General features: G+C 40.0%; 38 protein-coding genes (1 of these 38 only partly in view). 30 read left to right on the top strand and 8 right to left on the bottom strand.

What is annotated here, in order from left to right:
* The first annotated feature begins 59 nt into the window (after positions 1 to 59).
* On the top strand, positions 60 to 314 hold the full coding sequence (locus tag AC1EKB_RS02295; RefSeq protein WP_481248726.1) for a hypothetical protein: 255 nt from the start codon (positions 60 to 62) through the stop codon (positions 312 to 314).
* A gap of 168 nt (positions 315 to 482) precedes the next feature.
* Positions 483 to 719, top strand: coding sequence for a hypothetical protein (locus tag AC1EKB_RS02290; RefSeq protein ID WP_481248725.1), 237 nt, complete (start codon positions 483 to 485; stop codon positions 717 to 719).
* A gap of 249 nt (positions 720 to 968) precedes the next feature.
* Here AC1EKB_RS02290 and AC1EKB_RS02285 read toward each other — a convergent pair whose 3' ends face one another.
* The 4 genes from AC1EKB_RS02285 to tkt form a co-directional block, all read right to left on the bottom strand.
* On the bottom strand, positions 969 to 1,370 hold the full coding sequence (locus AC1EKB_RS02285; protein WP_481248724.1) for a DUF2178 domain-containing protein: 402 nt from the start codon (positions 1,368 to 1,370) through the stop codon (positions 969 to 971).
* Positions 1,367 to 1,570 (bottom strand): helix-turn-helix transcriptional regulator, encoded by a 204-nt coding sequence (locus tag AC1EKB_RS02280; RefSeq protein WP_004113289.1) that lies wholly within the window; start codon positions 1,568 to 1,570, stop codon positions 1,367 to 1,369. The genes AC1EKB_RS02285 and AC1EKB_RS02280 overlap by 4 nt, the downstream gene beginning before the upstream one ends.
* A 370-nt stretch (positions 1,571 to 1,940) precedes the next feature.
* The gene (gene tal / locus AC1EKB_RS02275) at positions 1,941 to 3,044 is read right to left on the bottom strand and encodes a transaldolase (RefSeq protein ID WP_004117904.1); all 1,104 of its coding nucleotides are present in this window, start codon (positions 3,042 to 3,044) and stop codon (positions 1,941 to 1,943) included.
* A gap of 210 nt (positions 3,045 to 3,254) precedes the next feature.
* Complete coding sequence (tkt, locus tag AC1EKB_RS02270; protein ID WP_415694236.1) at positions 3,255 to 5,354, bottom strand: transketolase; 2,100 nt, start codon at positions 5,352 to 5,354, stop codon at positions 3,255 to 3,257.
* 329 nt (positions 5,355 to 5,683) lie between these two features.
* Here tkt and hrcA point away from each other — a divergent pair, with 329 nt between their 5' ends.
* The 3 genes from hrcA (at position 5,684) to fmt (ending at position 8,961) form a co-directional block, all read left to right on the top strand.
* The gene (gene hrcA, locus AC1EKB_RS02265) at positions 5,684 to 6,700 is read left to right on the top strand and encodes a heat-inducible transcriptional repressor HrcA (protein WP_481248739.1); all 1,017 of its coding nucleotides are present in this window, start codon (positions 5,684 to 5,686) and stop codon (positions 6,698 to 6,700) included.
* 71 nt (positions 6,701 to 6,771) lie between these two features.
* The gene (locus AC1EKB_RS02260; RefSeq protein ID WP_481248723.1) at positions 6,772 to 7,929 is read left to right on the top strand and encodes a DnaJ C-terminal domain-containing protein; all 1,158 of its coding nucleotides are present in this window, start codon (positions 6,772 to 6,774) and stop codon (positions 7,927 to 7,929) included.
* Between the two features lie 51 nt (positions 7,930 to 7,980).
* Positions 7,981 to 8,961 (top strand): methionyl-tRNA formyltransferase, encoded by a 981-nt coding sequence (fmt, locus tag AC1EKB_RS02255; protein ID WP_481248722.1) that lies wholly within the window; start codon positions 7,981 to 7,983, stop codon positions 8,959 to 8,961.
* Between the two features lie 33 nt (positions 8,962 to 8,994).
* On the opposite strand, the gene serB is transcribed toward fmt, so the two are convergent.
* Positions 8,995 to 9,702, bottom strand: coding sequence for a phosphoserine phosphatase SerB (gene serB, locus AC1EKB_RS02250; RefSeq protein WP_415694249.1), 708 nt, complete (start codon positions 9,700 to 9,702; stop codon positions 8,995 to 8,997).
* Positions 9,703 to 9,995: 293 nt separating this feature from the next.
* Here serB and AC1EKB_RS02245 point away from each other — a divergent pair, with 293 nt between their 5' ends.
* From AC1EKB_RS02245 to AC1EKB_RS02235, 3 genes are all read left to right on the top strand, one after another.
* Complete coding sequence (locus tag AC1EKB_RS02245) at positions 9,996 to 10,838, top strand: inositol monophosphatase family protein (protein WP_415694233.1); 843 nt, start codon at positions 9,996 to 9,998, stop codon at positions 10,836 to 10,838.
* A gap of 185 nt (positions 10,839 to 11,023) precedes the next feature.
* Positions 11,024 to 11,794, top strand: a complete 771-nt coding sequence (gene ppgK / locus AC1EKB_RS02240; protein WP_415694232.1) for a polyphosphate--glucose phosphotransferase — start codon at positions 11,024 to 11,026, stop codon at positions 11,792 to 11,794.
* Between the two features lie 103 nt (positions 11,795 to 11,897).
* Positions 11,898 to 13,124, top strand: a complete 1,227-nt coding sequence (locus AC1EKB_RS02235) for a pyridoxal phosphate-dependent aminotransferase (RefSeq protein ID WP_481248721.1) — start codon at positions 11,898 to 11,900, stop codon at positions 13,122 to 13,124.
* Positions 13,125 to 13,193: 69 nt separating this feature from the next.
* Here AC1EKB_RS02235 and AC1EKB_RS02230 read toward each other — a convergent pair whose 3' ends face one another.
* Both AC1EKB_RS02230 and AC1EKB_RS02225 read right to left on the bottom strand, forming a co-directional pair.
* A complete protein-coding gene (locus tag AC1EKB_RS02230; RefSeq protein ID WP_481248720.1) occupies positions 13,194 to 15,422 on the bottom strand; it encodes a beta-carotene 15,15'-monooxygenase in 2,229 nt (742 codons plus the stop codon).
* Positions 15,423 to 15,436: 14 nt separating this feature from the next.
* Positions 15,437 to 17,038 (bottom strand): ABC-F family ATP-binding cassette domain-containing protein, encoded by a 1,602-nt coding sequence (locus AC1EKB_RS02225; protein ID WP_018615781.1) that lies wholly within the window; start codon positions 17,036 to 17,038, stop codon positions 15,437 to 15,439.
* A 310-nt stretch (positions 17,039 to 17,348) separates the two neighbouring features.
* On the opposite strand from AC1EKB_RS02225, the gene uvrA reads away from it, so the two are divergent.
* The 9 genes from uvrA (at position 17,349) to AC1EKB_RS02180 (ending at position 35,190) form a co-directional block, all read left to right on the top strand.
* The gene (gene uvrA / locus AC1EKB_RS02220; protein ID WP_481248738.1) at positions 17,349 to 20,312 is read left to right on the top strand and encodes an excinuclease ABC subunit UvrA; all 2,964 of its coding nucleotides are present in this window, start codon (positions 17,349 to 17,351) and stop codon (positions 20,310 to 20,312) included.
* Positions 20,313 to 20,382: 70 nt separating this feature from the next.
* Complete coding sequence (gene uvrC, locus AC1EKB_RS02215) at positions 20,383 to 22,653, top strand: excinuclease ABC subunit UvrC (RefSeq protein ID WP_481248719.1); 2,271 nt, start codon at positions 20,383 to 20,385, stop codon at positions 22,651 to 22,653.
* A 51-nt stretch (positions 22,654 to 22,704) separates the two neighbouring features.
* Positions 22,705 to 23,835: a GuaB3 family IMP dehydrogenase-related protein gene (locus tag AC1EKB_RS02210; RefSeq protein ID WP_415694227.1), complete on the top strand. Its 1,131-nt coding sequence runs from the start codon at positions 22,705 to 22,707 to the stop codon at positions 23,833 to 23,835.
* A 427-nt stretch (positions 23,836 to 24,262) separates the two neighbouring features.
* Positions 24,263 to 24,826, top strand: coding sequence for an alkyl hydroperoxide reductase subunit C (ahpC, locus tag AC1EKB_RS02205; protein ID WP_481248718.1), 564 nt, complete (start codon positions 24,263 to 24,265; stop codon positions 24,824 to 24,826).
* Between the two features lie 101 nt (positions 24,827 to 24,927).
* The gene (ahpF, locus tag AC1EKB_RS02200) at positions 24,928 to 26,556 is read left to right on the top strand and encodes an alkyl hydroperoxide reductase subunit F (protein ID WP_481248717.1); all 1,629 of its coding nucleotides are present in this window, start codon (positions 24,928 to 24,930) and stop codon (positions 26,554 to 26,556) included.
* A 79-nt stretch (positions 26,557 to 26,635) separates the two neighbouring features.
* Positions 26,636 to 27,538 carry a LysR substrate-binding domain-containing protein gene (locus AC1EKB_RS02195; RefSeq protein WP_415701408.1) on the top strand — a complete coding sequence of 301 codons (903 nt, stop codon included), beginning with the start codon at positions 26,636 to 26,638 and terminating at the stop codon, positions 27,536 to 27,538.
* 245 nt (positions 27,539 to 27,783) lie between these two features.
* Positions 27,784 to 31,068, top strand: coding sequence for a tetratricopeptide repeat protein (locus AC1EKB_RS02190; protein WP_481248716.1), 3,285 nt, complete (start codon positions 27,784 to 27,786; stop codon positions 31,066 to 31,068).
* 56 nt (positions 31,069 to 31,124) lie between these two features.
* The gene (gene ligA, locus AC1EKB_RS02185; RefSeq protein ID WP_481248715.1) at positions 31,125 to 34,058 is read left to right on the top strand and encodes an NAD-dependent DNA ligase LigA; all 2,934 of its coding nucleotides are present in this window, start codon (positions 31,125 to 31,127) and stop codon (positions 34,056 to 34,058) included.
* 4 nt (positions 34,059 to 34,062) lie between these two features.
* A complete protein-coding gene (locus AC1EKB_RS02180; RefSeq protein WP_481248714.1) occupies positions 34,063 to 35,190 on the top strand; it encodes an Mrp/NBP35 family ATP-binding protein in 1,128 nt (375 codons plus the stop codon).
* A gap of 83 nt (positions 35,191 to 35,273) precedes the next feature.
* On the opposite strand, the gene AC1EKB_RS02175 is transcribed toward AC1EKB_RS02180, so the two are convergent.
* Positions 35,274 to 36,641, bottom strand: coding sequence for a DUF349 domain-containing protein (locus tag AC1EKB_RS02175; RefSeq protein WP_481248713.1), 1,368 nt, complete (start codon positions 36,639 to 36,641; stop codon positions 35,274 to 35,276).
* A 96-nt stretch (positions 36,642 to 36,737) separates the two neighbouring features.
* Between AC1EKB_RS02175 and hisS the strand changes: the two genes are divergently transcribed.
* The 13 genes from hisS to AC1EKB_RS02110 form a co-directional block, all read left to right on the top strand.
* A complete protein-coding gene (gene hisS, locus AC1EKB_RS02170) occupies positions 36,738 to 38,138 on the top strand; it encodes a histidine--tRNA ligase (protein WP_481248737.1) in 1,401 nt (466 codons plus the stop codon).
* 143 nt (positions 38,139 to 38,281) lie between these two features.
* Positions 38,282 to 40,078, top strand: a complete 1,797-nt coding sequence (gene aspS, locus AC1EKB_RS02165; protein ID WP_481248712.1) for an aspartate--tRNA ligase — start codon at positions 38,282 to 38,284, stop codon at positions 40,076 to 40,078.
* Between the two features lie 199 nt (positions 40,079 to 40,277).
* Positions 40,278 to 41,048 carry an amino acid ABC transporter ATP-binding protein gene (locus tag AC1EKB_RS02160; RefSeq protein WP_415694219.1) on the top strand — a complete coding sequence of 257 codons (771 nt, stop codon included), beginning with the start codon at positions 40,278 to 40,280 and terminating at the stop codon, positions 41,046 to 41,048.
* 55 nt (positions 41,049 to 41,103) lie between these two features.
* Positions 41,104 to 41,976 (top strand): glutamate ABC transporter substrate-binding protein, encoded by an 873-nt coding sequence (locus AC1EKB_RS02155; protein WP_481248711.1) that lies wholly within the window; start codon positions 41,104 to 41,106, stop codon positions 41,974 to 41,976.
* Between the two features lies 1 nt (position 41,977).
* Complete coding sequence (locus tag AC1EKB_RS02150) at positions 41,978 to 42,655, top strand: amino acid ABC transporter permease (protein ID WP_415694217.1); 678 nt, start codon at positions 41,978 to 41,980, stop codon at positions 42,653 to 42,655.
* Between the two features lie 5 nt (positions 42,656 to 42,660).
* A complete protein-coding gene (locus AC1EKB_RS02145; RefSeq protein ID WP_060785977.1) occupies positions 42,661 to 43,764 on the top strand; it encodes an amino acid ABC transporter permease in 1,104 nt (367 codons plus the stop codon).
* A 280-nt stretch (positions 43,765 to 44,044) separates the two neighbouring features.
* Complete coding sequence (pyrH, locus tag AC1EKB_RS02140) at positions 44,045 to 44,794, top strand: UMP kinase (RefSeq protein WP_004130872.1); 750 nt, start codon at positions 44,045 to 44,047, stop codon at positions 44,792 to 44,794.
* A 139-nt stretch (positions 44,795 to 44,933) separates the two neighbouring features.
* Positions 44,934 to 45,488: a ribosome recycling factor gene (gene frr, locus AC1EKB_RS02135; RefSeq protein ID WP_415694216.1), complete on the top strand. Its 555-nt coding sequence runs from the start codon at positions 44,934 to 44,936 to the stop codon at positions 45,486 to 45,488.
* Between the two features lie 4 nt (positions 45,489 to 45,492).
* Entirely contained in the window at positions 45,493 to 46,434 is a 942-nt protein-coding gene (locus AC1EKB_RS02130) for a phosphatidate cytidylyltransferase (RefSeq protein WP_415694215.1), read from the top strand.
* A gap of 97 nt (positions 46,435 to 46,531) precedes the next feature.
* Positions 46,532 to 47,491 carry a prolipoprotein diacylglyceryl transferase gene (gene lgt, locus AC1EKB_RS02125; RefSeq protein WP_415694214.1) on the top strand — a complete coding sequence of 320 codons (960 nt, stop codon included), beginning with the start codon at positions 46,532 to 46,534 and terminating at the stop codon, positions 47,489 to 47,491.
* A gap of 52 nt (positions 47,492 to 47,543) precedes the next feature.
* On the top strand, positions 47,544 to 48,209 hold the full coding sequence (gene rpe / locus AC1EKB_RS02120) for a ribulose-phosphate 3-epimerase (protein WP_004130865.1): 666 nt from the start codon (positions 47,544 to 47,546) through the stop codon (positions 48,207 to 48,209).
* Positions 48,210 to 48,304: 95 nt separating this feature from the next.
* Positions 48,305 to 48,907 carry a CDP-alcohol phosphatidyltransferase family protein gene (locus tag AC1EKB_RS02115; RefSeq protein ID WP_016792034.1) on the top strand — a complete coding sequence of 201 codons (603 nt, stop codon included), beginning with the start codon at positions 48,305 to 48,307 and terminating at the stop codon, positions 48,905 to 48,907.
* A 44-nt stretch (positions 48,908 to 48,951) separates the two neighbouring features.
* Positions 48,952 to 49,431 carry the 5' end (the start) of a DUF881 domain-containing protein gene (locus AC1EKB_RS02110; protein WP_481248710.1) on the top strand. 552 nt of this gene lie beyond the right edge of the window, so the window shows 480 of its 1,032 coding nt (coding positions 1–480); its start codon is at positions 48,952 to 48,954; the stop codon falls past the right edge of the window.

The raw sequence follows: 49,431 nt of genomic DNA, 5'->3' as shown, positions 1-49,431 counted from the left end.
ATAACAAGTAATTCAGTGTGCTAATTAATGTTGATCAGTTTTAATAATTGAATAGTTAGATGCTGGATAGTAGAAAGCCTCACTTCGTGATAGTTCCTCGCGGAGTGAGGCTTTCTGCTATTGTGATTGGATTATGCGTTTATTTTATGAAGTCGCAGATATTTTTAGATGGGAATAAGAGGGCTTCTGTGATTTTTGCGAATCATTATTTGATTCCTCATGGTAAAGGCTTGTTGGTTATTCTAGAAAATAATGTTTCTGAGTTTAAGAAGTTGCTTGTTGGGTATTATGAAGGTGAGTGTAAGACTAAATAATCTTGTTAGAAAGAAAAAATTTGTGTTAGTTTGAAAGATTTAATAAAATACTCTCATTGGTGTAGCATACGCAAATAACAGTACCCGACGCGCCTCTTAACAATGCGGACCCAATCGGGTCTTTTGATTTTGGCCTATAAGTCGATATTTAACAAGGGAGTTGTTTAAGTGGCAAATAATGTTAAGGCTGTTGCTTCTTGCATGGTGGATGCGTTAAATGGTACGAGTGTTTTAGAAGGAGAAATTACCAAGGGTGCATGTCTTGAAGTAGTTTGTGAGAATGGCGTGGCTGAAGTTTGTGATAAGCATAAAGCTAATCTTAGTTGTAATAATTTTGGGCGCAAAACAGGTGGATGTGCTCACTATGCTGTGCATTGTTTGAATGGAAAAGCTGTAGTGAAGTAATACTGTTGTGGTGTTTTATGTCCGCTACTTTGACCAATCGCACGAAATATAGTTTGGCATATTCTAAAAATGCTTAGGAATGTTGGAGTATTCGGCTTGGTGGTTTTTAATCCAAGTGTAAAGGTCATTTTCATTTGCCTCGCCTGATGTAACTTTGAGAATAAAAAAAAGTTTCGTATTGGGGATAAGGAATTTACGCAAGTTTGTAAGTTGCGTGATAAGTAGTAAATGAGCGGGTTAGGTCTGATTTTAATATTTTTTCTCATAATATTTGTTGATAAAAAACATGATTAATGGAGAAAAGGCAATCGAAATAGCTAGAAGAGCAGCTGGCAAATATGCTTTTGTTATAAATGCAATTATGGCAATTATTCCCATTAGGTGCATTAGTATGAATGCCATTGTTGCATTTACTTTATCTTTGATTTTCTCGTTTCTTTCATCGTTCACATTTATTTTGTAGTTGTGGTCTTTTTCCATCATCTTATAGTGCATGATTTTTACGTGTGAAAGTGAGATAATTGCAACAAAAACAACTGACAGTGCAATTTCTACGGATTCGTTCAGTTTAAGAGTGAGTGCAAGAATTAATCCGCAAATTCCTATTACATATCCTATGTACCAAAAATTCTGGGTTTTTTTGTTTTTCATTTTTTATCTTCCTCGTAGATAAATATTTCTTCGATTGTTAAATTAAAGTACTTAGCAATTTTGTATGCCAATATGATTGACGGGTTGTATCTTCCATTTTCCAAAGAACCGACTGTTTGTCTTGATACTTCGAGTGCGTCAGCAAGTTCTTCCTGGGTTATGCCTTTTTCTTTTCTAATTTGTTCAAGTCTATTTTTCACATTACATTCTCCTTCCTAATGGAAAGCTAGCTTTACATATAAGATAATCGTTTCGAGAGCAAATGTCAAGTTTGCTTTCCGTTGTATTTAATAAAGATGTGGCGAATTATGAGCCGCTTTGCAGAGATATTTATTCCAGGTTCTCAGATTAACGCCAGTGTAGATCTTTTAGATTGTGCTTTCTCAAATAAGATCATAGATGAACAATTGAATCAATTTTTTTAGATACAAGTATATCCAAGATATACATACTCCTAATGCAGCAAATGCACATGGTAATATTTCTTTATGTAGTAAAACAAAAACCGCACATGTGTGAATTAATCCACGTTCATGTGCGGCTTTTGCTATTTATTACTGATTAATCAAATCAGGCGTTTACGCGATCGATGCCAGACTGTACGTCTGCAATCACGGAATCCCAAGACTTGATGAAGGCGGCAACACCGTCGGCCTCAAGCTTGTCGGTAACGTCCTTAATGTTAATGCCAAGCTCAGCAAGCTTGTTCATAACAGCGTGGCTCTCTTCGTAAGTGCCCTTAATAGAAGCAGCACCGTTGCCGTGATCAGCAAGAGCGTTCAAAGTCTTCTCTGGCATGGTGTTAACAACATGCTCAGCAACCAACTCGTCAACGTACTTGCAATCGGAGTAAGCTGCGTTCTTGGTGCCAGTAGAAGCCCAAAGTGGACGCTGCTTCTTAGCGCCCTTGGCCTCAAGCTCAGCCCAACGTGGGTCAGCTGCGAACTTCTTCTCGAAGAGTTCGTAAGCCAAGCGAGCGTTAGCAACAGCAGCCTTGCCTTCAAGAGCCTTAGCTTCTTCAGAACCGTTAGCTTCGAGGAGCTTGTCAACAGCGGTATCAACGCGGGAGACGAAGAAGGAAGCTACGGAACCAATGTGCTTCAAGTCGTGGCCGTTAGCAGCAGCTTGAGCGATACCTTCGATGAAGGCGTCGATAACCTGCTCGTAACGCTCGAGGGAGAAGATCAAGGTTACGTTCACGGAAATACCCTTAGCAAGGGTAGCGGTGATAGCTGGAAGACCTTCCAAAGTTGCAGGAATCTTGATCATAACGTTTGGACGATCAACCTTTGCCCAAAGCTCTTCCGCCTGCTTCTCAGTGTTAGCAGTATCGTGAGCCAAGCGTGGGTCAACCTCGATGGAGACGCGGCCGTCGACGAAGTCGGTCTTTTCTGCAATCTCACGGAAGATATCAGTTGCGTTACGAACGTCGGTAGTGGTCAACTCGCGAATAGCGGTCTCAACGTCAACCTTGCCAAGCTCCTTAAGCTGTGCGTCGTATGGGCCAACCTGGCTCAAAGCCTTCTGGAAGATAGATGGGTTGGTAGTAACACCAACAACATTCTTGTTAGCAATCAAATCCTGCAAAGAGCCAGACTCAATGCGGGTACGGGACAAATCGTCCAACCAAATAGAAACGCCGGAATCGCTAGTGCGCTGCGTTGCTTCAGTCATGTTATCTCCTTAACACTGTGCTCCACCAATTGGAACACGTTGGTAGTGTTGGCGTTTTACAGGAAACAGCGGTTGATGCTAAACCATCTGTAGCCTAACATCAACACGCCTTTGCTGTTTCCAGTGAAGTTGCTAAATTAGCACTTCGAGTTTTTGTGATGAATCAATTTTATTTTGACACATCAAGTTTTATTTTGATTACTTGCTATCTTAAGCGCGTGCTTCTTCGATAGAAGCCTTAGCAGCTTCTACTACGTGCTCAGCAGTAATGCCCAAGTCGATCATGTTCTGACCGCCGTCGCCCTGCAAGCCGTACTGTTCAATAGAAACAGCCTTGCCGCAATCGCCAAGATACTTGTACCAAGGCAATGCCAAGCCAGCTTCGATGGAAACGCGAGCCTTAACAGACTTTGGAAGGATTGCTTCCTTGTACTCTTCGTCTTGCTCTTCGAACCATTCGAGAGATGGCATGGAAAGAACGCGAGCCTTAATGCCTTCAGCTGCCAAAGTCTTGGCACCAGCAACCGCCCACTGAACTTCGGAGCCAGTAGCCATGATGATTACGTCTGGAGTGCCTTCGCAATCAACCAAAACGTAAGCGCCGTGCTTTACGCCTTCGCGAGCCTTCTCAGCAGTTTCTGCAAGAGTTGGAACGCCTTGGCGAGTCAAAATCATAGCGGTTGGATAGCTGTTCTTCTTCTCGAAGAAGTAGCGGTAAGCTTCAGCAGTTTCGTACTCATCTGCAGGGCGCACAACCTCAAGCTGAGGAATAGCACGGAAAGCAGCCAAGTGTTCGATTGGCTGGTGAGTTGGACCATCTTCGCCCAAGGCTACGGAATCGTGGGTCCAAACGTAGAGGTTTGGAATCTCCATCAAAGCAGCCAAGCGAACTGCTGGGCGCTCGTAGTCGGAGAACTGGAAGAAGGTGCCGTTGAATGGGCGAGTGTTAGAACCAAGCAAAATACCGTTGGTAATTGCACCCATTGCAAACTCACGCACACCAAAGTGAAGCTGGCGACCGTACTCAGAAACGTTTGGCCAAGTGCGAGTTGCATCCTCGGATGGACCGAAGGAGTCAGCGCCCTTAATGTTGGTGTTGTTGGAGCCGCCCAAATCAGCGGAACCGCCCCAAAGTTCTGGCATAACAGCAGCAATTGCGTTAAGAACTGCGCCAGAAGCTTTACGGGTAGCGACCTTGGAACCGACTTCGAAGCCAGCGACCAAGTCGTCAATAGCCTTGTCGAATCCTTCAGGAAGCTTGCCAGCCTTAAGACGCTCGTAAAGAGCAGCCTTATCTGGGTTAGCAGCAGCCCACTTTGCAAGAGCTTCATCCCAAGCCTTGTGAGCAGCCAAGCCGCGCTCTGCAACCTTGCGAGCATGAGCCAAAGCTTCTTCGTCGATTGGGAACGAAACTTCTGGATCGAAACCGCAAAGTTCCTTCAAGCCCTTAACAGCTTCTTCGCCAAGCTTAGAGCCGTGGGAAGCTTCATTGTTGGTCTTGCCTGGGGTTGGCCAAGCAATCAAAGTATTAACCTTAATGAAGTGAGGCTTATCGGTAACTTCCTGAGCCTTTTCAATAGCTGCAGCCAAAGCCTGAACGTCTTCCTTGTAGGAACCGTCTGGCTGAATGAAGCTAACTTCGTCGGTGTACCAACCGTATGCACGGTAACGAGCAAGAATATCTTCAGAGAAGGTGAGCTTAGTGTCGCCTTCAATCTGAATGTGGTTTGCATCGAAGATTACAGTCAAATTGCCAAGCTTCTGGTTTCCAGCCAAGGAAGCAGCCTCAGAAGAAACGCCTTCCTCAACGTCGCCTTCACCGCAAATAACCCACACTTTGTGATCGAATGGGGAAGTGCCAGCTGGAGCTTCTGGGTCAAGAAGACCGCGCTCAAAGCGCTGACCATAAGCAAAACCAACAGCAGAAGCAAGACCTTGACCGAGTGGGCCAGTAGTCATTTCGATGCCTGGAGTTAAGCCATATTCTGGGTGACCTGGAGTACGCGTGTCTGCACCGCCACGGAAATACTTAAGATCGTCAAGAGTTAAGCCGTAACCAGAGAAGAACAATTGCACGTATTGCGTAAGCGAAGCGTGACCGCCAGAAAGAATAAAACGATCGCGGCCAGCCCACTTTGGGTCAGCAGGATCGTGCTTAATGAAGTGCTGGTACAAGGTGTACGCAATTGGTGCCAATGAAACAGGGGAGCCAGGATGTCCGTGTCCTGCTCGCTCAACAGCATCAGCCGAGAGAACCTTCGCCATCTTTACGGCGCGCTCGTCTAATGCAGACCAGTTGAAATCGGTCATGTGATCTACTTTCCTTCCAATAATTCGGGTTTTTGCGCACAGCTTACGCTGGCCATTACCCTCACATTGCCCTTTAATCCTATCTTTTATATCAGACGAATTTCTAACAAAGTGTGTCAAAACATAACAAAAGTTTATATTTATAGTTAGCTGTTGTTCTGTAAAAGTGACTTATTAAAAAATACTTAATAATACTTAATCACATATTGTTTTGGCATATATAATGGTAGCAGTTAAGAAGAAACGATTAGTGCTATTTATAAAAATTATTAGCGCTATTTAATTGAGTTTGATGTTTTAATAAAGGAGAATCAATGCAATCACGACGCATGATGATATTGCGTGCGGTTGTTGAAGATTATATTCGTTCGCATGAGCCTGTTGGATCTGCATCTTTAGCTAAAAATCACAAATTAGGCGTTAGTTCTGCAACGATTCGCAACGATATGTCTCTTCTAGAAGAAGAAGGCTACTTGATTCAACCACATACTTCTGCTGGAAGAATCCCTACAGAAAAAGGATACAGATATTTCGTTGACGGAATGGCGGCGCTAATCCCGCTTTCTAATGCGCAAAGGCGAGGGATTCGCACGTTTTTAAGTGGATCTGTAAGTTTACAAGACACTCTACAACGCTCAGCGCGACTTCTTGCAAGCATAACTGGTCAGGTTGCGCTAGTGGCATCTCCTGCATTGTCGAAATCAAAAGTAAAAAGAATTGAGATTGTTCAAGTATCGTCTTCAACTCTTCTAGTTGTTGTTATTACAGACGCTGGAGGAGTTGCGCAACACATGATTCAAGCATCAAACATAAATGCAGATGATTTATTGCATCTAACTAATATGGTTAACGATGATTGCATTGGATTATCTCTTCTTGATGCTTCAAAACGTGTTTATTCTCTAGCAAATCGCCAGGATTTAGCTTCTGCTTTGCAAGTTATTAGTCAACTTGCTAACGCGTTAGAAGATATGCACGACGGCGAGCATTCCCACGATTTGTACATGGCTGGAGCTTCTCAACTTGCGCATAGGCAAAATATTGGCGATTTTGCGTCTCTTTTTGACGCTCTAGAAGAGCAAGCTGTTATTATGCGACTTATGACTTCGCTAAGCGAAGAGGCAAACGATTGCGCAAGTGGCGTTAGCGTTGCAATAGGTTCGGAAACTCACACGCCTGGTCTTCTAAATGCTTCTGTTGTAACAAGCGCTTACGGCTACAATTCAGATTCCGATTCGGCGTTTATTGGCTCAATCGGCCCTACTCATATGGATTATGCTGCAACAATGACGGCTGTTAAAGCTGTAGCAAAATATCTTAATGCGTTTATATCTGAAAATTCATAAAAGCAAATTCATAAATATTAGCTGGCTGTGCCTTATGCAAAAATAATTTTAGAACATAAAAGGGGAGTTAAGTGACTGACTATTACAAGATTTTAGGTGTTGATTCTAACGCTAGCGACGATGAGATTCGCAAAGCTTATAGAAAGTTAAGTCGAAAGTATCATCCAGATATTGCAGGGCCTGAGTTTGAAGACAAATTCAAGGAAGTTAACGCTGCATACGACGTTTTGTCTAATCCAGAAAAACGCAAAATGGTAGATATGGGCGTAGATCCAAATAATCTATCGGCATCGGGTGCTGGTGCTGGTGCTGGCGCGTACGCGAATATGAATATGGATATGGGAGATATTCTAAACCAGTTCTTCTCTGGGTCTTTTGGTGCTAATGCTGGATCTCCTATTCCGCGCGTTAATCGTGGTGAAGATTCATTAACAGAAGTTAAGGTTGATCTTAAAACTGTTGTTTTTGGTGGAAACGCTAAGGTTCATGTTTCAACTTTCGGTCTTTGCCAAGATTGCGCTGGAAAGGGCTCTGCAGATAAATCAGATCCGATAACTTGCCCAGATTGTAAGGGTGCTGGTTTTGTGCAACGAGTTACTCGTACAATGTTTGGTCAAATGATGTCTTCGGAGCCTTGCCGCGCTTGCGAAGGTCACGGAACGATTATTAAAAATGTTTGCCCAAATTGCCACGGTCATGGTCGCGTTCGCACTTCTAGAGAAGTTGGAATCACGATTCCTGCTGGAATTAAAGAGAATTCTCGCTTACGACTTGCGTCTCAAGGAGCAATAGGCGAATGTGGTGGTCCTGCTGGCGATTTGTATGTTGACGTTCGCATTCGTAAAGACGAGCAATTTACTAGAGACTTAAACGATTTACATTGCTGGATTGACGTTCCAATGAGCTGGGCTGTGCTTGGTCACAAAGTAGATATTGATACTTTTGATGGCAAAAAGAGTGTTGAAATTCCTGCTGGAACGCAAAACGAAGACACGATTCCTCTTTACGATTTGGGTGTTACCGCTTTTGGAAGCAAAGATAGAGGAAATCTTATTGTTCACGTTCTTGTTAATATTCCAACAAAACTTAGCGAAGAAGAGCGTAGTTTGATTGAAAAGTTTGCAAACTTGCACGATGAAAAAGTTAGCGAAGTAAAGCAACACGCGATTGCAGAGTCAGTGGGCAATAAAAAGGGATTCTTTAGCAAGCTAAAAGATGCTTTTTGCTAGGATTTTAGGATTTTAGTATTTTAGTATTTTAGTATTTTTGGGAGTTAATTTATGGTATTGCCTATTTTGTTTGCTGGAACTCCAGATGTTGCTGTTGCTCCTTTGCGCGCGCTTGCTGAAGATAAAGAGCATTTTGATGTTCGAGCTGTTCTTACTCGTCCAGATGCTCCGACTGGCAGAGGTAGAAAGCTTGTTCCTAGTGCTGTTAAAAAAGCTGCGATTGAGCTTGGAATTCCTGTTTTAGAGGTTAATCCTAGCAATGAGCAGGAGTGTGTGAGTGCTCTAAAAGCTACTGGCGCAAGGCTTGCGGCCGTTGTTGCGTACGGAAAGATTCTTAAGCAATCTGTTTTGGATGCTCTTCCTCTTGGATGGTACAACTTGCATTTTTCGCTTCTTCCGCAATGGCGAGGTGCTGCTCCTGTTCAGCGCGCAATATGGGCTGGAGACGATATTACAGGTGCAACAGTTTTTAAGATTACGAGCGGAATGGATGAAGGTCCGATTCTTGCACAAATGACTACCGAGATTGGCGCTCATGAAACAGCTGGCGATTTGCTTACTCGATTAAGCAATGATGGTGCAAATCTTCTTTGCTCTGCGCTTGTTGGCATGGAATCTGGTCAAATTATTCCTGTTGAGCAAGATCCTACGCCTTGCCAAATCGCTCAAAAAATCACTGTTGAAGATGCTCATATTCGTTTTGATATTCCAGCGTTTGCAATCGATAGGCAGGTTCGCGCTTGCACGCCAAATCCTGGAGCTTGGTGCAATCTGCATGTTGATTCTAGCGATTTGCAAACAATTACTTTGCACGTTCTTTCTTGCGCATTAGCAAAAGATGAAGATATTGCATTGCATAATCTAAACGAGCTTAAACCTGGGCAGATTCTTTCAAAAAAGCACAATGTTTGGGTTGGATGTGCAAGTGGAGCTATTGAGCTTTTAGAAGTTAAAGCGCAAGGTAAAAAAGCTATGAATGCTGCAGATTGGGCAAGAGGAGCGCACTTAAGTAGCGAATCTTACTTGAGCTAATACTACTTGGATTAATTCTATTTGGGTTAAATGTTAGCTTAGTAAATCTAAAATTAGGCTTAGGTCTCGCGTATCTATGCTTGCTTTAGCTTGACTTTTTAATAACTGCTTTGCGCAAAATGCTACGCCTAATCCTGCTGTTTTAATCATATCTATATCGTTAGCGCCGTCTCCAATAGCAACGCTTTGGCTAATGTCAATATTGTTTTTGCGCGCCCAATTAGTCAATGCTTTTGCTTTATATTGACGATTTACTATTGGATCAATAACTTTTCCGCTCAATTTAGAATCTACGACTTCTAGATTGTTTGCAACCCAAAAGTCTATGTTTAGTTTTGGCAAAAAATCGTCTAAAACTTGCTTGAATCCGCCACTAACAGCTCCAACTTTCCATCCATAAGAGTGCAATGTGCTTATAAGTTTTTTAGCTCCATTTGTTACATGAATATTTTGCGCAACTTGTTTAACGCAAGAATAGTCAAGTCCTTTAAGCATAGAAACCCTTAGTTTTAGCGACGTATTAAAGTCCATTTCCCCTTGCATTGCTCTAGACGTTATGTATGCCAAATCAGAGCCAACTCCAGCAATGTCTCCTAATAAATCTATAACTTCTTCTTCAATAAGAGTGGCGTCTACATCTAAAACAAGAAGTCCTGGTTTTTTTAGTGAAGGATTATTTGAAGGATTATTTGAATGAATATTAATTAAGTTCTGTGTTTTTAAGTCTGATACTTTAGTCATGTTATAAGTCATGTTATAATCTTCTAAGAGAGATGTTAGGTTTATTAATTAATTCTAAGGCTGGTTTAAGAAATTTAGGAATTTGTTTTATTATGCGTTTTTGCATGTGAAGCCTTTCTATAAAACTATTAAATGTGAAAGTTTATTGATTTTATTGGAATATTGCGTGTGGAAGTTTGGTTTAATTTGATTAGTTGAGTAAAATAGTTGCAGATTTTATGGATAGTTGCAAGATTTTTGAAATAGATAAAAACGTAATCAAGATGTGGGGAAATTAAAGAGGTGAGTAAAGTATGGCAAGTATGAATTTACGCGATGTTGCTCTTGAAGTTGCTAGAATTTTGGAAGATGTTGGTAAGCATGCGTATCAAGACCAATTAAATCCTAGAGATATGGCAAGCATGATGGTTTTGGGGGATCCTAATCAAGCAGATTCAGGTTTTGGAGATAAGCTTGTGCGGTTTATTGAAAATCGTCTTACGTACATAAATACTTTCCAAGGATTTTGGCGTAATCGTCCAGAAAATTGCAATATTGGTGATCGTTTTTGGTGCGTTGGAAATATTGACGGCGCTATTAACTTTAATCGAGATATGGCAGAGTGGACTTTAACTGTTTCGCTTTTTGAGTTTAATGATCAAGGCTCCGCAAGGCCTGTTCTTGGAGTTGTTCACGCTCCAGCTTTAGGGCTTACATATTTGGCAGCTAAAGGCCAGGGTGCTATTCGTATTCGCAAAACTCCTAATGGAGAAAAGCGAGAGAAAATCACGCCTTCTACAACATCAACATTGCATGGTTCTGTTGTTTGCTACGGAATGTCTTATATTCCAGGCGAATCTAAAAGAGCATTGGATGTTGTTTCTTCGCTTGAGGAAGAATGCCCAGCAGATATTAAGCGCATTGGCCCTGCTTCTCTTGACTTATGCAAGGTTGCTGATGGTACTTACGACGCTTATTTTGAGCCGCATCTTCACAAATGGGATATTCCAGGCGTTTCTGCTGGTGCTGTTGTTGTTAAAGAGGCTCAAGGTCATGTTCGACAATGGAATGGTGACTCGATCCATTGGAGGCGCGAAAACGACGTTATTGCTTCAAATGGTTTAATAAACAAAGAACTTCAAAATTACTTAAAGTAGTAAGTAGTATTGCTTAATTACCTAAAATAGTATTGCTTAAAGTAGTATTTTACTTGTGTTTATAAAAGCCATTATGTAGTTGATAAATGCCTTTGATAAATGCCTCTATATAAGCGTGTCGCTTTAACAATATTGTAGAATAAACGTGATATCCCGTTGTCCACATTCAGAGGGGAGTGTTAGCGATGATTGACACTGCACAAGCGTTTGGCGTAGATATTGGTGGTTCTGGCATTAAAGCTGCACCAGTAAATTTGGAAAAAGGCGAGTTTGCGGAACCTCGTTATAAGATTCTAACTCCAGCGGTTTCCACACCTCAAGCTGTTGCAGATATTGTTCGTCAGCAGCTAGAGCATTTTGAAGTACCTGAAGATGTTCCTGTTGGTATTGCTTTCCCAGCGCCTATTAAGCCAGGCAAGAAGCTTGAGTTTATGGCAAATCTTGATCAATCTTGGATTGGTGTGGATGTTACAGAAGTGTTTAGCGAAGCTTGCGGTCGCCCTGTTACAGTTGTTAACGATGCAGATGCTGCGGGTCTTGCTGAGCAACACTTTGGTGCTGCAAAAGATAAAGATGGCTTAGTTATTGCAACAACATTAGGCACTGGAATTGGAACTGCTTTGATTTACAATGGCGTTCTTATTCCAAACACAGAGCTTGGTCACATTCAGCTAGAAAAAGGAAAGGGAGATGCAGAAAAGTATGCTGCTTCTTCTGTTCGTGAAAAGTTGGATATGGGCTATAAAAAGTGGGCTAAGCGCTTAACTAAGTATTACGGATTAATGGAAAAGTACTTTAATCCAGACTTGTTTGTTGTTGGCGGTGGCGTTAGCCGTGTGAGCGAGAAGTTCTTGCCGCATATCGATATTAAGACTCCTATTGTTGTTGCATCTTTGCATAACGAAGCTGGTATTATTGGCGCAGCTTACTATGCAATGCAACAAAGAAACAAGTAAAGTTTTAATATTTTATTTGTTTTATTTACTTTATTTGCGCTGGATGCTTTTGCGTTCAGCGCATTTTTTTATATTTGGTTATGCAATGCGCTAGTGTAGTCGAGTGCGATTTTCTTCTAGAGTTGATGTAAGCGAGCCAAATCCAATTATTCTGGCTCAACGCGATGCTATATCTAAAGGTATTAAACTCACAAAACTTAACGATTCAAACCCAACAGCGCATGGTCTTGCTCCAAAATGTTTAAGCGCAAAATATACAGCAGATCCTAGAGGGCCAATCGAAGTTAGACGCATTCTTGCTGACTTTATAAATGCTAGAGATAATCGCGTAGATCAAAGTGGTGCAAGTCAAAATACCGTAGATCAAAAAAGTAATTCACTAAAAGCTCTTAATCCAAATAATCTATACGTATTATCTTCTACTTCTCAAGCATATGCATGGCTTATGATGCTAATGTGCGATTGCGGCGACTCAGTCTTAGCTCCAACTCCTGGGTATCCTCTTATTGAATCTATTGCAAGACTTCAAGGCGTAAAATCTATACCTTATCCGCTTGTTTACGATGGCTCTTGGACTATTGATATTCCAAGAGTTAAAGAACTTTTAGAGAATAAGGATAATCGCATTCGTGCTCTTGTTTTAATAAACCCAAATAATCCAACAGGCTCTTATATTAAGCCAGAAGAAAGAGCGCAATTGTTGAGTTTGTGCAATAAAAATAATGTTGCGATTATTGCAGATGAAGTTTTCTACGATTACTCTTTAGAGCCATTTAGCGAAAATTCAAGACTTGCAGGCGAACAATCAACGCTTGTTTTTGCTTTAGATGGATTCTCAAAAATGCTTGCAGCTCCGCACGCAAAAGTTGGGTGGATTGAAGTTTCGGGGCCAAGTCAAGATGTGCAAGAAGCAATGAAACGACTTGACGTTATTGCGGATGATTTTCTTCCGATTGGCGCAACTGTATCGGAAAGAATTCCAGAATTATTGCAATGTGCTAAAGAGCAAACTGCGATTGTTCAAAGTCGAGTACGCTCTAATCTTAAAACGCTTAGAAAAATGCTTGCAAACTACCCAAATTGTTGCGTTAGTGCATTGCGTGCAGAAGGCGGATGGAATATTTTATTGCGAGTTCCTTCTTGTATAGACGATGATTTATTAGCTTTGCGATTAATTAAAGACTACAAGCTGGTTTCTCAGCCTGGATATTATTTTGATATGCCAACTAATGGCTACTTAGCGCTATCTTTACTTCCGCAAGAAGATCAATTTGAAAATGGCGTTACTTTGTTGCTTAATACTGTTCACAAAATGTTAGAAGAGATGTAAAAAATCTAGTAAGACTTTAAGAAGTAATCTAGAAAGAAATCTAAAAGACTCGTGTTCTTAAACTTTAGACTAGATTAGCGTAAACCAGCATCTAACGTTATGCCAAAACCCCGGATTGAATCGCAAAACCGAATCTTCTCTTCCTGGAACAAACCAACCTAAGAATGCGATTGCAATAGAGAAAAATAGCATTAATAAAACTACAATGCGTATTGTGTAACACATAACTTTTGTGCGCAAACTTGTGCAATTATCTATATTTGCGTATTTTTCTAGAAAAACATTAATTCCGATTATTGCGCTTAGCGAGAACGCCCAGCCAAAGTCAGCAATATAACGCCATCCAATTCCTGCTTTTAAGCTGTTGAAAACAACAACAATCATTGCAAGAATCAAAGCACATATAGCAAGTCTCGACGCAAATTTGCTCATTTTTTTAATCATTAATAAAGAACAGATAACGCCAATAAATGCCAATGGAGCAAGAGTAAACATTCCACCAATCATTGGCTCTGCGTATTGCCATCTATCGAAGGCAATAGGATTAATCGAAATCCAAGGGAAAACTGGTGTAAAGCGCAATGGTAAAGCTAAATAACTTAAAATAGAAGGAATAATGTTTTGCAATGGAAGACGCATTGTAGTCATGTCTGTAATCGTAATTTGATATTCGTTACCAAAGTTAAATGGAGACCCAAATCTTAAAGCGTTATACAATCCGATTGGTATTGCGACTATTACAAACGGAACAATCACGCTTAAAACTAGCTTTATTGTTTGCTTTAAGTCTTCTTTTATAATTTTCTTGATAGAAATTAAATGCTTAAGATAAAAGTAAATATTGTTGTAAAAAAGCGGTATTGCAAATAAAAACGCGATTATAAATGTTGGTCTGCATCCTAGATTTAGCGATATAAACAAAGAACCTAAAGCAATGTGCTTAGCGGATATTTGGTGAATAGAATTGCAAGATTCGTTGGATTCTTGTGCTTGATTTTCATCTTTTGCAATGCCATTTTTAGAAGCGCCAAGATAAAACCATAATCCTAAAGATGTAAAGAATAGCGAAGCTGCCATTGGAACACTATAGAATGATGTTCTAAACCACAAGTAAACAGTGTTAGATGTAATAAAGAACAATGCTAAGCAAATAGACACGCAAGCAAGAGACGCTCGTTTGTTTATTCGCTCAATAAGTCTAATCACTAGAAGAGAGCCCGAAATTAAGAATCCCACTAGGCATATAAGAGTTGCGATTGTTGTTGGAAGCATTGCTCCGCCATTAATCCACAAGCTTGATATAAGTCTGTAAGGCATAAAGAATAAAACAGCTGGAATTACGCCAAAATACGAGTACCAATGACCGTTGTAATACGCGTGATCCCAATAAATATTGTGCACTAAATCAGAAAGAAGCTTGTTTCTTGCAATTGGATCGTACGGATTAGCAAGAGCTTGCATTTGCTTAGGAACAGGCAAGTCAAGATATGTTTTGCCTTTAATAAGAGCATCTGCTGTGCGTGCATATTGGTCAAAATCGTACGTGTAGTTTCCAGCAACGTCAAAATGCATTGGAATACCGTTAAAAACATTCCAAACGATTGCAACAACAGCTATAGCAATAAATGGAGTCCAAGATAAAACGAGTAAAAATCTTTGGTTAACACTTTTTGTATTAAGTTTGATTTTCCACAATTTAGACCAAGGATTCCACAAAGAAATCAAAATTGAAACGACTATAAGAAGAAGAACGCGACCCCAATTCCAACTAAAAGGTGCTCTAACATTTGCTTTTGCGTCTTCAACGTCTACAACGTCTCCTTTAGGGTGTTGTATCCATAATCTAAGCGTGCTTTTAACTCCAACCGCTTGATCTGGAACAGGAAGCATAGCAAAATTAATAGCTCTTGGGTTTGTGCTTAAAGGCTTTCCTGCGATTTTATTAACATCAATGCGTACATGCACGTCTGTTTTAACAGGACTTTTGCCAATTTTTTTAGGCGTAATTAGCGAAGGTTTAAGCTGAATGTATGGAGAAGATCCATCGGAATTAACTTCTAGATAAGATTCCGAAGGATCCGTAATTAAAAGTCCTCCAGAAGAAAGTCTTTTAATTCCAGGGCCAGTAAGATTGTGAGCAAACATGCTATCTGTGCTGCCGGTAACACTATTCCAAAAAGGCATGTTTCCAATAGTGCATTCAAACAATGCTATTAACAGCAAAATTGCTAAAGGCGCGCGAAGAACGCGAAAAATGTTGCGTAACGCGCAATTGGCAAAATTAGCTGTTTTTTTCATAGCAACCTAAAATCCTATTCTTCCGCAACCAAATCAAGATAGTCGTCGCTCCACAAGTCTTCGTCGCCGTCTGGCATAAGAAGAACTCTTTCTGGGTTTAGCGCAAGAACCGCTCCTTCGTCGTGGGTAACCAACACAATTGCGCCTTCGTACTTAGAAATAGCTTTAAGAATTTCTTCGCGAGAAGCTGGGTCTAAGTTATTAGTAGGCTCATCAAGTAAAAGAACGTTTGCTTTAGAAGTTACAAGAGTTGCCAATGCTAGGCGAGTTTTCTCGCCGCCAGAAAGCACTTTAGCGGGTTTCATGGCGTCATCTCCCGAAAACAGGAAGCTTCCAAGCATTGATCTTGCTTGAGTGTCGTTTAATTCTGGTGCAACGTGTTGGAGATTTTCTAACACAGTTGCATCTAAGTCTAAAGTATCGTGCTCTTGCGCAAAATAGCCTATTTTGCATCCGTGTCCATATTCAACAACGCCAGTATCTGCGCTTTCTTCGCCAGCTAGAATGCGCAAAGTGGTAGTTTTTCCAGCGCCATTGTATCCCAAAATAACAACTCTCGAGCCCTTGTCTATAGCCAAATTTATTCCAGCAAATACGATGTTTGAACCATAAGCTTTTGAAATATCTTTAGCCATAATAGGAGTTCTGCCGCAAGGAGCAGGCTCTGGGAATCTAATATCTGCCACTTTTTCGCGGCTTTGAGCTTCGCTTGTTTCATTCAATAAGCGTTCAGCTCTACGCATCATATTTTGAGCTGCTACCGCTTTAGTTGCTTTTGCATGAAGTCGGATTCCTTGCTTCATAAGTCGCTCCGCCTTCTTTTCTGCAACTTCGCGCTCTCTTCTTCTTCGCTCTTCGTCTACAACGCGCTGATGCAAGTATGCTTTCCAGCCCATTGAATACATGTCTATTTGAGCCAATTGTGCATCTAAATGCCAAACTTTATTAACAACTTCGTCTAGTAACTCTGTTGAGTGAGATATAACAAGGAATCCGCCAGAGAATTTTTTCAGATAGTTTCGCAACCATATTATGGAATCTGCGTCTAAGTGGTTAGTAGGCTCATCTAAAATCAGCGTATCTGCATTAGAAAAAAGTATTCGCGCAAGTTCGATTCGTCTGCGTTGTCCACCAGAAAGTGTTCCAAGAGCTTGTTTCATAACTTCTTGTGGGAGTCCAAGGCTATTTGCCATTGATATTGCTTCTGATTGAACAGCGTACCCACCAGCTTTTTCAAAATCATTAATCGCTTTATCGTAGCGATTCATGGCTTTTGTCATAATATCTGGATCTGGATTCGTCATGTCTTTTTCTGCTTTTCGTATACGAGATACGATTGACGAAATATCGCGAGCGCTCATAATTCTATCTAACGCGCTTTGCTCTGGATCTGCTGCATGTGTGTCTTGTGGAAGGTACCCTAAAGAGCCGCTTACTTTTACGCTTCCGCCAGCTGGAAGTGTTTCTGCAGTAATTACGCGCGTAAGTGTTGTTTTTCCAGCGCCATTCCTTCCGACTAAGCCTATTTTGTCGCCTTTTGTAACGTGAAAATCTGTTGGGTTTAATAGCGTGCGCGCACCAATTTGTATAGTAAGTCCTTGTGCGTCAATGGCCATTTTTTACCCACCCCTTAAGTTCTATTCTTGCAAAATCGTAATTAAAATATTAATTGAAATATGTTAACCAAGCTCCCGATTATACCGTTAGGCTTGCATAGGACTAGCAACACGCAGTAAGCAACATATTTCGAACATGTGTTCTATAATGAATGATATTACAAAACAGGCACGTAATCAAGATTTAGTTTTGCAATTTTGATTCATATACGCTAACGCATCTTAAGGAGGTAGAATGCAAAAACACTTGGATTCTTCACAAAGTAAGCAATCTCTTTCAATAAAAGATGCAAGCGCGAATGCTACAAGCATGAATACTAAAGATGGAAATAATCGTCAAAAAAACAATGTACTTCAATCCTTTATTGATTCGGCGCCAATTATAAAAAATAATGGTAATTTAATATACGACTTAAGTGATGTTCCTTCCGACTTAAAAATAACTGTTCAAGGTGCAAGAGAGCATAATCTAAAGAACGTTAATTTGCAATTGCCTAGAAATAGGATGATTGTTTTTACTGGACTATCTGGTTCGGGTAAATCTTCTCTTGCTTTCGACACTCTTTTTGCAGAAGGTCAAAGGCGTTATGTGGAATCCTTAAGCGCGTACGCAAGGCAATTCCTTGGAAGAATGGATAAGCCAGACGTAGATTTTATTGAAGGCTTAAGCCCAGCAGTGTCGATTGACCAAAAAACTACTAATCGCAATCCTCGTTCTACTGTTGGTACAATTACGGAGATTTATGACTATTTAAGGCTTCTTTTTGCTCGCGTAGGTGTTCCACATTGCCCTAAATGTGGCGAAATTGTTAGCGCGCAAACCCCTCAACAAATAGCTAACGCATTGATTTCTTTGCCGCAAAAAACAAGGTTGCAATTACTGGCTCCTATTGTTAACGGCAGAAAAGGTGAGTTTAAAGATACTATTACTCTTCTTAGGTCAGACGGCTATTCTAGAGCGCTTGTAGATGGGCAAATGCGAGAGCTTTCCGAAGATATTGTTTTAGAAAAGCAAAAGAAACACACAATCGAAGTTATTGTAGATAGATTAGTTATAAAAGATGGTATACGTACACGTCTTACAGATTCTATAGAAACAGCATTAAAGCTTTCTAAAGGTATTGTTGTTGCGGATTTTGTAGACGAAGATGCTTCTTCTAAAAACAGGCGTCAAAGTTTTTCCGAAAATATGGCGTGCCCGAATAATCATCAATTTAACCTATTAGAGATAGAGCCAAGAACGTTCTCATTCAACGCTCCGTATGGAGCATGCCATGATTGCTCTGGAATTGGTTACAATCTAGAGATTGACCCTGCTCTTGTTGTTCCAAATACAGAAAAATCACTTAACGAAGGTGCTATAGAACCTTGGGCATTGAATAAAGCAGCTGGAGAATACTACAGGCACGTGTTAAAAGGCTTAAGCGTAGAGCTTGGTTTTAGTATGGATACGCCGTGGGAAAATCTTCCAAAAGATGTGCAAGATTCAATACTCTATGGCCATGATTTTGAAGTAAAAGTATCGTATAAAAATCGATGGGGTAGGCAGAGAGAGTATTCAACAGGATTTGAGGGCGTAGTGCGAACTCTTATGCGCAAGCATGACGAAACAGACTCAGATCAAATGCGTCAATACTACGAATCATACATGCGAGAAGTGCCATGCTTAACATGCAAAGGAAAAAGACTCAATCCAGAAGTCTTGTCTATTAAAGTTGGCTCGTGCTCAATCGCAGACGTATGCGATATGCCTATTGAAAAAAGTCTTGAATGGATTAATTCGTTAAATCTAGAAGGCTCAAAAAAGATAATTGCTAAAGAGATTGTAAAAGAAATCAAAGCAAGACTAGGATTCTTAAATGACGTTGGCTTAAACTACTTAACTCTTTCTAGAGCAGCAAAAACTCTTTCTGGCGGAGAAGCGCAAAGAATAAGACTTGCAACGCAAATAGGGTCTGGACTAGTTGGAGTTATGTACGTTCTTGACGAACCGTCTATTGGTCTTCATCAAAGAGACAACGAAAAGCTTATATCTACGTTGCACAATCTTAGAGATCTTGGAAATACGCTTATAGTTGTAGAACACGACGAAGATACAATACGAAAGTCAGACTGGCTTGTAGACATTGGTCCAGAAGCTGGAGAAAACGGCGGAGAAGTTGTATATTGTGGCCCTGCAAAACACATAACAGAGGCAAAGCGATCAATTACAGGAGACTATATTGCAAAAAGACGCACAATAGATGTTCCTAAAAAGCGTCGCAAAATCAACAAAAGTCGTATGTTAACTATTGTTGGTGCAAAAGAACACAATCTTAAAAACATAGATGTAGAAATACCTTTAGGCGTATTTACTTGCATAACAGGAGTTTCTGGATCTGGAAAGTCAAGCTTAATAAACTCAATACTTTACCCAGTTTTGGCAGATAAGCTAAACGGCGCTCGCATTGTTCCAGGATTGCATAAGCGCGTTGATGGAGTAGACAATTGCGATAAGGTTGTTCACGTAGATCAAAATCCTATTGGTAGAACACCAAGATCAAATCCTGCTACATATACTGGAGTTTGGGATAAGATCCGTTCGCTTTTTGCTCAAACTCCAGAGGCAAAAGTTAGAGGGTACGGCCCTGGAAGATTCTCGTTTAACGTAAAAGGCGGAAGGTGCGAGGCTTGTAGCGGAGACGGAACGCTTAAAATCGAGATGAATTTTTTGCCAGACGTATACGTGCAATGCGAAGAATGCCACGGAAAAAGGTATAATCGAGACACTCTAGAAGTAAAATATAATGGTAAAACTATCTCAGACGTGCTAGATATGCCAATATCGCAAGCTGCTGTGTTCTTTAAAGCATATCCGTCTATTTTTAGATACTTAGAAACTTTAGTTAAAGTTGGATTAGGCTATATTCGACTTGGCCAAAGTGCTCCAACACTTTCTGGCGGAGAGTCACAAAGAGTAAAGCTTGCTACAGAACTACAAAAGCGTTCTACTGGAAAAACCGTTTATATTCTAGATGAACCTACTACGGGCTTGCATTTTGAAGATGTTCGTAAGCTTTTAAGTGTTCTTCAATCTTTAGTAGATAAAGGCAATAGTGTAATAGTTATTGAGCACAATCTTGATGTTGTAAAATGCGCAGATTGGATTATAGATTTAGGCCCAGAAGGAGGAGATAAAGGCGGCGAAATCGTAGCAACTGGCACTCCAGAAGATGTTGCAAAAGTGCAATATAGCTGGACTGGTAAGTTCTTAAAATCAATGCTCAAAGAGTAACAAAATCAGAAGTTATAAGTAAAATTTTATGAATAATTTTATGAATAATCTTATGAAAGGAGGTGAGATAATGAATATTCTAAATTCTAAAGAATCAAATATTAGAGAAGATATAGAAGATATAGAAAATATAGAAGATAGAGAAACTAGCAGGGGAGAATGGAAGAAAACTCACCTATCTAAATATGATGAAAGTAATGCTAACTACTTTGATAATTCATCTAAAAATGACTTTGGTGCTCCTCTTTTAGGCGATAGTCGTGATTTATTTAGGCCAAAAACTTCCGATATTCCAAATCAGCCTGGAGTGTACAAGTGGAGAGATGAGCGTGGAAAAGTAATATACGTTGGAAAAGCAAAAAGTTTAAGAAACAGGCTATCAAATTATTTTCAGCCATTAAATCAACTTCATCCTAGAACGCAATCAATGGTATTAACAGCTAGAAGCTTAGAATGGACTGTTGTAAACACGGAGCTTGAGGCTTTAACGCTTGAATATACTTGGATTAAAGAGTTTAATCCAAAATTCAACATTGTTTTTAAAGATGATAAAACATACCCATATATTGCTGTATCGGTAAACGATGATTTTCCAAGAGTTTGGATTACTAGAAATCGAAACTCAAAGTCAACGCAATATTTTGGACCGTATGCAAAAGTTTGGCAATTAAAACACAGTTTGGATTCTTTGCTAAAAACTTTTCCAGTTAGAACATGCAGACAGTCTGTTTTTAATAAAGCACAAAAAACAGGAAGACCGTGTCTTCTTGCGTCTATTGGAAAATGCTCTGCACCTTGCGTTCAAAAAGTAGACAAAAAAACGCATAGAAACAATGTTGAACAATTAGTTGGCATTTTAACTGGCGCTATTGGAGATTCCTACATTAACGATTTAACTAGAAAAATGAAGGAGTTAAGCGATAATTTAGATTTTGAAAATGCTGCAAAAATAAGAGACAAAATCAACATTTTTAGAACTGTTATTCAACAAAATTCCGTTGTTTTTAACGATAATGTAGAAGCTGATGTTTTTGGATTTAGTGCAGATTCGATTGATGCATGCGTTCACGCATTTTTTGTTAGAGAAGGACTGATTCGCGGAGAGAAAAACTGGCAAGTCGAAAGAAGCGAAGACATTAGTGATGCAGATATAATCGCAAATTTGCTTATACGAGTTTATTCCGAATATGAATCAAATAATGATTTGCAATATGCAAACTCTTTAAAGATAGAGCAATCCAGGAATGCGTTACAAATCGACTATTCTAGCGGCCAAAATATAAATTCGTCGTATAGAGCTAAAGAAACAAAAGAACGCAAAAAGCGCCAAGAAACAACTGGAAGAGGGGATTTGCTTGACCCTATTTGCCCAATTCCTAGGGAGATTATTGTTCCTATTGAATTAGATAACTCTCAAAAAGAAAATCTTGAAAGCTGGCTTAGTGGTTTAAGAGGATCAAAAGTAACTATTAAAGTTGCAGAGCGTGGAGATAAGCGCTCGCTTATGGATCAAGCAAACCTGAATGCTGAGCAATCTCTTAAACAGATGAAAACAAGTAGGATTTCTACTTTAGAATCTAGAACTAATGCTATGAATCAAGTTGCTGCAGCTCTTTCAATGAGCGAAGCTCCTTTGCGAATTGAATGCTATGATATTTCAAACTCGGCTGATGGAAGATATCAAGTTGCATCAATGGTTGTTTTTGAAGATGGAATTGCTAAACCTAGTGAATATAGAAGATTTTCTATAAAAGGACCTAATGGCATTGGCCAACTAGACGATTTAAGCGCATTATATGAAACTATTTCTAGACGTTTTAAGCATAAAGATGAAAGTAATAGCGATGTGGATGATGATTGCGTAGAAAATCCTGCACAATCATACTCTAAAAAATTTGCGTACAAGCCTAATCTTGTAATCGTCGATGGCGGTATTGAGCAAGCAAAAGCAGCTCAAAAAGCAATGATTGATTGCAATGTTAAAGGCATAACAGTATGTGGATTGTCTAAAAAATTAGAAGAAGTTTGGCTACCTAATAATCAATACCCAATTATTCTAAAAAGAAGCTCCGAAGGATTGTATTTGCTTCAAAGAGCTAGAGATGAATCTCATCGCTTTGCGATTGCTTATCATAGGAAAAAACGTGCAAAGGCAATGTTGTATTCATCTATTGACTCAATTCCTGGAATTGGCGAATCTTATAAAAAACGTTTGCTTTCTGCATTTGGTAGTGTTAAAAATCTAAAAGAAGCAAGCATAGAAGAGTTGCAAAAAGTTCCTGGAATCGGTTTGTTAAAAGCTAAAACTATTTATGAGTTTTTGCACCCTCAACAAATCTAAACAATTCTATGGCATGTTGATTAGTCATGATAAGCAACTAGCCTTATAAGTATGTCTCAAGAAATCGAAATAGGTTTGGGCAAAAAAGCCCGAGTTGCTTACTCACTAGACGATATTGCTATACTTCCTTCTCGTCGTTCTCGCGACCCAAAGGCTGTATCTACATCATGGCAAGTCGACGCTTATAGTTTTGACGTACCAGTGATTGCTGCGCCAATGGATTCTGTTACAAGCCCAGATACGGCTATTGCAATGGGCCAAATGGGAGCGTTGGGCGTGCTAGATTTGGAAGGATTGTGGACTCGTTACGAGAATCCAGAACCACTTCTTAAAGAAATCTCAGAGCTTAAAGAAGAAGTTGCAACTAAGCGCATACAGGAGATTTATTCGGAGCCAATCAAGCCAGAACTTATTGTTAAGCGCTTGCACACAATTCGCGATGCTGGTGTTACGGTTGCAGGTGCTCTTTCTCCACAACGCACTCAAGAATTTTATTCTACTGTTCTAGAAGCAGGCGTTGATTTATTTGTTATTCGCGGAACTGCTGTTAGTGCAGAACACGTTTCTAAAGACCATGAGCCTCTCGACTTAAAGAAGTTTATTTACGATTTAGACGTTCCAGTTATTGTTGGAGGTTGCGCAGATTACACTTCCGCATTGCATCTTATGCGAACTGGAGCTGCTGGAATCCTTGTTGGTTTTGGCGGTGGAGCAGTTTCTGCAACAATGAATACGCTTGGAGTTCAAGCGCCTATGGCAACTGCTATTGCCGACGTTGCAGAAGCTCGCAGAGATTATATGGACGAGTCTGGTGGACGATACGTTCAAATTATTGCAGATGGCGGAATGGGAACGTCTGGCAACTTTATTAAAGCACTTGCTATGGGAGCAGATGCAGTAATGCTTGGAACTCCTTTAGCGCGCGCAACCGAGGCTCCAGGCCGAGGAATGCATTGGGGAGCAGAAGCTCGTCATCCTTCTTTGCCGCGTGGTATGCGAACGAATGTTGGAACTGTTGCTCCACTTGAGAATATCTTGTTTGGACCAAGTCATATGGCAGATGGAAAGACTAACCTTATTGGTGCTTTAAGGCGAACAATGGCATCTACTGGATATGTTGATGTTAAGAGTTTCCAGCGTTGTAGTGTTGTTTTTAACCCATTCCATCAAGATATAAGGTAAATCATTAAAATCCTATTATTATCTTATTAATGATTAATAGAATTGCGCGCTTGATTCAATTTTGAGTGCGCAATTCTTGTTTATAGGCTAAAAGTGCGTAAAGCTAAGATGATGAATGTTCTTAAAATAGAATTAGTCAGTTAGCTTTTGGCTCATAATCCCGTTTTTGATAGTTTTGTTTTGTTTCTGTTAATAAACTTAGTATTCCAGAATTCTGCAAAGTCAAGTTAGTTTTCAACGCCATTATTGATATAACATGTGTAAGGCTATAGAGATTATCTATACATATAGGATTATTAATATAAATAATCTATTATAAAAATACGGTTAAATCTAGATTCCTAAGCAAACTATTTAACACGTTTAACTAAAAATATTGCAAAAAGCAATAAAAGATTTTAGCAAACAAGTAAAGATTGGAGTTGTTATGAGCCTTATTGGTACGCATATTCTTCCGTTTAAGGTAAATGGATACAAGAATGGCAATTTTGTAGAAGTAAACGACAATGACGTTCTTGGAAAATGGGCTATTTTCTTCTTCTATCCAGCAGACTTTTCATTCGTATGCCCAACAGAGCTTGAAGATCTTGCAAATCACTATGAAGAGCTTCAAAAGTTAGGCGTAGAAGTTTATTCTGTTTCAACAGATACGCACTTTGTTCACAAAGCTTGGCACGATGACTCTAAAGCTATTGCAAAGGTTCAATACACAATGCTTGGAGACCCAAATGGTGCGCTTTCTAGAAACTTTAATGCGCTAAATGAGGAATCTGGTTTAGCTCATCGCGCAACTTTTTTGGTGGATCCTCAAGGCAATATTCAATTCTATGAGATGACAGCAGATGGAATCGGCAGAAACGCCGACGAGATGATTCGCAAAATTAAAGCTGCACAATTTATTGCAGCCCATCCAGGAGAAGTATGCCCAGCAAAGTGGGAGCAGGGAGAAGAAACACTTGCTCCATCTATTGACTTAGTTGGGAAGATCTGATTTTAACAGTTGATTTTGTTTGCTTATTTTAACTGCTGATTTTATCGACTGATTTTAACACAATTTACACGTTGCTTTGATTGCTACAGAAAGTGAAAATAATGACTTTATTAGATTCAAATTTAACTACTCAACTTGCTGGATTGCTAGAAAAAATGGTTAATCCGATTAATCTTGTTGCGTACGTTGATAGTAGTGAAAATTCTCAAAAAGTTATTGAGCTTTTGCAAGAAGTAGCAAATCAAAGCAACAAAATCACTGTTATAAAAGATGATAAAAGTAGCACGAAGCGAATCCCAAGTTTTTCAATTACTAATCCGCAAAATAACGTTTCTGTAAGTTTTGCAGGTTTGCCACTTGGTCACGAGTTTAGCTCTTTAGTTTTGGCTATTTTACAAGTAAGTGGTTATGCTCCCAAAATAAGCGAAGACCAGCGCAAAGCAATTTTGCAACTTGGAAGTCATGATATTACTACATACATGTCTGTTACTTGCATTAATTGCCCAGAGGTTGTTCAGTCACTTAATACAATTTCGATTATCAATCCAAAAGTAAAGCATATTGCTGTAGAAGGAAGCGCTTTCAAAGACGAGGTAGATGCTCTTGGTGTAATGAGTGTTCCTGCTGTTTTTGAAAACGGAAAGATGATTTCTTCTGGAAGGTCATCTATAGACGAATTAGTTGCGATTCTTTTAAGACAAGAAGAAAATGGGGATTCTAGCGATTCTAGTGATTCTACGGTTTCTGGCGATTCTTCACTAGCGCAAAAAATGAACGCTAAAAACCCATACGACGTTCTTATTGTAGGCGGAGGTCCTGCTGCGAGCGCTGCTGCGATTTACACAGCTAGAAAAGGTCTTAAAACAGCAATGATTATGGACCACAGAGGCGGTCAAGTTGTTGAAACAGAAAGCATTGAAAACCACATTTCTCAAACGCACACAACAGGCGCAAAACTTGCTAGCGATTTAACAAACCACATTGCTCAATACAACATTGACGTATTTACTCCCGATTGGGCTACGTCTTTAGACGTTGCAGAAGAGCCTTACGGATTACACACGATTAACACTAAATCTGGCGGAAGTCTAAAAGCTAAAGCGGTGATTATTGCAACAGGCGCTACGTGGAGAACGCTCGGTGTTCCTGGAGAAGATGAATACAGAAACAGGGGAGTGTCGTTCTGCCCGCATTGCGATGGCCCTTTGTTTAAGAACAAGAATGTTGTAGTTGTTGGTGGAGGAAATTCTGGAGTCGAAGCTGCAATAGACTTAGCAGGAATTGCAAATCACGTTACTGTTATAGAGTTTATGGATTCTCTTAAAGCGGATCAAATATTGCTAAACACTTTGCATTCTCTTTCTAATGCAAATGTAATAACAAGTGCATCTCTTAGCAAAATAGATGGAGATAACAAAAAAGTTACCGCAGCGCATTATATGGATCGCAATGAGAATAATGCGGAAAATCGTGAGAAAATTTTACACACAGACGGAGTGTTTGTTCAAATTGGTTTAATGCCAAATACAAAGTGGATTGAAAATAAACTAAGCTTAAACAATCGAGCAGAAATAGTAACAGATAGAAAAGGATGCACGAGTATTCCTGGAATTTTTGCTGCTGGCGATTGCTCGGATGAGCCTTATAAGCAGATTGTTACAGCATACGGGTCTGGCGCAAATGCAGCTCTTAGCGCTTTCGACTATTTAATTAGAGACCCACATAATTAAAATCATGCCTGGAACAATCATAGAACGCGCGTAGAATACGCATATAGCACGACTATAACACGCATAGAAAGATAAATACTTGAACATTAAATCGCTTGAATACTTAATTGCATTTGCAAAAGAAGAAAGCTTTACAAAAGCTGCCGAGCGCATGCACGTTTCTCAGCCAACTTTATCTACGCAGATTAAAAAGCTAGAAGACACGCTTGGAGTTTGTCTTATTGAGAGGACTCCTGGAAAGCAGATTTTAACTCCTGCAGGAAGAGAAGTTGTGTATTATGCAAAGCGTATTCATTCGGATGTTTCTAACATTTATCAAGCAGCAAGGCGCCTAGAAGATCCTTGGTCTTCTACAATAGTTTTAGGCATTTTCCCAACATTATGCCCATATCTTTTGCCTAGAATAATACCTGTTTTGCGTAAGATTAAGCCGAATTTTACTATTCATTTTGTTGAAGAAAAGTCTGCAACTTTAATCGAATTGCTAAATAATGGTCAAATCGATGCAGCAATATTGAGCGAAAAGTTAAACGAATCGTCAATAAAGGTTAATCACATTTTTGATGAAGATTTTGTTTTAGCAGCGTCAACAAATTCGCAATTGGGAAACCAAAAATCTCCAATCGATTTGTCTCAATTATCTAGTCAAAAAATACTTCTTTTGGAAGATGGACATTGTATGAGACGAAGTATGATTGATGTTTGTCAAAAGGTTGGAGCAAAGCAGTCCGAATTTTGTGCAACATCTTTGGAAACCTTACGATACATGGTTGTTGAAAGTAAAGATGTAACATTGCTGCCACGTCTTGCAACTCTCCCTCCTATTGTTCAGCCAGCTGGTTTAACAATTCGCGAGTTTAATAGTCCAAAGCCGTATCGTTCACTGTACTTAAATTGGCGAGCTGCTTCTCCAGTAGACAAGATTATGGAAGGATTATGCACGATTATTTATGGAACTTGCGCGAATTTGCATAAAAAATAATTTCAATCACATATTTTAATATTTGATTATTTGCATATTTAATATGATTTAGCAGACTTTTAGCAGAATCTTAGTAAGATTTTCGATAAAATTTGATTGCATGTTTGCGATTCAACAATCATTTATATTTAGAATATTCGCTATACTTAGAATGTTTAGTAAGAATCAATAAGATACGTATAAATCAATTGTGTAGAATTTTATTGTCTTACGTTAAAGTTGTGCAATAAGAAAGAATGGGGATTATGCAAAACCAAGTGCAATCTAGCAATAACGCTGATTCAATCTGCCATGATGCAAAAAATTGCAATTATGACGCAGATAGAAGCATGCAGATTGCGCTACGTACAATCGATACGCTTTGGGAAAACAAAAACTCAATTCCTGTTAAGCTATTTTCAAAAAAACATATTTTTAACGATTTTCCTTTTATGCCTAGCTCAACGAAACTGGGCTGGATTAAGATTTATGGCAAAAAACAAGGTATTTCAATTGGATTGTTTAGCAAAGATTGCAAACGTTTTTACCAAGTTGCTGTTGCTGATTTAGAAGGCAGAGTTTACGAAGGGCACACTGTAACAATTGAAGATACAACGGAAAATATACCCGAATTGTCTTTTGTTGAGCAAAACTCTATGACTCTTTCTAGCTCACATAGATTCTACGGTTGCATTGATAAAAAAACTACTCGAGCAAGCCATAAAGCGAGCCATATCAAAAAAAGTTGTTTTAAGAATAAGTCAAATAATGATTTAGTTGTTATTAAGGGAGATGTTGTTGTTCAAACTTCTAAAGATGACGGAATTCAATGGGTGTCGTCTTGGATTCGCAAAGCAAATACTAAAAAAGAAACTTATACGCTAGAAGAAACGCGTGTAGATTTGCCTAATAATTTGCGTTGCAATCTTAGTTATTTTGACGCAATCGCTATATCTTATTTTGCATCATTCTTTGTGCCAGATATGTTGTTAGCTTTTAGTGGATTTGGGTCTGGAAACATATTTAGGCATCTTACAAAAGAAGCACCTTTGAGCGCTATTAGGCGAAGCGTTTGCGATGCAAACACAGCAGAAAGAGCTGGTTTACGCGTTTCTGCAATGGAGAAATATTTTACGTACTTAATGGCAGACGCTGGAGCATTAGAGGATGCTGGGGCATTAGAGGCTGAACACGCCGCTGAAAGATTGCATTTGCAAAAATCTAAATGTTCAGACGCAAACTTTTTAGTTTGGGATGATTCTTTGGAAGCAAAATCCGCGTTAAAAGCTTTGCGTATAGAAGGAGCAATAAATAGATTCCAGTCTATTAGCAATTGCTTAGAAGAAAACTGCACTAATGGCGGTGATTTAACAGAAAATAACGCAACTTATAATCAAGTTTGTGCAATGGATATGGCTTTTATAAACGATCCAGCTTTTTGCGCAAGTGGCGAGATTGACATGAATTCTTTTGGCAATCCGTTGCAAGACAATAATATTAGGCCATTATTGCATTTGCTTAATCGTGCAAGAAAATCTAATGATTTGTATATTTATAAAGCTAACGGATCTTCTAATTGTGAATGGTCATACAGGCAAAGACTTTCTGAACTAATCAGAAGTCTTTATTTGCCTTTTAGATTCGATGCTGATTTTAGATCTAATTTAGATAGTGGGAATGTTGCATTAGCATTTATGGCAACAGGCAATTCAATGATGCCTACTTTAACATACGATTCTACTAAAAAAGATTTTGTTCCAATAAGCGAACAAAATAGATTCAAAATGACAACTAACTACAATCTTCGTATTGGATTAATATTGGCTACTCTTGCTTTTGGAGCTAGCGAAGAAGTGCAAAACGTTTCAATACGATTGGATTCAATCGGCTTAGAGGAAATGGTTGCAGCTCAAGATGTTGCAATGAATAAAATTCTAAGCCAAACGATTAATGCGATTAATCATATGAATAAAAATGCTTCAAGAGCAAAAGGCGATCCAAAAGATGGGGATATTCATGGAGACGTTAGCAATGGATTTGCTAATTTAGGATCGAATGCAGATAGTAGCTCGGATAGTGCTTCAGATAATTTTGTTGAAAGCGTTGTAGAAAATCTTGAAGATGCAAGCGCAAACAACAGTGATAACAGTAGGAACACTAATCGTAGTGATAATAGCGATAGCAATAATAGCGCAAAAAACGAAGACCCAATGGCAGCTTTTAGTAAATCGCCTTCGATTATACCGTTGCTAACTGTTACTTTTACTAGAAAGTCGTTCTTAAAACACATACGCGCATACGGATTAAATAATCCTCTTGAAACGTATAAAAAGTTTAATGCAACTTTGCAAGTCGACGAAAACGGCGCATTAAGCCAAATTGAGCCAACGTTTGACTTAAGAGACAGCTGCTTTGCGCCGCATGGTGCTCAAGAAGAACCAGAGTTTTCCGACATAATTTTTGACGCAAAGTCGCAAGAATTGTTAGCGACTCAAGATGCAAAAGGCCTTTCAATCCAGCGAGAAGACGTTTTACAACAAGCGGTTGCTGATTTTAATCACATAGCGTCTAAAGCAATTATGACGAATGCAGAAAAAGCTCGTATGGCAATGGATATTGTTGAAAGCATTAACGATCCAGAGCTAAATGATCAAGCAAACCGTGTAATAAGCGCGTTAATAGACGAAAAAGAAATACCAGAAATATCGTTTAGCGCTTCAAAAGATATTTACAATATGCGAGTACGTGCTCACGAACAATTTATGAGTGGAGACTTAGACAGTGCAATCGAAGAGTATGAAAACAATATAAAGCATTTTGACGATATGTTTGCTTCTGGAGACGTTGTTCCAAGATACTTTAACTCGTATGCTGAGCGCGTTGTTTATAATCGCATGTTTGCAACGCAAAACGAGCAAATGAGGCTTATACCAGACGGACTTTTCTACGCGCATATGGAGATTGCGGATTTACTCGGCCAGCTTGGAAGAAGTAAAGAGGCGCTAAAACATCTAAATACAATGGTTTCTTACGCTCCAACGTATGTTATATCTCACTTAAAGCTAGCTTCGCAATTATCTTGTCAAGAAGATTGGCCTTCTGTAGAAGCAGTATGCTTAAACGCTTTACAAGTCTGTTTTGATAGAGAAGATGCTGCGTTTATTTACTACAGGCTAGCATATGCAGAGTGGATGCAAGATAACTTCCCTCTAGCTGTTGCCGCATATATGGTTGCAGATGACTTGTTTAGCGAAAAAAATGAATCTCTAGAAGTAGAGCTTGCAGAACTCTTAAGTAGAGTTGAATCTCAATGCATCTCTGTTCCTAAAAGCTTGCATCAAGCAAAAGAAATGCTAGAAATAAATAATGTTGTGAATTGGCCAGATGTTAATGCATATGAGATTATTGACGAAGCTGCAAAAGTCACTGTTAATGAGGGTATGTTTGTTATTGCGCGAACTCTTTCTGTTGCTAGATCTAGAATGCTTTTTAGAAACGATTCTTCTGAAAGTATTGTTCAAATGCAATTTTTGCGATCTCTTAACGCTTAATAAATTCTTGTTAAATGGGCTATAAAATATACTAAAACGCTTTGAAGGGAAGACTCATGGCTGCATCTAATGGTGATTCAACGCAACATTCGAGTGGTGCGCAATTGTCACTTTTTGATGACTTAGATAGTGTTAATAATGCTGAAAATATACAAAATAATAATGAGCCAAGCGATGATGGCAAATTTGCGTCAATCCAAAGCGCAAAGCAATCACACGATGTAACAAGCGATTTAAGCGAGTCTAACTCTTTTAGTTCAATCGCAGATTTTGACAGTTGGATTGCTAAGCTAGAGCCGTCGGATTCGGACGCAATGCAATTAGCTAAGCTTGAGCCTTCGCTTTTAACAACAGAGCAAGGCGCAAGATTGTGGGCAAAATTGGCTGCATGGGCGCAAGCAGATCAAATCGCATACTATGTTGACGATTCTCCAACAAGTTCCGACGCAGCTTACGACGCAAGAATGCGTGTTTTGAGCGCTCTTGAGGCTACTTTCCCGATTTTAGACACGCCTCAATCGCCAACACATAGAGTTGGCGGAACTTTTTCTAACGATTTTGCGCCAGTTCGTCACCCTTCAAGAATGATGAGCTTGGATGATGTTTTTTCGATTGATGAATTAAAATCCTGGTATAACAGCATTATTCGAGACTTGCAATGGCCAGAAAATAAGCCGTTGCCAATGACATGCGAAGTAAAAATCGATGGACTTGCGCTAAATCTTATCTACCGAAATGGAACTTTGGAACAAGGACTAACCCGAGGAGACGGTGTTACTGGAGAAGACATATCGCTAAACGTAAGAACAATCGAAGAAATTCCTACGCAATTGCATGGAGAAAATCCAGACGATATTCCAGAATTTGTGGAAATTCGCGGCGAAGTATTTATGAAGTGGGCGGATTTTAGAAAACTGAATATTGAGCAGGAAGATTTAGGTAAAGCTCCTTTTGCGAATCCAAGAAACGCAGCTGCAGGCTCTTTAAGACAAAAAGATCCTAGAATTACAGCCACAAGACGCTTGAGTTTTATAGCACACGGATTAGGAAATCTAAAGTGGAAGGACTTAGCGCAAAGCGGTGGCGAATCTAATGCGCATACCCAAACATCATTCAACCAATCGGACGCTTACGAATTGTACAAAAAATGGGGGATTCCTGTTTCTCCGTACACGCGCAAAGTTACGTCTTTTGAACAAATAGAAGACATGATTGACTACTATGGTGAGCATAGAAACACTATCATTCATGCATTAGATGGAATTGTAGTTAAAGTAGATGATCGCGCATTGCAAAGAAAGCTCGGAGCAACTTCTAGAGCGCCGCGTTGGGCAATTGCGTACAAGTATCCGCCAGAAGAAGTTAATACACGCTTAAAAGATATTATTGTTCAAGTTGGAAGAACAGGAAGGGTAACTCCAGTAGCTGTTTTAGAGCCAGTAACTGTTGCAGGCTCCACTATATCTCGTACAACTTTGCACAATCCATACGAAGTTGAGCATAAAGGCGTACTTATTGGAGATACTGTTGTTGTTCGCAAAGCTGGAGATGTTATTCCAGAATTAGTTGGACCTGTGCTCAAATATAGAGATGGCAGAGAAAATGAATTGAAAAAATTCGTTATGCCAGAGTATTGCCCATCTTGCGGAACAAAACTTGCTCCTACAAAAGAAGGCGACAAAGACATTCGCTGCCCTAATGTAGAAAATTGCCCAGCTCAGCTGACTGAGCGCATAATCAACTTGGCTTCAAGACAAGCTTTTGATATTGAAAATCTTGGAGAAGCATCTGCTCTTGCACTAACTAATCCAGAAGATTCTAGGCCAATAACGTCAAAAGTTTATATTGAAGATAAAAACATAAGCAAAATAGTTGTTGAGCGTGGATCTTCTAATCCGCCGATTCTACCAGAATCTAATTGTGATCTTCCTAAGCCTCAAAATCCTGTTCTTACTAGCGAAGCCGATATCTTTAACCTTAACGCTAACGATTTGCGAAATGTTAAAGTTTGGAAGGAGATTCCGCTTGTTGAAGAATGGGAAGAAGTAGGAAAAGACGGAAAACTCAAAAAACGATCTAAAAAGATTGGCGGAAGTGGATTATGGAGGCAAGTCTCAGCTTTTTGGACTAGGCCTTTAGAAGCTACTAGAAGAAAGTCGAATGATGATTCTAGTAATTCTAGTAAATCTAGTAATTCTAACGACTATGGAAGCTCTAGTAGCTCTAGTAGTGATGAATCTAAGCAATCTTTTAATCCAAACTACCCACTGTTTGAAGTTCCTGTAGATGCGTATGTAACAAAGCTAGTTGAAAAGAAAATTCGCATAAATAATGTTCTTAAAACAGTTGAAGCGCCAGAATACACTCGTCCTAGCGAAACAACAAGAGCAATGCTAGAAGAAATAGCTCAAAAAGGTAAGTCTGCGCCTCTTTGGCGTGTGCTAGTGGCACTTTCTATTCGCAGGCTTGGGCCTCCAACAGCTCGTCTTATAGCTGCAAGATTTAGCTCAATCGAGAATATTGCAAATGCGACTATTGAGGACTTAACTCAAATTGATGGCGTTGGTCCAGAAATTGCTCAAGCTGTTTACGATTGGTTTGAAAAATCAAAAGATTCTAACGATTGGCGTAGCGAAGTTTTAAGAAAATGGAAAGAAGCTGGAGTTGTTGGAAACGATTCCGCACAATCCAATAATCTTGAGCAAACGCTTAGTGGCAAAACTGTTGTTATTACAGGGTCTTTAGAAGATTTCACACGAGACTCCGCTAAAGAAGCTATTGTATCTAGAGGTGGAAAAGCTGCATCTTCTGTTAGTAAAAAAACGTATTGTGTGATTGTTGGAGCAAATGCTGGATCTAAAGAAGCTAAAGCAGAAGAACTTGGCATACCAATGTTGAACGAGAATCAATTTAAGATTTTACTTAAAACGGGTAGTGTTGAATCTGCACTAAAAAACGATATTACACTTGATTCGCAAAGTGAATTGTAAAAACATGAGTAATAATCTTGTTGAATTAGAAACGCGTATTTACGACTTATTGGGTAGTGTGATTGATCCAGAATTAGGGCGTTCTGTTACCGAATTAAACATGGTTACGGGCATTCGTGTAAGCGAAAAATCATGCGAATCAAATAATCATAATCCAACTTATAGCGTTTCTATAGACATTGAGCTTACTGTTCCAGATTGCCCATTAGCTCAAGTTATTACGCAAAGAGTTCAATCATCTGTAGAAAAGTATCCAAATGCAACGCTTATTCCAACAGTAAACGTAAGTGCTATGAGCAAAGATAAGCTTGCAAAGCTTGTTTCGGATTTAAAAGAGGAGCGTAAAGAAAACCCGTTCAATAAAAATGGCGTTAAAACAAGGATTTTTGCTATTGCATCTGGAAAAGGCGGAGTTGGAAAGTCTTCTATAACAGCTAATTTGGCTGCCACTTTTGCATCTCTTGGCTATAAAACAGCAGCAATAGATGCAGATGTTTATGGTTTTTCATTACCTCGCATGTTTGGAATTACAACTCAACCTACTAATCTGAACGGCATGCTTATGCCAGTTGAAGCTTGGGGAGTTAAGCTGATTTCTATTGGAATGTTTGCTGGAACAGATCGCGCGATTTTGTGGAGGGGACCCCGTTTGCAACGTTCTCTTGAGCAATTTTTATGCGATGTTTGGTGGGCAGATCCAGACGTGCTTCTTTTAGATTTGGCTCCTGGAACAGGAGATATGGCTTTAGCTGTTGCACAATCATTGCCGAATGTGGAGCTTGTTGTTGTTACAACACCTCAACCTAGCGCTTCGGATGTTGCTGTTAGAGCGGGGCTTATGGCTTTGCAAATTCCAGTTAATGTGCGCGGTGTTGTAGAAAATATGAGTTGGTTCGATAACAATGGAGCACGCTTAGAAATCTTTGGTTCTGGAGGCGGAAAGCGTGTTAGTAATCAGCTTTGCAAAGCTCTCGGTAAGAACGTTCCTCTTCTTGCTCAAATCCCGTTAGACACAAGTATTAGAGAAATTGGAGAATCGGGCAGACCTGCTGTTCTTACAAAAGAAGGCAAACTAGCAAACACTCAATTAGCGAATACATTTGTTAGTCTTGCAAAATCATTAATCGATTAATCGATAAAAAATGAGGCCACTTGACTTTTCGTCAAGCAGCCTCATTTGCAATATGCTTTATTTTGTTAAGACATTAAAACAAACTACTTAATAGCGTTAAGCCACTGTTCTTTAGTTGCTTTCTCTGCCTGGAGCTTAGCTTTACGCTTTGCATCTTTTTCGCTTGCAATCTTAGACTCAAGCTCCTCGAGTTGAGCCTTCAATTGAGCAGCAAAACTAGACTTGCGAGCATCTGCCTCAGGATCCGCATCCTTCCAAGCAGCATCTTCAACAGCCTTAATCTTCTTGTCTACATCATTCAAGCGAGATTCAATTCTGCGCATATCTTCGCGTGGAACAAAACCAATCTTGTCCCATTCTTCTTGAATCTCAGACAATGCTTTGCGAGCAGCTTTAGCAGCTTCTTCGTCTTTAACAGGAACAAGAGCTTCTGCTTTAACGAGCAAAGCTTCCTTCTTGCTAAGATTCTCTTTTTCGCCAGCGCTCATCTTTTCTCTATCTTCTTGACGAGCATGGTAGAAAGCATCTGCAGCTTCGCGGAACTTAGTCCACAATTCGTCGTCGTGTTGACGACCAGCATTTCCAGCCTTCTTCCAGCGATCCATCAAAGCATTAAACTTCATTGAAGTTTCACGCCATTGAGTAGAGTTCTTTAGGCTTTCTGCTTCAGCAATAATTGCTTCCTTAATCTCTTTAGCACTATTGCGCTCATTATCTCGCTCTTTAACCCAAGCGGAACGAGCTTGAGAGAATGCGGAACGAGCCTTGGAAAAACGCTGCCAAAGAGCATCTGCATCCGCTTTATTTAAGTGAATCGTAGTGCGCTGATGCTGCTGCCACTTATCAAACAGTGAACGAAGCTTATCGGAAAGCGAACGCCAATTTGTAGACTCGCCCATTTGCGCAACAAGAGCTTCTGCCTGTTCAACAATAGCTGTGCGATCTTTAAGAGCTTTTTCTAATTCTGCTTTACGCGCTTTAGCGAGTTCTTCTTTTTTAGACGCAGCTTTAGTTTTTAGCTCGGCGTGTCGCGCACTTAATGCAGCAAGATCTCCAACAACTGATGGCTCTTTAAGATCTGCATCTAAAGTAGCTAAAGTCTCATCAATTTCCTTTGGTCTTACATTAGAAGATTCAAGTCTTTTTTCAAAAAGATCAAGCTTGATTTTTAAGTCAAGATAACGGTGCACGTAGAAAGTCAAAGCGTCTTCTAGAGTGCCAGTGGAGTATTGTCCTACTTCTCGCTCGCCTTCTTCTGTGCGAACGTATACGTTTCCATTTTCATCAACGCGCCCAAAGGTTTTTGCGGTTTTAACGTCTTCTTCGCTATAAGAAATAGCAGGAACGGCAGCAACAACGCGAGCTTTATTTGCTAAGCTTGCAGGCGAAGGAGCATGCGGCTTTGGGGTAGCTTGTTTAGTAGTTTCTATAGGTTTAGTCTGTTCGGTCACGGGACGACTCCTTAGAGCATATGCACGGTAATAGTGTTACGAATAAGTATGACGGTAAGCCATGATTTTTCCGCAACATAACCTATTATAGTGGACATGGTACAAGGCTCATCAATATCTGGTTTTCCGGAGTGGCTTCCAAGTGAGCGCGCTGTTGAGCAGCGTGTTATGGACACATTGCGGGAAGTCTTTGAATTAAATGGTTTTATAGGCATTGAAACTCGTGCTGTTGAGCAGGGTTCAAGCTTGTTGAAAAAAGGCGAAACTAGTAAAGAAATATATCTTTTATCTAGATTGCAAGAAGTGGGTCATGAAAGCGACACACCAGTTGAAAATCGCATTGGATTGCACTTTGATTTAACAGTTCCTCTTAGTAGGTATGTTGTTGAACACACTGGCGATTTAGCATTCCCATTTAAGCGTTGGCAAATGCAAAAAGTTTGGCGTGGAGAGCGTCCACAAGAAGGACGTTTCCGCGAGTTTGTTCAAGCAGATATTGACGTTGTAGGAAATGGCGACTTGCCATCTCACTACGAAGTGGAGCTTCCACTTGTTATGGTCGAAGCTTTGGAGCGTTTGCGCAAGTTTGGATTGCCAAAAGCAACTGTTCACGCGAATAATCGCAAGCTTTCCGAAGGTTTTTATAGAGGAATTGGCTTAAGCGATATTGAAGGTGTTCTTCGAGAAATCGATAAGCTAGATAAGATTGGCGCAAAAGAAGTTGCAAATCTTCTTGTAAAAGAATGCGCAGCTACGGATTCTCAAGCTGCAGCATGCTTAGAGCTGGCAGAGCTTAGCGCAAATAGTGGTGAAGAGTTAAAGACTAAATTCAACGCTTTATGCGATAAACACAATATTTCTAGGGATTCCAGCAATGAATCTTACGCTTTAGCGATTGAAGGCGTAGAAACGCTTGCGATGATTGTAGACGATGCATCAAAAATTCGTCCAGGATCTGTTGTTGCAGATTTGAAGATTGCACGCGGCTTGGATTATTACACTGGCTCAGTTTACGAGACGTTCCTAGAAGGCGCTGAATCCCTAGGGTCAATCTGCTCTGGCGGAAGATACGACAATCTTGTTTCTCAAGGAAACAAAAAGTATCCAGGCGTAGGTCTTTCTATAGGGCTTTCGCGCTTGCTCTCTTACATGCTTCACACAGCTGGAGCTACAGTTTCACGCGTTTCTCCTGCTGCAGTAATGGTTGCAGTTTGGAACGAGGAAGATAGGCCAGCTTGTAATAATATTGCTCAAAAGCTTCGCTCTAGAGGAATTGCAACAGACGTTTCTCCAAGTGCAGCAAAGCTTGGTAAACAAATCAAATATGCAGATAAGTTGGGTATTCCATACGTTTGGTTCCCAGCAGATAGCACAGATTCTGAATCTAGTCATGATGAAGTAAAAAACATTATTACAGGAGAGCAAGTTTGCGCAGACGTTACGTCTTGGCAGCCAGATGATGCATATGCACATCAAACTGTTTCTTGCGCTCAATAATTGCAATTTGCTTTTTAAGATTTAAGATTTAAGATTTGCAATTTGCTTTTTAAGATTTTAATATTTGAAAGCGCGATTCATGCGGTAAACTATTAAAGTCAAAACAAAAATTAACAAAATTATTCAAACAAGGAAGTGGACTTATGAGCCAGACGGCGTATCGCACACACCATGCCGTTGAAGTGACTGAGACATTAGTTGGACAAAACGTAACCATTGCTGGTTGGGTTGATCGTCGCCGCGACCACGGTGGCGTTGCCTTTGTAGACGTTCGAGACAACACTGGCTTAGTACAAGTTGTTATTTACGATGAAGAAACTGCGCGACCATTGCGTAGCGAGTATGTTGTGCAAGTTACTGGCGAAGTTCGCTTGCGTCCAGATGGCAATGAAAATGACCATTTAGCAACAGGAAAAATCGAAATCGTTGCAAATAAAGTAACAATTCTCGCTAAGTCCGATGCGTTACCATTCCAAGTTTCTACCGCTTTGGAAAACGAGTCCGAAAACAAGCTTCCTAGCGAAGACGTACGTTTGAAGTACCGTTATCTTGATTTGCGCCGCCCATCAATGCAACGCAATTTGAAGCTTCGCTCTAATATGGCTAAAGCTGCTCGCCACGCTTTGGAAGATATGGACTTTACAGAGGTAGAAACACCAACGTTTATTAAGTCCACTCCAGAAGGCGCTCGCGACTTTGTTGTTCCAGCGCGCTTGGTTCCAGGCTCTTGGTACGCTCTTCCACAGTCTCCTCAGCTCTTAAAGCAGTTGCTTATGGTTTCTGGTGTTGAACGCTACTATCAGCTTGCTCGCTGCTACCGCGATGAAGACTTCCGCGCAGATCGTCAGCCTGAGTTCACTCAGCTCGATATGGAAATGAGCTTTGCAAGCCAAGAAGATGTTATGGCTATGGCAGAGCGCGTTATTGCAGCTATTTGGAAGGAAGCTGGTCACGAGATTACTCTTCCTTTGCCTCGAATCACTTGGCAGGAAGCAATGGATAAGTACGGTTCCGATAAGCCAGATTTGCGTTTTGGAAACCCACTTATTGAGTTGACTGACTTCTTTAAGAACACTCCATTCCGCGTGTTCCAAGCTCCTTATGTTGGCGCTGTGCTCTTTAAGGGCGGTGCAGATACACCTCGTCGTCAGTTTGACGCATGGCAGGATTGGGCTAAGCAGCGCGGAGCTAAGGGCTTGGCTTACGTAGTCTTTGGTGAAGATGGTGAGCTCAAAGGCCCTGTTGCTAAGAATCTTAGCGAAGAAGAACGCGCAGGACTTAAAGAAGCTGTTGGTGCGCAAGATGGCGATGCAGTATTCTTTGCAGCAGGCAGCCGTGAATCTTCTCAGCTTTTGCTCGGTGCTGTCCGAGTAGAGCTTGCTAGCCGCGCAGGATTGCTTCACCCAGATGAGTTTGCTTTTACTTGGGTTGTTGACTTCCCACTGTTTAAGCGCACGGATGATCCAGACGATGACGATGTTGCAGTCGGCCACTCCAAGTGGACTTCTATGCATCATCCATTTACAATGCCATCTGCTGATTGGATTGATAAGTTCGATAAAGACCCAGAGCATGCAATGAGCGATTCTTACGACATTGTTTGCAACGGTAACGAGATGGGCGGCGGCTCCGTTCGTATTCACCGCGACGATATTCAAGATCGCGTTCTTAACGTTCTTGGAATCGATAAAGCGGAAGCAGACGAAAAGTTTGGCTTCTTGCTTGAAGCGTTTAAGTATGGTGCTCCACCTCACGCTGGTATTGCTTTGGGCTGGGATCGTACTGCTGCAATTCTTGCAGGCGCAAGTTCGATTCGCGACGTAATCGCATTCCCTAAGGCTGGCGGCGGCCGTGATCCTCTAACTGGTGCTCCTGCTCCAATCTCTGCCGAACAGCGTGCAGAAACTGGCGTTGACTACGATCCAGAAGAAGACGAGTAGTCGCAAGCGTTAAACAAGAATTAATATTCATATGCCGTTAAGTCATTTGGTTAACTAAACCAAAATCAAGGCTTAACGGCATTTTTTATGTAAAATTAACATTTTTGTATCATTTTTAATGTTTTTCGTAACTTTATAGGTGGTTAAAAGTAACTATTACGATAAACGCATGTAACACAAGAACATTAAAATCCTTTCTATGGATACTAAATTAAACAATACAAAAAAAGTAGCACAGCCTTTAGTGGAACTTAGTCATGTTGAAAAACATTATGGCAAGCTTCACGTTTTGAAAGATATTAACTTAACGGTTAGTAAAGGCGAAGTGCTTGTTATTATTGGACCTTCTGGTTCTGGCAAGTCAACAATGTGCAGGACGATTAATCGTCTTGAAACAATCGACTCTGGAGATATTCGCATTGACGGTAAGCCTCTTCCTCAAGAAGGAAAAGAACTTGCTGCATTGCGTGCAGAAGTAGGAATGGTGTTCCAGTCCTTTAATCTTTTTGCGAATAAGACGATTCTAGAAAACGTTACGCTTGCTCCTATTAAGGTTCGTCACATGGAACAGCAAGAAGCAGAAAGTTTAGCAATGGATCTTCTTGCTAGAGTTGGCGTAGATAATCAAGCAAATAAGATGCCTTCTCAGCTTTCTGGCGGTCAGCAGCAGCGAGTTGCGATTGCTCGTGCGCTTGCAATGCATCCAAAGGTTATGCTTTTTGATGAGCCTACATCTGCGCTTGATCCAGAAATGGTTAACGAAGTTCTTGATGTTATGGTTGAGCTTGCAAAAGAAGGAATGACCATGATTTGCGTTACTCACGAGATGGGCTTTGCGCGTAAAGCTGCAGACAAAATCGTGTTTATGGCAGATGGTCGTATTCTTGAACAAAATACGCCAGAAGAGTTCTTTGAAAATCCAAAGACAGACAGAGCAAAAGACTTCCTTTCAAAGATTTTGACTCATTAATTTGACTCATTTTTTAAGTCATTAATATAGATTTTTAAGTCTTTAAGAGGTAGCTATGAAATATTTACACAATATTGCGCTTAAGTGTAAGCGCTGCAAACTGGGATTAAGACATACGTACCGCGTGATTTTATCTATGATATGCGTATTGTGCTGCGTTTTCCCGCTTAGCGCTTGCAGTAGCGATAATCGCAGTAACGTAATACGCATTGGTATTAAGTTTGATCAGCCTGGTCTTGGTTTCAAAAAATCTGGAACATACGTAGGCTTTGATGTAGACGTTGCAAAATACGTTGCCAAAAAGTTGGGTTACTCCGAAGATAGGATTGTTTGGAAGGAATCGCCTTCAAAACAGCGCGAAGCAATGCTCCAAAATGGCGATGTGGATATGATTGTTGCAACATATTCCATAACAGATGCTAGAAAAAACACTGTTTCTTTTGCAGGACCATATTTTATTGCTGGCCAAGATTTATTAGTTCGCAAAGACGAGCATAAAGTAAGCGGCCCAGATGATTTAGACGGAAAGCGCTTATGCTCTGTAACTGGTTCTACGTCTGCAATAGTTATTAAAGAGAAGTATTCTTCAAAAGTTCAACTTATGCAACAGCCTGGCTATGCGGAGTGTGCAACAGCATTATTCTCTGGAATCGTAGACGCTGTTACAACAGACGATATTATTCTTGCTGGCCTTGCTACAGCATCGCGCGGCAGACTAAAGCTTGTTAGTAAGCCATTTACTGAAGAACACTACGGAATTGGCATTAAAAAAGGAAACACTAAGCTAGCTAAGCGCATTAATAATGCTCTTAAAGACATGATTAAAAATGGCTCATGGAAAAGGGCATTAGACGATAACATGCGCGGAACTGGTTTTAAGCCAAACGCAAAGTATAATCCGCCAGTACCAAATGAGGGGGAGGAGTAAAATGCAAGACTTTGTGCAATTATTTACCTCGTACAATATTCCAGGAGCATTCTTGGTAAATATTGAAATCACATTGTGGAGCACGCTTTTTTCCACGATTCTTGGCGTGATTCTAGTTATGATGAGGATCTGCCCAATTCATTCGCTTCGCATTATTGCAAGCGCATATGTTGAGTTCTTTAAGAATATGCCTCTAACTATAATCATGGTGTTTATGGTTCTTGGCGTGTATGCTCAGCTAAAGCTCGGTTTTTCTGATGTTTTTAGCGTAAACTTCTTCTGGCTTGCAATTGCTGGCTTGAGCTTCTACACTGCAGCATTTGTTTGCGAATCTTTAAGATCTGGCTTAAATACAGTACCTTTGGGTCAGGCAGAAGCATGTAGAGCGCTTGGACTTAACTTCTTCCAATCGGCTTTTAATGTGATTTTGCCTCAAACATTTTGCGGATCGGTAGCACCTCTTGGAAACACGTTTATTGCGTTGCTTAAAAATTCCACTGTTGCTGCAGCTGCATCTGTTGCAACTGAAACATCTACTCTTATGAGCGAGATGATTGAAAGGCATGCAGATTTGATTGTTCCAATCTTTTTGATTTTTGCATGCGGATACATTGTGTTGATTATTCCAATTGGTATTCTTACAACTTATTTGTCTAATAAGCTTGCGGTTAGAAGGTGATAAAAATGGCAAAAGAACAAGAAAAATCTCTGTTATTTGATGCGCCTGGACCTAAGGCTCTAAAGAAGATTCGCATTGCAAATATTGTTGCTTGCGTTGTGTTTGCGCTTATTGTTATTGCTTTGCTTTTAAGACTTAGCAATCCTCCAGAGGGCGAGAATCAGCTTTCGTGGGCATTGTGGAATCCAGCTGTAGAATCGGAAGCTTGGAGCGATTTTTATCTTCCAGGATTGTGGATGACTCTTAAAGCTTCGCTTCTTGCTGTTGCAGGATCAATAGTTTTTGGACTTTTGTTTGGTCTTTTAAGACTATTGCCTAGCTTGATTCTTCGTAGCATTTCTGCAGTTGTTGTTGAGTTTTGTCGAGCTGTACCAGTGCTTTTGCTTATGATCTTCCTTTGGCGAGGATTTGCATTTGCTGGAATAAGTGGCGCGTCTTATTGGGCTGTTGTGTTGTCTTTGATTTTGTACAATGGTTCTGTTGTTGCAGAGTTAGTTCGCTCTGGCGTTGGAAATCTTCCTAACGGTCAGCGTGAAGCATCTTTAGCTCTTGGATTATCTCAATATCAGTCTTTAACACAAATCGAAATGCCGCAAGCTATATTCGCAATGCTTCCAGCAGCTGTAACTCAGCTTGTTGTTGTGTTAAAAGATACTGCATTAGGTTCCATAATTATGTACACTGATTTGCTCCAAGAATCTAGACGACTTGGATCAATGTACTTTAATATTTTGCAAACTTTGACTGTTGCTGCAATTGTGTACTTCTTGATTTGTTGGGCTCTTTCTTGGTTTGCTGAATGGCTTCCATCAAAGCTTAGTAGCAGAACAGCAGCTCCGACTGAGCCAGAACCTGTTGCGCCAATCGCAATTATGGATCCTTCTAACGTGAATCAGATTGCTGTTGCTAAGGAAGTTAAAGAGCTGCCTCATGGTGGAACTCCTAGAAAGTACCACGTGCATCATCGCGGCACAAATGCTTCTATTCACCATTGGCGTCGCACGCGTTACTTGCAAGGCTACGATGAGCATCATCTAGAAACAGGTGACGAGAATCTAGATGATAGTCAAAATACTAACCAAGATAAAAATAATAAAAAGCATGATTAGTCATAACTTTTAGATTAATCATGAATAATAGCGCAATGGGTTTGATTCCGCCTGTTGCGCTATTTTTATTCGTTTGTTTTATTCGTTTGAACAAAACTCTATTTAGTATTTACTAAAACACGACTAAAACATGCTTAAAACGTTACAAAACATGCTTAAAATAAAAATCGGCACAAAATCGCCACAATCATGTTAAAAATCGTGTTTTGCTGTGTCGTCATTGAAAGATATTATAACAAAGATATGCTTGCGTTCGCCGTTATGACTGGAGGAAAGTTTTATGACTATCGCACAAGCGGGGGAAAGCAAGTCTCGTAGAGTTTTGTTAAAGCTCTCGGGAGAAGCATTTGGCGGTGGCGCCGTTGGTATAGATACTCATGTTATTCGTAGAATTGCTGGCGAGATTGTAAAAGCAGTGCATGAAGGCGTGCAAGTTGCAATCGTTGTTGGCGGCGGAAACTTCTTCCGCGGTGCAGAGCTTCAACAAGCTGGCATCGATCGTAGTCGTGGCGATTATATGGGTATGCTTGGAACTGTTATGAATTGCTTAGCTTTGCAAGATTTTCTTGAGCAAGCAGGTCAGGCAACTCGCGTTCAAACTGCTATAACAATGGGTCAAGTTGCTGAGCCTTATATTCCACTTAAAGCGATTCGACACTTAGAAAAAGGCCGAGTTGTAATTTTTGGTGCAGGCGCTGGAATGCCTTATTTTTCAACCGATACCGTTTCTATTCAGCGTTCTTTAGAGATTCATTGCGATGAAGTTTTAATGGGTAAGAATGGCGTTGACGGAGTTTATAGTGCAGATCCTCGCAAAGATCCTAATGCTAAGAAATTCCTCACTCTTAATTACCATCGCGCGCTTGTTGATGGTCTTGCAGTTATGGACGCTTCTGCGCTTTCTATGGCTAGAGACAACAGCCAAAAGATTCGTGTATTTGGTCTAGAAGGAGAAGGAAACGTTACTCGCGCATTAGTCGGAGATCAAATCGGAACTTTGGTTTCTAACGACGAGCCTACATTTGCTTAATAGATGAAATATTAGTGAATAATCATCAATAAATAGAACATGCAAATTAGGCAATAACTTAATAACCTAAAATTTAACAAACCTAAAATTTATAAATAAAATTTTAATTGGCACAACTAATACCAATAAAGGAGAACACATGCCAGCTATTATTGATCAGGCTCTTGAACAAATGAACAAGTCTGTTGAAGCTACAAAAGAAAACTTTATGGGCATTAGGACTGGTCGAGCTAATCCTGCTCTTCTTAATGGAATTATGGTTGACTATTATGGCGCGCCAACTCCTATTAAGGCTGTAGCTTCTATTGGCGTTCCAGAGCCAAGAACTCTTTCTGTTACTCCTTTTGATGCATCGCAAGCAAATGCTGTTGAAAAAGCTATTCGCGATTCAGATTTGGGTGTTAGCCCTAACAGAGATGGCAATGTTATTCGCGTTACAATGCCAGAGCTTACTGAAGAGAGGCGCAAAGAATACGTAAAGCTTGCTAAGACCAAGGCAGAAGAAGGCAAGGTTGCTGTTAGAAATATTCGCCGCAAGACTAAAGAAAGCATTGATAAGTCTGTTAAAGATGGCGAGATTGGCGAAGACGAAGGCGATCGTTTGCAAAAAGAACTAGATAAAGTAACTAAGCAAGTTACTGATTCCTTAGATGTTTTGCTAGAAGGCAAGCAGAAGGAAATCATGGAGGTTTGATTCTTTGGATTCAAATGCTACAAACGATGCTTATGAAGCTTTAACAGATATAAACAAGCGAACTGGCAGGAATATGCCACAAGCTATTGCAACTGCGGTGCTGCTGATTGCTGTAATTGTGGCATGTCTTCTTGTAAGCATAGATGCTTTTGTTGTTCTTCTAACTGTTTTTATGCTTCTTGCGTTGTGGGAATTACACGTTGATTTTGCTACAGCAGGATTTAGGATTCCTTTTGCAATTCTGTCTATTTGCTCGGTTATTACGATTTTTTCAACCTTCTACGCAAAGTGGCATGCAGTTGCAATGGCAAGTGGAATAACTGCCTCGCTTATTTTAACTGTTATTTTTGCAACTCTAAATAGCACTGTATCTAAAAGAACTATGCGTGCTGTAGAAAAGAAACTACAGCATGCAACTTCTAAAAGCTTAAAAGCTAATACTTTTACTAATACAGCTGTTTCGTTGTTTGTAGTGTTGTATATTCCTCTTCTTGCTTCTTGCATTATTTTATCTATAGCTGATTCTAAACAAGCTGTAGCGCACGCAATGCTACTCATATTTTTACCCGCTTTAAGCGATACGGGTGGTCTTTTTGCTGGAGCATGGTTAGGTAAACATAAGCTTTCTCCACGAATATCTCCAAAAAAGTCTGTTGAAGGACTTATAGGATCTATGCTTCTTGCACTAATCGGAGCTTACGCGATTGTTGCTGGATTCTATGGAACATCTTGGATTAAATTCTGGTGGATGCCTGCTGTTATGGGCATTTTGTCTGGAATTGTTGGAACTTTTGGTGATTTGTGCGCATCTATGCTTAAACGAGATATTGGCATTAAAGACATGGGTCATTTGCTTAAAGGTCATGGCGGAGTTTTAGATAGAGTGGACTCAATCTTGCTGTGCGCGCCAGTTTTAATGGCATTAATCAAAGCTGTTGGATTCTAATATTAGTTTTTACCAATTAGAATTTACCAATTAAACGTTTTAACAAAAGTCCTTATGTTTTGTTGAAAGTAAAAGAAAATAAAGGAAAGTAAAGAATATGACAATTTGCGCTATTCCTAGTCCAAGTATTTCTCAAATTACATTCGGACCTATTACATTAAGATTTTATGCGCTTTCGATTCTTGCTGGAGCACTAGTTGCAATTTGGATTGCTAATCGCAGATGGAAGCGAGAAGGCGGAGATTTTAACCAAATTCTAGATATAGCTCTTGTAAGTCTTCCTATGGGAATTGTTGGTGCACGTCTATATCACGTTATTACAACTCCAGAGAAGTTTTTTGGCGCAAATGGCGATTTTCTAGAAATTTTTAGGATTTGGAATGGTGGACTTGGAATCTGGGGCGGAGTAATACTTGGCTCTTTGGCTGCTAGTGCATTTTGCGTGTACAGAAAATATCCTATAAGTCTACTTGCTGATTGTGCAGCTCCTGCATTGCTTGTAGCTCAAGGAATAGGGCGCTTAGGCAATTGGTTTAATCAAGAACTTTATGGCGCTCCTACAACACTTCCATGGGGATTAAAACTTAATTATTCGGCGTCAAACGCAATTGGTCACAGTGAAAGATGCTACGACGGTCTTACGTGCCCAGAAGGCACACTTTTTCACCCAACGTTTTTGTACGAGATGCTTTGGAATTTTGCAGGTGCTGCTTTGCTTATATGCTTTAGTAAAGCGCTTAAAAGCAAGCTTAAGTCTGGTTCCGAGTTTGTTCTTTACGTAATGTGGTATACAGCTGGAAGAATGTGGATTGAAGCTTTACGTATTGATTTTTCACACACTTTCCTTGGAGTAAGAATTAACGTTTGGGTATCGATTGTTATTTTTATTGCTTCGATTATTGTTTTTGTTATTTTGCAAAATAGTAAAAAATCGCGAGTAAATCTTGTGAACCGTTTAATCGACATTACTGCATACGAACGTGAGCGCGAACTTCAATCCAAAACAAAAATGGTTTCTAAAAGAGAAGTCAAAGAGGAATCTAAGTTAAATAGTTAGTTTTAGTTAGATTTTGTTTTTCTAGTCGCTTGCTTTTCTTAGAATGGAACACATGAATATACAAATAGCACCTAGTATTCTTTCTGCAGATTTTTGCAATCTTGAAAGAGATCTTATAGCAATTTCAAATGCTGATCTTGTTCACGTTGACGTTATGGATCATCATTTTGTACCGAATTTAACTTTGGGGGAGCCGATTGTAAAGCGCATTTGCGAAGTTACTAATCTTCCTGTAGATGTTCATTTGATGATTGAAGACCCAGACCGTTGGGCACCAGAATACGCTAAGCTTGGGGCTGATTCTGTTAGCTTCCACATGGGTGCAACTCACGCTCCTGTGCGTCTTGCGCGTCAGCTTAGAGATATGGGTTGCAAAGCTTGCTTTGCAGTTCGACCGGCCGAGCCAGTTGAGCCTATTTTCGATATTTTAGACGAGTTTGACATGGTTCTTATTATGACTGTTGAGCCTGGTTTTGGTGGTCAAAAGTTCTTGAGTAATCAAATGAACAAGGTTCGCCGTTTACGCGATGAGATTACGCGACGCGGATTAAGCACACATATTCAGGTTGATGGCGGTGTTAGCCCATCTACTGCTGCAACTGTTGCACAAGCTGGAGCAGATGTTCTTGTTGCTGGCTCTGCAGTTTACGGAGCAAGTAGCCCAGCTCAAGCAATTGATTCTATTCGTAATATTGCTCAAGAAGCTTGGCGCGCATAGAAATATTGGGGCATAAAAGTGCCCCAATATTTTATTATTCGCAATAGTATTAGTATTGAAAATTTTATTTTTAGCAAGTTTTAAGGAAATTAGGTATGGTCAAATTCGTTTATAGTCAGGAATATAGTCCTGAAGCGCTTAATCGAGTTCTTACTGTGCCTAATGTTATTAGCTTTTTAAGAATATGCTCAATACCTTATCTTGCTGTTTTAATTGCGCAACACAAAATGTGGCCTGCTTTAATTGTTCTTGCAATAGCTGCACTTTCTGATTGTATTGACGGTTATATTGCAAGAACTTTTAATCAAGTTAGCAAATTAGGCCAGATTCTAGACCCTATTGCAGATAGGCTTCTTATAGTTTGCAGCACATTAGCTTTAGCATTTGCAAAGATTATACCTTGGTGGGCATTAGCTTTAGTTGTTTTGCGAGACGCAATAATGGCAATTTTAATTGTGATTCTTGCACAATACGACTATGGCCCTTTGCCTGTTAATTTTATGGGCAAAACTGGAACAGCATTGCTAATGGTAACTATTGTTCTATTTATGATTGTTTTCGCTATTGCAACAGAGCCAATGCTTATTCTATATGCTGCTGCAATAGCGTGCGCAATTTGGGGAATCACGCTTTATTGGTTTGCAGGAATATTATATTGTATACAAGCTTATAAACTACTAATAAAAAAGGCTAAATAATCCTTACGATTTTTTGAAAACGAGTTAATAGCAACGGATAAATCATGGTGGAAAAGACTTCTAAGCTAAATAAAAGTGGGGATCATGCCTCTAGTGGCACAATCCCAGAGTCTTTTCCTGCTCCAACTGTTGTTTTGTTTTCTAAACGCAGAGCAGTATTTTCTAAATCCGTGTTTGGTTTAGGCGCTCATCATGTTACAAATTCATCGTATACTTTTTCGTCGCATCGAGATAGGCATCGTAGGCTTGAAGATTATTCTCTTAGACTAATAGATGATTTAAGCAACAGGCCAGTTGATCCGCTTTTTATGGATTCTAGACTAAATAAGCAAAATGTTAGCAAGATTAGTCTTTGGATTACAAGAATAATTGTTTTTGTAATTTGCATTGCGGTTGGTACTGTTGGTAGTCAATTCGTACGTAAACTACACGCTGATTCGCGTAAAGCTATACGCGTATCTTTAGCGAACGAGCTTACGACTCGCGCAAGCAGATTCGACAATCTTGTTAAAGAAGTTGCAAAG

The sequence above is a fragment of the Gardnerella sialicivorans subsp. sialicivorans genome (genome assembly GCF_056746795.1).
Note: the sequence above shows the minus strand (reverse complement) of the source record. Positions and strands in the feature narration are given on the sequence as shown.

Excerpts from the sequence above, each read along its gene's own strand:
- AC1EKB_RS02295 (WP_481248726.1), top strand. The coding sequence starts at position 60 with ATGCTGGATAGTAGAAAGCCTCACTTCGTGATAGTTCCTCGCGGAGTG.
- AC1EKB_RS02285 (WP_481248724.1), bottom strand. The coding sequence starts at position 1,370 with ATGAAAAACAAAAAAACCCAGAATTTTTGGTACATAGGATATGTAATA.
- tal (WP_004117904.1), bottom strand. The coding sequence starts at position 3,044 with ATGACTGAAGCAACGCAGCGCACTAGCGATTCCGGCGTTTCTATTTGG.
- tkt (WP_415694236.1), bottom strand. The coding sequence starts at position 5,354 with ATGACCGATTTCAACTGGTCTGCATTAGACGAGCGCGCCGTAAAGATG.
- hrcA (WP_481248739.1), top strand. The coding sequence starts at position 5,684 with ATGATGATATTGCGTGCGGTTGTTGAAGATTATATTCGTTCGCATGAG.
- fmt (WP_481248722.1), top strand. The coding sequence starts at position 7,981 with ATGGTATTGCCTATTTTGTTTGCTGGAACTCCAGATGTTGCTGTTGCT.
- serB (WP_415694249.1), bottom strand. The coding sequence starts at position 9,702 with ATGACTAAAGTATCAGACTTAAAAACACAGAACTTAATTAATATTCAT.
- AC1EKB_RS02245 (WP_415694233.1), top strand. The coding sequence starts at position 9,996 with ATGGCAAGTATGAATTTACGCGATGTTGCTCTTGAAGTTGCTAGAATT.
- ppgK (WP_415694232.1), top strand. The coding sequence starts at position 11,024 with ATGATTGACACTGCACAAGCGTTTGGCGTAGATATTGGTGGTTCTGGC.
- AC1EKB_RS02230 (WP_481248720.1), bottom strand. The coding sequence starts at position 15,422 with ATGAAAAAAACAGCTAATTTTGCCAATTGCGCGTTACGCAACATTTTT.
- AC1EKB_RS02225 (WP_018615781.1), bottom strand. The coding sequence starts at position 17,038 with ATGGCCATTGACGCACAAGGACTTACTATACAAATTGGTGCGCGCACG.
- uvrA (WP_481248738.1), top strand. The coding sequence starts at position 17,349 with ATGAATACTAAAGATGGAAATAATCGTCAAAAAAACAATGTACTTCAA.
- uvrC (WP_481248719.1), top strand. The coding sequence starts at position 20,383 with ATGAATATTCTAAATTCTAAAGAATCAAATATTAGAGAAGATATAGAA.
- AC1EKB_RS02210 (WP_415694227.1), top strand. The coding sequence starts at position 22,705 with ATGTCTCAAGAAATCGAAATAGGTTTGGGCAAAAAAGCCCGAGTTGCT.
- ahpC (WP_481248718.1), top strand. The coding sequence starts at position 24,263 with ATGAGCCTTATTGGTACGCATATTCTTCCGTTTAAGGTAAATGGATAC.
- ahpF (WP_481248717.1), top strand. The coding sequence starts at position 24,928 with ATGACTTTATTAGATTCAAATTTAACTACTCAACTTGCTGGATTGCTA.
- AC1EKB_RS02190 (WP_481248716.1), top strand. The coding sequence starts at position 27,784 with ATGCAAAACCAAGTGCAATCTAGCAATAACGCTGATTCAATCTGCCAT.
- ligA (WP_481248715.1), top strand. The coding sequence starts at position 31,125 with ATGGCTGCATCTAATGGTGATTCAACGCAACATTCGAGTGGTGCGCAA.
- AC1EKB_RS02180 (WP_481248714.1), top strand. The coding sequence starts at position 34,063 with ATGAGTAATAATCTTGTTGAATTAGAAACGCGTATTTACGACTTATTG.
- hisS (WP_481248737.1), top strand. The coding sequence starts at position 36,738 with ATGGTACAAGGCTCATCAATATCTGGTTTTCCGGAGTGGCTTCCAAGT.
- aspS (WP_481248712.1), top strand. The coding sequence starts at position 38,282 with ATGAGCCAGACGGCGTATCGCACACACCATGCCGTTGAAGTGACTGAG.
- AC1EKB_RS02160 (WP_415694219.1), top strand. The coding sequence starts at position 40,278 with ATGGATACTAAATTAAACAATACAAAAAAAGTAGCACAGCCTTTAGTG.
- AC1EKB_RS02155 (WP_481248711.1), top strand. The coding sequence starts at position 41,104 with ATGAAATATTTACACAATATTGCGCTTAAGTGTAAGCGCTGCAAACTG.
- AC1EKB_RS02150 (WP_415694217.1), top strand. The coding sequence starts at position 41,978 with ATGCAAGACTTTGTGCAATTATTTACCTCGTACAATATTCCAGGAGCA.
- AC1EKB_RS02145 (WP_060785977.1), top strand. The coding sequence starts at position 42,661 with ATGGCAAAAGAACAAGAAAAATCTCTGTTATTTGATGCGCCTGGACCT.
- pyrH (WP_004130872.1), top strand. The coding sequence starts at position 44,045 with ATGACTATCGCACAAGCGGGGGAAAGCAAGTCTCGTAGAGTTTTGTTA.
- frr (WP_415694216.1), top strand. The coding sequence starts at position 44,934 with ATGCCAGCTATTATTGATCAGGCTCTTGAACAAATGAACAAGTCTGTT.
- lgt (WP_415694214.1), top strand. The coding sequence starts at position 46,532 with ATGACAATTTGCGCTATTCCTAGTCCAAGTATTTCTCAAATTACATTC.
- rpe (WP_004130865.1), top strand. The coding sequence starts at position 47,544 with ATGAATATACAAATAGCACCTAGTATTCTTTCTGCAGATTTTTGCAAT.
- AC1EKB_RS02115 (WP_016792034.1), top strand. The coding sequence starts at position 48,305 with ATGGTCAAATTCGTTTATAGTCAGGAATATAGTCCTGAAGCGCTTAAT.